Source organism: Thermostichus sp. MS-CIW-37, from assembly GCF_054060065.1.
Map to the genome: position 1 here is coordinate 1 of NZ_JBSSCV010000014.1, position 57,671 is coordinate 57,671.

The 57,671-nt window shown below is 56.2% G+C and carries 48 protein-coding genes, 2 pseudogenes and 1 CRISPR repeat array; of the genes and pseudogenes, 19 read left to right on the top strand and 31 right to left on the bottom strand.

Annotated elements, in window-relative coordinates; translation table 11 throughout:
- Positions 1–118: 118 nt before the first annotated feature.
- Positions 119–1,261, bottom strand: coding sequence for a CRISPR-associated endoribonuclease Cas6 (cas6, locus tag ACVWYZ_RS07880; RefSeq protein WP_041437102.1), 1,143 nt, complete (start codon positions 1,259–1,261; stop codon positions 119–121).
- A 559-nt stretch (positions 1,262–1,820) separates the two neighbouring features.
- Here cas6 and cas10 (ACVWYZ_RS07885) point away from each other — a divergent pair.
- The 11 genes from cas10 (ACVWYZ_RS07885) (at position 1,821) to ACVWYZ_RS07935 (ending at position 12,232) form a co-directional block, all read left to right on the top strand.
- On the top strand, positions 1,821–4,031 hold the full coding sequence (gene cas10, locus ACVWYZ_RS07885; protein ID WP_457466756.1) for a type III-B CRISPR-associated protein Cas10/Cmr2: 2,211 nt from the start codon (positions 1,821–1,823) through the stop codon (positions 4,029–4,031).
- The gene (locus tag ACVWYZ_RS07890; protein ID WP_011432243.1) at positions 4,031–4,753 is read left to right on the top strand and encodes an RAMP superfamily CRISPR-associated protein; all 723 of its coding nucleotides are present in this window, start codon (positions 4,031–4,033) and stop codon (positions 4,751–4,753) included. The genes cas10 (ACVWYZ_RS07885) and ACVWYZ_RS07890 overlap by 1 nt, the downstream gene beginning before the upstream one ends.
- A complete protein-coding gene (csx10, locus tag ACVWYZ_RS07895) occupies positions 4,753–5,985 on the top strand; it encodes a type III-D CRISPR-associated RAMP protein Csx10 (RefSeq protein WP_414344022.1) in 1,233 nt (410 codons plus the stop codon). Before ACVWYZ_RS07890 ends, csx10 begins: the two co-directional genes overlap by 1 nt.
- A complete protein-coding gene (locus tag ACVWYZ_RS07900; RefSeq protein ID WP_011432241.1) occupies positions 5,982–6,422 on the top strand; it encodes a hypothetical protein in 441 nt (146 codons plus the stop codon). The genes csx10 and ACVWYZ_RS07900 overlap by 4 nt, the downstream gene beginning before the upstream one ends.
- A 3-nt stretch (positions 6,423–6,425) precedes the next feature.
- Positions 6,426–7,073 carry a hypothetical protein gene (locus tag ACVWYZ_RS07905; RefSeq protein WP_457466712.1) on the top strand — a complete coding sequence of 216 codons (648 nt, stop codon included), beginning with the start codon at positions 6,426–6,428 and terminating at the stop codon, positions 7,071–7,073.
- 19 nt (positions 7,074–7,092) lie between these two features.
- Complete coding sequence (gene csx7 / locus ACVWYZ_RS07910) at positions 7,093–7,944, top strand: type III CRISPR-associated RAMP protein Csx7 (RefSeq protein ID WP_011432239.1); 852 nt, start codon at positions 7,093–7,095, stop codon at positions 7,942–7,944.
- 166 nt (positions 7,945–8,110) lie between these two features.
- On the top strand, positions 8,111–9,085 hold the full coding sequence (locus ACVWYZ_RS07915) for an RAMP superfamily CRISPR-associated protein (RefSeq protein ID WP_457466713.1): 975 nt from the start codon (positions 8,111–8,113) through the stop codon (positions 9,083–9,085).
- Positions 9,082–9,534: a hypothetical protein gene (locus tag ACVWYZ_RS07920; protein WP_457466714.1), complete on the top strand. Its 453-nt coding sequence runs from the start codon at positions 9,082–9,084 to the stop codon at positions 9,532–9,534. The genes ACVWYZ_RS07915 and ACVWYZ_RS07920 overlap by 4 nt, the downstream gene beginning before the upstream one ends.
- Positions 9,535–9,536: 2 nt before the next feature.
- Positions 9,537–10,616, top strand: a complete 1,080-nt coding sequence (locus ACVWYZ_RS07925) for an RAMP superfamily CRISPR-associated protein (RefSeq protein WP_457466715.1) — start codon at positions 9,537–9,539, stop codon at positions 10,614–10,616.
- 10 nt (positions 10,617–10,626) lie between these two features.
- Positions 10,627–11,286 carry a hypothetical protein gene (locus tag ACVWYZ_RS07930; protein ID WP_457466716.1) on the top strand — a complete coding sequence of 220 codons (660 nt, stop codon included), beginning with the start codon at positions 10,627–10,629 and terminating at the stop codon, positions 11,284–11,286.
- A 49-nt stretch (positions 11,287–11,335) separates the two neighbouring features.
- Positions 11,336–12,232 (top strand): putative CRISPR-associated protein, encoded by an 897-nt coding sequence (locus ACVWYZ_RS07935; RefSeq protein WP_457466717.1) that lies wholly within the window; start codon positions 11,336–11,338, stop codon positions 12,230–12,232.
- A gap of 10 nt (positions 12,233–12,242) precedes the next feature.
- A CRISPR array of direct repeats spans positions 12,243–13,082; the repeat unit is 36 nt; unit sequence GTTTCCATTAATTCCACTTCCCCGAAGGGAAGCGAC.
- A 189-nt stretch (positions 13,083–13,271) separates the two neighbouring features.
- Here ACVWYZ_RS07935 and ACVWYZ_RS07940 read toward each other — a convergent pair.
- The 12 genes and pseudogenes from ACVWYZ_RS07940 to cas1 all read right to left on the bottom strand — a co-directional run bounded on the left by ACVWYZ_RS07940 (position 13,272) and on the right by cas1 (position 31,386).
- Positions 13,272–16,652 carry a helicase-related protein gene (locus ACVWYZ_RS07940; RefSeq protein ID WP_457466718.1) on the bottom strand — a complete coding sequence of 1,127 codons (3,381 nt, stop codon included), beginning with the start codon at positions 16,650–16,652 and terminating at the stop codon, positions 13,272–13,274.
- 41 nt (positions 16,653–16,693) lie between these two features.
- A complete protein-coding gene (locus tag ACVWYZ_RS07945) occupies positions 16,694–18,037 on the bottom strand; it encodes a sigma-70 family RNA polymerase sigma factor (RefSeq protein ID WP_457466719.1) in 1,344 nt (447 codons plus the stop codon).
- A 152-nt stretch (positions 18,038–18,189) separates the two neighbouring features.
- On the bottom strand, positions 18,190–20,214 hold the full coding sequence (locus tag ACVWYZ_RS07950) for an AAA family ATPase (RefSeq protein WP_457466720.1): 2,025 nt from the start codon (positions 20,212–20,214) through the stop codon (positions 18,190–18,192).
- A gap of 11 nt (positions 20,215–20,225) precedes the next feature.
- The gene (locus ACVWYZ_RS07955; RefSeq protein WP_457466721.1) at positions 20,226–21,914 is read right to left on the bottom strand and encodes a hypothetical protein; all 1,689 of its coding nucleotides are present in this window, start codon (positions 21,912–21,914) and stop codon (positions 20,226–20,228) included.
- 85 nt (positions 21,915–21,999) lie between these two features.
- Positions 22,000–22,647, bottom strand: a pseudogene (locus tag ACVWYZ_RS07960) (Uma2 family endonuclease).
- Between the two features lie 41 nt (positions 22,648–22,688).
- Positions 22,689–24,407 carry an RAMP superfamily CRISPR-associated protein gene (locus tag ACVWYZ_RS07965; RefSeq protein WP_457466722.1) on the bottom strand — a complete coding sequence of 573 codons (1,719 nt, stop codon included), beginning with the start codon at positions 24,405–24,407 and terminating at the stop codon, positions 22,689–22,691.
- A complete protein-coding gene (locus tag ACVWYZ_RS07970; RefSeq protein ID WP_457466723.1) occupies positions 24,367–24,945 on the bottom strand; it encodes a hypothetical protein in 579 nt (192 codons plus the stop codon). Before ACVWYZ_RS07970 ends, ACVWYZ_RS07965 begins: the two co-directional genes overlap by 41 nt.
- A gap of 2 nt (positions 24,946–24,947) precedes the next feature.
- A complete protein-coding gene (locus tag ACVWYZ_RS07975) occupies positions 24,948–25,844 on the bottom strand; it encodes an RAMP superfamily CRISPR-associated protein (protein ID WP_414417457.1) in 897 nt (298 codons plus the stop codon).
- Positions 25,841–26,692 (bottom strand): annotated as a pseudogene (locus ACVWYZ_RS07980) (type III-B CRISPR module-associated Cmr3 family protein). Before ACVWYZ_RS07980 ends, ACVWYZ_RS07975 begins: the two are co-directional and overlap by 4 nt.
- Positions 26,598–26,969, bottom strand: coding sequence for a type III-B CRISPR module-associated Cmr3 family protein (locus ACVWYZ_RS07985; protein WP_457466724.1), 372 nt, complete (start codon positions 26,967–26,969; stop codon positions 26,598–26,600). Before ACVWYZ_RS07985 ends, ACVWYZ_RS07980 begins: the two are co-directional and overlap by 95 nt.
- Positions 26,970–26,974: 5 nt before the next feature.
- On the bottom strand, positions 26,975–30,493 hold the full coding sequence (cas10, locus tag ACVWYZ_RS07990) for a type III-B CRISPR-associated protein Cas10/Cmr2 (protein WP_457466725.1): 3,519 nt from the start codon (positions 30,491–30,493) through the stop codon (positions 26,975–26,977).
- Between the two features lie 11 nt (positions 30,494–30,504).
- A complete protein-coding gene (gene cas1 / locus ACVWYZ_RS07995; protein WP_457466726.1) occupies positions 30,505–31,386 on the bottom strand; it encodes a CRISPR-associated endonuclease Cas1 in 882 nt (293 codons plus the stop codon).
- Between the two features lie 311 nt (positions 31,387–31,697).
- On the opposite strand from cas1, the gene ACVWYZ_RS08000 reads away from it, so the two are divergent.
- Complete coding sequence (locus tag ACVWYZ_RS08000; RefSeq protein ID WP_414398453.1) at positions 31,698–32,915, top strand: helix-turn-helix transcriptional regulator; 1,218 nt, start codon at positions 31,698–31,700, stop codon at positions 32,913–32,915.
- A 22-nt stretch (positions 32,916–32,937) separates the two neighbouring features.
- Here the strand turns inward: ACVWYZ_RS08000 and ACVWYZ_RS08005 are convergent, their stop codons facing one another.
- The 3 genes from ACVWYZ_RS08005 to ACVWYZ_RS08015 form a co-directional block, all read right to left on the bottom strand.
- A complete protein-coding gene (locus ACVWYZ_RS08005; RefSeq protein ID WP_457466727.1) occupies positions 32,938–33,828 on the bottom strand; it encodes a SpoIID/LytB domain-containing protein in 891 nt (296 codons plus the stop codon).
- Positions 33,829–33,917: 89 nt separating this feature from the next.
- Complete coding sequence (locus ACVWYZ_RS08010) at positions 33,918–35,219, bottom strand: MFS transporter (RefSeq protein WP_457466728.1); 1,302 nt, start codon at positions 35,217–35,219, stop codon at positions 33,918–33,920.
- 600 nt (positions 35,220–35,819) lie between these two features.
- Positions 35,820–37,064, bottom strand: coding sequence for an HhoA/HhoB/HtrA family serine endopeptidase (locus ACVWYZ_RS08015; RefSeq protein ID WP_457466729.1), 1,245 nt, complete (start codon positions 37,062–37,064; stop codon positions 35,820–35,822).
- A 279-nt stretch (positions 37,065–37,343) separates the two neighbouring features.
- Here ACVWYZ_RS08015 and ACVWYZ_RS08020 point away from each other — a divergent pair, with 279 nt between their 5' ends.
- Complete coding sequence (locus tag ACVWYZ_RS08020; protein WP_457466730.1) at positions 37,344–38,051, top strand: hypothetical protein; 708 nt, start codon at positions 37,344–37,346, stop codon at positions 38,049–38,051.
- Positions 38,052–38,076: 25 nt separating this feature from the next.
- Here ACVWYZ_RS08020 and ACVWYZ_RS08025 read toward each other — a convergent pair whose 3' ends face one another.
- The 6 genes from ACVWYZ_RS08025 to ACVWYZ_RS08050 form a co-directional block, all read right to left on the bottom strand.
- Positions 38,077–38,766: a V4R domain-containing protein gene (locus ACVWYZ_RS08025; RefSeq protein WP_457466731.1), complete on the bottom strand. Its 690-nt coding sequence runs from the start codon at positions 38,764–38,766 to the stop codon at positions 38,077–38,079.
- A gap of 118 nt (positions 38,767–38,884) precedes the next feature.
- Positions 38,885–39,355 carry a phycobilisome protein gene (locus ACVWYZ_RS08030; RefSeq protein WP_457466732.1) on the bottom strand — a complete coding sequence of 157 codons (471 nt, stop codon included), beginning with the start codon at positions 39,353–39,355 and terminating at the stop codon, positions 38,885–38,887.
- 24 nt (positions 39,356–39,379) lie between these two features.
- Complete coding sequence (locus ACVWYZ_RS08035) at positions 39,380–39,928, bottom strand: hypothetical protein (protein WP_457466733.1); 549 nt, start codon at positions 39,926–39,928, stop codon at positions 39,380–39,382.
- A gap of 63 nt (positions 39,929–39,991) precedes the next feature.
- Positions 39,992–40,273 carry a hypothetical protein gene (locus tag ACVWYZ_RS08040; RefSeq protein ID WP_414331880.1) on the bottom strand — a complete coding sequence of 94 codons (282 nt, stop codon included), beginning with the start codon at positions 40,271–40,273 and terminating at the stop codon, positions 39,992–39,994.
- A 59-nt stretch (positions 40,274–40,332) separates the two neighbouring features.
- Positions 40,333–41,013, bottom strand: a complete 681-nt coding sequence (locus ACVWYZ_RS08045) for a V4R domain-containing protein (protein WP_457466734.1) — start codon at positions 41,011–41,013, stop codon at positions 40,333–40,335.
- A 232-nt stretch (positions 41,014–41,245) separates the two neighbouring features.
- On the bottom strand, positions 41,246–41,731 hold the full coding sequence (locus tag ACVWYZ_RS08050; protein ID WP_457393570.1) for a 2Fe-2S iron-sulfur cluster-binding protein: 486 nt from the start codon (positions 41,729–41,731) through the stop codon (positions 41,246–41,248).
- Positions 41,732–42,335: 604 nt separating this feature from the next.
- Between ACVWYZ_RS08050 and ACVWYZ_RS08055 the strand changes: the two genes are divergently transcribed.
- Complete coding sequence (locus ACVWYZ_RS08055; protein WP_011432219.1) at positions 42,336–42,869, top strand: phycobilisome rod-core linker polypeptide; 534 nt, start codon at positions 42,336–42,338, stop codon at positions 42,867–42,869.
- On the opposite strand, the gene ACVWYZ_RS08060 is transcribed toward ACVWYZ_RS08055, so the two are convergent.
- Entirely contained in the window at positions 42,866–43,876 is a 1,011-nt protein-coding gene (locus ACVWYZ_RS08060; protein ID WP_414344061.1) for an ABC transporter substrate-binding protein, read from the bottom strand. The two genes, ACVWYZ_RS08055 and ACVWYZ_RS08060, sit on opposite strands and share 4 nt — an antisense overlap.
- Before the next feature lie 173 nt (positions 43,877–44,049).
- Between ACVWYZ_RS08060 and cobA the strand changes: the two genes are divergently transcribed.
- The 3 genes from cobA (at position 44,050) to ACVWYZ_RS08075 (ending at position 47,201) form a co-directional block, all read left to right on the top strand.
- Positions 44,050–45,606, top strand: coding sequence for a uroporphyrinogen-III C-methyltransferase (gene cobA / locus ACVWYZ_RS08065; protein WP_457466735.1), 1,557 nt, complete (start codon positions 44,050–44,052; stop codon positions 45,604–45,606).
- A gap of 63 nt (positions 45,607–45,669) precedes the next feature.
- On the top strand, positions 45,670–46,494 hold the full coding sequence (gene menB / locus ACVWYZ_RS08070) for a 1,4-dihydroxy-2-naphthoyl-CoA synthase (RefSeq protein WP_414400718.1): 825 nt from the start codon (positions 45,670–45,672) through the stop codon (positions 46,492–46,494).
- A gap of 5 nt (positions 46,495–46,499) precedes the next feature.
- Complete coding sequence (locus ACVWYZ_RS08075; protein WP_457466736.1) at positions 46,500–47,201, top strand: DUF1614 domain-containing protein; 702 nt, start codon at positions 46,500–46,502, stop codon at positions 47,199–47,201.
- Between the two features lie 111 nt (positions 47,202–47,312).
- Here the strand turns inward: ACVWYZ_RS08075 and ACVWYZ_RS08080 are convergent, their stop codons facing one another.
- From ACVWYZ_RS08080 to ACVWYZ_RS08110, 7 genes are all read right to left on the bottom strand, one after another.
- Positions 47,313–47,537 (bottom strand): FeoC-like transcriptional regulator, encoded by a 225-nt coding sequence (locus ACVWYZ_RS08080; protein WP_457402926.1) that lies wholly within the window; start codon positions 47,535–47,537, stop codon positions 47,313–47,315.
- A gap of 3 nt (positions 47,538–47,540) precedes the next feature.
- On the bottom strand, positions 47,541–49,844 hold the full coding sequence (gene feoB / locus ACVWYZ_RS08085; protein ID WP_457466737.1) for a Fe(2+) transporter permease subunit FeoB: 2,304 nt from the start codon (positions 49,842–49,844) through the stop codon (positions 47,541–47,543).
- Positions 49,841–50,455, bottom strand: coding sequence for a ferrous iron transport protein A (locus ACVWYZ_RS08090; protein WP_457466738.1), 615 nt, complete (start codon positions 50,453–50,455; stop codon positions 49,841–49,843). The genes feoB and ACVWYZ_RS08090 overlap by 4 nt, the downstream gene beginning before the upstream one ends.
- Positions 50,456–50,646: 191 nt before the next feature.
- Entirely contained in the window at positions 50,647–51,276 is a 630-nt protein-coding gene (locus tag ACVWYZ_RS08095; protein WP_457466739.1) for a DUF3685 domain-containing protein, read from the bottom strand.
- Positions 51,204–51,422 (bottom strand): hypothetical protein, encoded by a 219-nt coding sequence (locus tag ACVWYZ_RS08100; protein WP_011432028.1) that lies wholly within the window; start codon positions 51,420–51,422, stop codon positions 51,204–51,206. The genes ACVWYZ_RS08095 and ACVWYZ_RS08100 overlap by 73 nt, the downstream gene beginning before the upstream one ends.
- A 198-nt stretch (positions 51,423–51,620) precedes the next feature.
- Positions 51,621–52,226, bottom strand: a complete 606-nt coding sequence (gene cbiT / locus ACVWYZ_RS08105; RefSeq protein ID WP_457466740.1) for a precorrin-6Y C5,15-methyltransferase subunit CbiT — start codon at positions 52,224–52,226, stop codon at positions 51,621–51,623.
- Between the two features lie 353 nt (positions 52,227–52,579).
- Entirely contained in the window at positions 52,580–53,707 is a 1,128-nt protein-coding gene (locus ACVWYZ_RS08110; RefSeq protein ID WP_457466741.1) for a hypothetical protein, read from the bottom strand.
- 210 nt (positions 53,708–53,917) lie between these two features.
- Between ACVWYZ_RS08110 and ACVWYZ_RS08115 the strand changes: the two genes are divergently transcribed.
- Together ACVWYZ_RS08115 and murI are read left to right on the top strand one after the other, a co-directional pair.
- Positions 53,918–55,711: an N-acetylmuramoyl-L-alanine amidase gene (locus ACVWYZ_RS08115; protein ID WP_457466742.1), complete on the top strand. Its 1,794-nt coding sequence runs from the start codon at positions 53,918–53,920 to the stop codon at positions 55,709–55,711.
- Between the two features lie 176 nt (positions 55,712–55,887).
- Positions 55,888–56,766: a glutamate racemase gene (gene murI / locus ACVWYZ_RS08120; RefSeq protein ID WP_457466743.1), complete on the top strand. Its 879-nt coding sequence runs from the start codon at positions 55,888–55,890 to the stop codon at positions 56,764–56,766.
- 36 nt (positions 56,767–56,802) lie between these two features.
- Here the strand turns inward: murI and ACVWYZ_RS08125 are convergent, their stop codons facing one another.
- On the bottom strand, positions 56,803–57,378 hold the full coding sequence (locus ACVWYZ_RS08125) for a hypothetical protein (RefSeq protein WP_457466757.1): 576 nt from the start codon (positions 57,376–57,378) through the stop codon (positions 56,803–56,805).
- Positions 57,379–57,671 lie beyond the last annotated feature (293 nt).

The window sequence follows — 57,671 nt, forward strand, 5'->3', positions numbered from 1 at the left end:
TGGACTCCGTCCCGCTGACGCGAACAGAGATAGGCAGGATGCGATCGCTTCTTTCCTGAACCATGTTCAGGAGAGTTCAGCGTGAATGTATCAGGCTCAACAAAGTACCTCAAGTCATCTAGGGAAGACTGCTCGACGAGTAGTCCTGGGATCCAGACTGGAGAGAGCGGCGGGCCAGCTTGGCATAGGTCTTCACCGTCTCGTAGGGCATCTCCAAATCAGCGGCGATCTGTTGTAAGCTCTCTCCACCTTCGCGGCGGGCCAGGATCGTCGCCCACAGTTGGGCAGTTTTTTCGGCGCGGGATCCCCCTTGTCGTTGCCGCTGGCTGAGAAAGAGGGCGCTCAGCTCCTCGATCCGCTGGGCCACCTGCTCTTCCCGAGAAGGGACAGGGGAGGCGGGTAGCTCTTCGGCCAACCAACCCAGGCGGGTTTGCCCTAGCCCAAAGGGGGTTTTGTGGCCGGTGCCGCAGTAGGGGGCAAGGTGGATCAGGGCTTGGAGCTGCTGCTGCAACAGCTCAGGCGCACGGGAGGAGACAGCCAACTGCACACAGCCGATGAATCCCGTCACGGATCCCTGGCGACCTGCGGTGGTTTTGACCGATTCCAGACGGTGCCGCTGGATGATCACTTCCCCATCCACCCAATCCAGAAAAGGCTCCGCCTCGATGGGCAGACCGGAAAAATCGTTCCAACGGCGCAGATAGCTGTGGAACAGGTTGCGAGGGATCGGCAGCGGCAGATGGTGGCCCCGGTGGCGAAAGCTGGTGGGCGAGACGAAGGAAAGGCTCCAGGAGCGGGGGGAAAGAGGCTGCTCCAACAGTTGACGATAGGTGCGCGGGGGGATCGAGATCTGCCATCCCAGGATCTGCAGCGGGGATCCCCGCAATTCCAGCCAGGTGGGCAGCCGTTGGCACCACCCTCGCAGCCACTCCACCACCGGCGGGTTGAGGCCGGTGATCCACCAGCGGAAGGGGAGATGAGGCGGGATCAGCGGTCGCCCCCCCTGCTCGCGGAACGGCCCCATCAGCCGGGAGAGGGTAAAAGGTTTCTCCGATTCTCCATCGTGCAAATAGGCCGATAGCTGCGGGTCTGTCTCTTGCACCTGGCTCAAGAACCAGGCGTGCAGCCCTTTGGCATAGTGGGGATCCAGCAGGTAAGACCGAGGAGCCTGAACTTCCAAGGTGATCCCCACCAACTCGGATCCCGTCGGCCACTTGCCGTTCGCTTCTCTATCAGCAGATGGCTCTGAGAAACTCAGCATAGGCACAGCCCATTCCCAGTCCACAGCAACAATCAACACAAAACCCAACTTTCCATTGAGAAAATTTTAGAAGGGATCCCTTCTTATTGGGTTTACTCTCGAATTACCCGTTGTACAGTCAGAAAAAATCTCACAATCTGAAGAAAGCCTTGAAATCGTCTGCAACCCATCGCACTCGATCTATACTGCTAGCAAGCTAGAGGACTGAAAACCATGAGGCGAGAGCGTTTATCGGATATGGCTGAAACAATCGGTAACCTCAATGGCATCTCTCGGCTTGATTCGATTGGTTACCCACCCAACCGGCAAACCCTTTTTTGAAGGGCTTTGGTCTTCCGCGAAGGATTAAAAATCGAGGCCAATTGCCCCCAGCCTTTAGGGATCTGTCCGTCGCAGCCGATGGAAGCCCTGTCCAAGACTTGTCTTCCTTTTTCGCATTTCGCAGGTGCTGCTCATGACCCCTACTTCTGCTCCCTCTCCCGTTCCTGTTGCCTTGGCCTGGTGCCTGGCGTGGGGAGAACAGCGGGATCCCCAGTTTGCCCTGGAGACCTTGCAGCAGATGCGGGCCGCCGTTCGCGCCGACAACGAGGCCGGGATCCCAGAAGAGCTACGGCCCATTTTGGCTCAGGTGCGCCAATTTCAGGAGAGCATGGCGGCGAAGACCTTTCCCAGAACCCCGGCGGAGCTGCAATCCCGCTACCCGGAGCTGTGGCAGCAGACAACCCGCATCGGCTTGGTTTACGGGGGGGCCACCAAGATCAAGAGCTATGTCTTCGAGTCGGCCAAGCTGTCGGAAATCCGCGGGGCCTCCGCTTTGTTGGATCGCATTAACCTGGTGGATCTGCCCGCCTTTTTCGGGGATCCCGAGCAAACCTACCTGGGATGGGAAGGTTTGGGGAAAGAGTCTCAAGCGGAGCTGAGGGCCTATGTGGCCGAGCAGATCCGGCCTTGGCTGCAGCAGCACTACCCGGCTTTGGCGCAAGCCCTGATCCCGGAGCTCATCATCTACTCCACCGGGGGCAATCTCCTGGCCTTTTGCCCGGCGGCCCATGTGGACGATCTCTGTGAGGCCATCGAGCGGCGCTACACCGAAGAAACCCTCACCGCTAACGCCTGCGCCGTGGGATCCGCCTTTCGGCTGCTGGAACTGCGCTACGGCCTGTTGCGGGATCCCATCGAACGCACCCCCTGGCTGGATTGGCTGGCGCACCACAAAACCCATCCCCTGGTGAGAGCCTATTTTGGGGATGGCAGCGAAGCCAGATTTCAAGACCGCAAAAGTTTCAACGAGTTGGTGGGTTACCTGGCCGCCCGCTTCAACCACCGCCGCAACGGCAATCCGGATCCCGGTCGCCCCAGCCGCGCCCATCCCGCCTTTTTTGAAACCCATCCCTACCTGCGCCGCGACAGCACCGGCCGTCGCCCTGCCATCGCCAAAGCCGACCTGGTCGATCAGCCCTGGCTCTCGGAAGCCACCGCTCGCAAAGCCCTGGTGGGTCGCCAGGCCAAGCGCATTGAAACAGGCAAGCAAGGGTGGTTCCGCAAGTTCCCCACCTGGGATCCCGGCTTTGTGGAAAGCTGGGTAACGCGATTTGCCCGCTTTCTCAACTCTCCCGCCGGCGAGCCCTACCGGGAGCGCTATTTGCAGCCCCATCAGGGATCTGTCCAGGGGATCGGCGAGGCCCAATCTCTACGGGAAGTGGCCAACGCCAGCCTGGGCAGCCAGGGCTTTGTGGCTTACCTTTACGCCGATGGCAACGACATGGGGGGCTATGTGCAGCAGATCCAAACCCCAGAAGCCTACCGACAATTTAGCCGGGATGTTTCCGAGGCAACGGAAAAAGCCGTTTACCACGCCCTCGCCCAGCACCTGCAGGCCCATCGGCTGCACGGCCTATCCCCAGATCCGGAAACCGGCAGAGACCGCAACGGCGAGTGGATCCACCCCTTCGAGATCCTGACCATCGGCGGAGACGATGTGTTGGTGGTGGTGCCTGCCCACAAAGCCCTGGAAATTGCCGCCACCTTCTGTGAGCAGTTTGAGCAGCTCCTGCTGGACACCTCGGCAACCTATGCAGCTCAATCTTCCGGCAAGGTGCCTCACCGCTACCCGGCGGCAGATCGGAAGCTCTGTCGGCTCTCCGCCTCGGTGGGGGTGCTGATCGCCTCGGAAGACACCCCCATTTACTACGCCGAAAAGCTCACCGAACAACTGTTGAAATCCGCCAAGAGCTACGCGAAAAAGCTGAAGCCCAAAGACAAGGACTGCTCTGTGGCCACCATCGACTTTCTCTCGTTGAAGTCGGTCGCCCTGGTTGTCTCCAGCATCCAGGATTTTCGTCGGGAAGCTCTGGAGATCCGCCAGAACAGCCACACCCTCAAGCTCTACGCCGGCCCCTATACCGTCCCGGAAATCCACGGGTTGCTGAGAACGGTACAAGCCCTGCAGGAGGCCAATTTTCCTCGCTCCCAGCTTTATCAGATTCGCAGCTTCTTGGAAAAAGGCAAACGCACCGCCACCCTCAACTATCTCTATTTCCGCAGCCGCCTGGGCAAAAAGGGGCAGCCGCTGATGGAGGCTTTTGAGCGCACCTGGTGCAAGGCCAAAACCAACGACGGCCACCTTCCCCCCTGGATGTATGTTGAGCCACAGGTATCCTCGTCAACGCCAACCTATGAAACCATCTGGCGGGATCTGGTGGATTTGTACGCCTTTGTGCAAAAACAGCCCCAGGCCGAGGGTCGGCCCGTTCTGGCGGAGGTGGAGTGATGGTGAGACTGGCAGAGCTGCCCCAAGCGGGGCGAACGATCACCTCTATCCCTTTGAGGGCCACCCTCGCCTCTGCCCTGGCGGTGGGAGCCGGCGGCTCCAGCGGCTCCCTGGCGGATAAGCCCCTGCTCAAAGATGCCTTTGGCAGGCTGATCATTCCCGGCTCCCAACTGAAGGGGCGGCTGCGCCACGAGTGCGAGAAACTGGCCCGTGGCCTGGGCTGGGCCATTTGCCGCTCTCCCGACCCAGAGCGCATGTGTCCGCAGCGGGAGGGCAGCGCAGGAAATTTCCACCGCCCCGAATACCAGGTGGAGGGCTACGCCGGATCCCATTGTCTGGTCTGCCAGATATTCGGCAATCCGGCCCTGCCTGCCCGCCTGTGGGTGGAGGATCTCGTCTGCGAGGTGCCGCCAGCAGCTCTGGAACCAACCCTTCGCCCTGGGGTCACCCTCAACCGCCGCCGCCGCACCGCCGAGGATCAGCGGCTCTACCTCATTGAGACCTCTCCCGCGGCTGAGCTGACTTTTTCCGGATCCCTGCAGCTTTTGCCCGATTGCCCTTCCTGGGGCAAAACTCTCCTGTTGGCGGCCCTGCACCACCTGATCGCGCTGGGGGGCAGCAAATCCGCAGGTTTGGGCTGGCTGCACTGGGATCCTGGATCCCTGCAGGCTCTCCAGCCCACCGCAGCCGATTGGGCTTTCTTGGCCCAGGGAGGGAGCTGATGGAAGCCATTCAACTCACCCTAACGGCTCAGTCTCCCTTGGCCATCGGTCGGCAAAAGCCGGGCGGCTCCATCAGCGAGGCCCAGGATTACATTCCCGGCAGCGTGATTCGCGGTGCTCTGGCCGACCTCATGCTCAGCCAAACCCAACATCGCCCTGCCGAGGCGCTGGAAGGAGATTTGGCCGCCCTGTTTACGGCAGCTCGGCCTGCTGTGTTTACCCACGCCTATCCGGGATCCGGCAGCAAGGTCTTGCCGGCCACGGCCTTCAGCTCGAAAAACAATCCCGGCTTCCGCTCAGAGGCGGGCAAAACGGGGGTGTTCGACACGCTCCTGGATCGCTTCTGCTCACAGCGGCTGGGGATCCCGTTCGATCCCACAGAGCCGGACGGTTCCGGGGGAAGAGTGGAGCCCTTCGGGGGGTTCTACAGCCAGCAGGAGTCTGACCTGGGGCCCCGCTACGAACGAGCTGCTGTGTCCAAACGCCTGCTCACGCGGGTGGGGATCAACCGTCGCCGCGCCACTGCTGCCGACCAAATCCTCTACAGCCTAGAGGTGATGAACGAGGGCAAAGCCCGCCCCAATGGGCATCTGGAGCGCTCCCTTTTCAGCGGCTACATCTACCTGCGGGATCCCGAGCTGGCCGAGACCCTCACCCGCTACCTCAACGCCCACGCCCACCTGCTGCGCTTGGGAGGAGGGGTGTCGCGGGGATTGGGCCGGGTCAACGTCACGGCTCGGCGTCTGGCTGCTCCCCGGCCTTCCCTGGCCCAGCGGGTGGAAGCCTTCAACCAAAAGCTGCGGCAGCGCTGGCAACAATGGCAGGTGTTCGGGGATCCCTGGCAGCCCCTTCCGCCGGAGCGGCAGTATTTCTCCATTGGGCTGCAGTCGGGGGCCATTCTCAAAGAGCGCTGGCAACGCACCACCGTGCTCACCCCCCAGATGCTCCAGGAAGAGGCCAACTGCGAAGATGGATCCCTGGCTTTGGAGCTGGCCTTCAGCAGCTACGCCTATGTCTCCGGCTGGAACGCTGCCTGGGGTCTGTTCAAAGATGTAGAATTGGTAACCACGCAGGGCAGTGTCTTTCTGCTGAGCACCACGCAACTGGAGCGTTGGATCCCGATTTTGGCGGAGATGGAATACTGGGGGATTGGCGAACGCACTGCTGAAGGATTCGGCCAAATCGAAGTTTGCAGTCCGTTCCATCATCATTTCTGGGAGAACCCGCTATGACCTTCGCCACCAGCGAGATCACATCGGAACAAGAGCTCAAGATCCAACGGCAAATCCGGCTGGCCGAAGATGATCTGGTCGCCAGAATTCAAGCCGCCTTGGATAACTTCAGAGGTCTCAACAGATTGGAAGAGGCCCAATATCGCAACCTATTGCACGTGGCAGCTTCCACCGAAAGCTCAGAGGTGATCAAGAACTTTTTGCGCTACCAGGTGGGGCGCGGTGACAAGTGGGGGCGGGGCAAAGACTCTTTGGCAGAAGCCATCATCAAAGACATCGACAACTGGATTCATCAAAGGGCTATAGCCATCGCCAGGGAAGCCGGAATTGAAAGAGCATCCCCCAAAGTCAACGAGATCAAAATTGACTTGATTCGGCGCTACCTGGGCTATGGGGCCCGCTACCTCAAGTACAAGCGAGAGGGAGGAGGATCCTAGACCGTGACCTACAGCAGTTTTACCCTTGAGAGAGCCATTTCGACCTTTCAGCTCAGGTCAAGAATCATCCATGGCCTGTTTGCAGAGGTTCCACCGACTGAGTGCTCCGATTACTTGAAAATAACCCTAGATCGCTATCTCGGCTTGGCCACCTCGGTCAACAGCGAAAAAGCCCGCTCCGAGTTTATCATCGCCCCTGTGCTGGGAGAGGTGAAGTACCTATGTCGGGATCAAATCTCGCTGTTTTCCGGCAAGGAATTCAACGTGGATCCCGAGAGGGGGTTGGTGGGCCTATGCGACTACATCATTTGCCTATCCCCTCTCCAACTCTACATTCAAGATCCGGTGGTGATTATCGTTGAGGCCAAAAAAGAAGACTTGATCGGGGGTCTGGGCCAGTGCGTTGCCGGTATGGTGGGGGCACAGGTCTTTAACAAGAACTCCAATTCTCAAGTAGACAGTGTCTATGGAGCAGTAACCTCAGGAACCAACTGGCGATTTGCAAAATTCGAGGGTGACCAACTCTTTATCGATGACGGGGAGTACTTTATCTCAGAAATTGCTCAGATCCTAGGGATCCTCTTGAGTTTTATTAAGGGCTCCGTCTCGCTTCGGGAATGGCAAACCTCTGCAGTACAAGCCTTAACTTGAGCAGCCATTTGAGGGAACAATGTTCGACGTTTTCAAAAACCGCTTGGAAATCACCGGCACCCTCACCACCGTGACCGCTCTGCACATCGGGGTGGGCCGCTCCACCGAACCCATCGGCTCGGATTTGCCGGTTCTCAAGGATGCGCTGGGCCGTCCGCTCATTCCCGGCTCCAGTTTGAAGGGGGCGATGCGCTCTCGCCTGGAAAGTTTCTTGCGGGGCATCAACCCAGAGCTGGCCAGGGATCCCGGCGAATTGACCAGCAGCGAGCAATTTCAGATCATCAACCAAATTAAAAATGACTACAAAGGGGACGATGCGGCTCTGACTCAAAAGCTCATTGAGGCCACCGACTGGGTCTCGCAGGTGTTTGGATCCCCTTGGTTGGCCGGCAAGGTGCAGATCCGAGATTTGCCCGTGGTGCCGGAAGCCTGGTTTGGCCAGTACCAAGAGCGGGATGGCGTGGCCATCGATCGGGATACGGAAACGGCGGCAGATGGCAAGCTGTACGACTTGCAAGTGGTGCCTGCCAGCACCCCCTTCCGGTTTCATGCCGTCGTCGAAAATGCCGAGGAATGGGAACTGGGCCTCTTGGCCATTGGCTTGCACCAATTGGAAACGGAACAGATCCCCCTGGGAGGGGGGCGCTCCCGTGGCTTGGGGGTTGTCCGCCTGCAGATCTCGGCAATCTATTGGTTCGACTCGGAAGGGGATCCAAGACGGCTGCTGGCCTACCTTCAAGAGCTGGTGGCCGGATCCCGACAGCCGCTCAGCCCGGAGCAGGCTGCCGCTTTGCGCCAAGACTGGGTGGAAGCCCTGGTTGCCAAATTAACAACGGCCTCTCAACGGCAATCGGTCGGCCCCCGCCGCTAGCCCTATTTCATGTCAGGAGGGATCCCGATGGTCTTCATGGACTCTACAACGGTTGGCGATACGGTCAGCGTTTTCCACCCCTATCGGTTGACAAACTGGACAGACTGCTTGCCGCCCCAAGCCCCTCAACCAAAAGCTCCTGTTCTGGTGTGAAGGATCCCAGGCTATGCACAAACGCTACGTTAACCATTGCACCCTCTGCCTCACCCTCAAGCCCGATGGCCCTGTTCTCATCAAGGCGGGCAAAGAAGGGGCTGACCCGACGAAGCCGGATATGGAGTTCGTCGAAACCTATCACGGCGGCGGGCGAACGGTCTATTTTCCCGGCAGCTCCCTCAAAGGGGCAATTCGCGCCCATGCGGAGCGCATCGTCCGAACGGTGGGCAGCGACAGACGTCCTGAGGGGGGAGGCTTCAAACTCTGGGCCAGCGATCCCCTCGACCAAAAGGCCAATCAATGGCTGGAAAAAATTGAAGAGCCCCACCAGGTTTACGCCCTTTCTTCCTTTACGGATCAGATGTTCGGCAACACAGCCATCGCCAGCCGGGTCCGCATCGAAGATGCCTATCCCAAGCCGGGAACCCCTCTGCGCCTGGAGGAACGTAATGGGGTGGCCATCGACCGCGTCTTCGGCTCAGTGGCGGTGGGGCCGTTCAGGTATCAAGTGTGCGTAGAGGGATCCTTTCAAACCAAGATCCACCTGAAAAACTTTACCCTGGCCCAACTGGGTCTGCTGGGACTGGCGTTGCGGGATCTGGATGAAGGCTGGTTTGGCATCGGCTTTGCCAAGTCCCGCGGCATGGGCACCGTTCGGGTTGAGTACGAGTGGGCGACGGTGGACTACCCGGGCTGCCTGGTGGAGGAGGGGAGCCAGGAGCTACGGCTGCTGGGATCCCCCCTGACCTGGCCACAGGGATCCCTGTTGGGGGCGGGCGAATTTTTAACCCCCGAAGAGGCAGGCAAATACGGCTTCCCCAAACCCGATTGCCAAGCGGTGCCGGTGGGAGCGGAGCCAATGCCTTTGGGATTTGGGGCGCGGCTGACCTGGGATCAGACGTCTGAGGCCAAGGTGGAACATCTGCTCGCCACCGCCGTCAACAGTTGGGCCAAACTCCTGCAAGCGGAGGCCAAAGCCGTATGAAACCAGCCTACGTCGCCTCCCTCAAGATTCAAGATGGGGCAGAGTCCTCGCTTTCCCAAGTGCTCTCGGCTTGTTTTTCCACTTCTGAAAAAACCTACTCCTTTCTGCGCTGGCCCCATCGAGTCAGCGGCATTCAGGTGGGGATCCCGGCGGATCCCGTCTGTCCAGAGGGGCAAGTTTTCTCCCAACAAGGGGAACTGCGCTGGAAAAGCACCCCCCACGGCTGGGATCTGCTGTATCTGGGGATCCAAGCTCCCCCGGACTCCTTTATCCCTCTGCCGGGAGAGTGGCGGTGGGAGGATCACGCAGCCGACCTGTACAGATCCCAAAATCGAGAAACCCGCTTTCCCAAGCCCCTCAGCCATCCCCAAGATCTCAAGGTGGGCCAGCGCTACTTCCGAGATGAGCGAACTGCCCGCGTTCACTTTATTGCCCTGATTCCGAGGTGACCATGACCCCCCAAGGCCCTCGCCCATTGCCCAACCAGGCCGCATCTGCAAGATCGTCTGCCGGCAACAGCAGTCGAGGTGGAGGCAAACCAACCGTGTTTCCCAAACCCTACGAGCTGATCCCGTTTCCCACCCAGCGCCCCACGCTGGAGCGGCCCGCCGGCCACGCCCAGTTCCATCCCGATAGGTTGCACGGCACCCTCTTTCTCACCCTAACGGTGCAGACTGCCGTCCACATCTCCACCGGCCACTTGGCCTTGGGCAGCGATGTCGGGGTGAAAGGGATCCCGGTGCTCAAAACCATGACCACCACTCCCAACGGAAGGCTTAAAATCCAGGGCAGCTCCCTCAAGGGGGCCATCCGGGCCATGTATGAGGCGATCACCAACAGCACCCTTGCGGTGATGACGAGCGAGTACAAAAATCAGATCCCCCCGGAGCGGCACCCCTGCCGCAACAAGGAGCAGCTTTGTCCGGCCAGCCGCGTTTTCGGTGCCCTGAACTGGCAGGGATTGGTGGAGTTCAGGGATGCCATTGCCACCGGCACCGGATCGGGTGGCGGATCCCTGCCCCCGCTGTACTGTCCTCGCCCGGATCAGTGCAAAGCTTACTTTAAAAAGGAAAACGGCAAAGTCATTGGACGCAAGTTCTACTACACCCACAAAAAAGCTTTGCAGGGCAGTTCAAGGGGAACACCCACCCAGCAAGCGATGCAAAACACGGTTTTCAAAACCCAAATCCATTTCAAAAACCTCACCCCTGCTGAGCTGGGCACCTTGCTCACGGTCTTGGGGCAGGATCCCAAGCATTCCATGCTGCTGAAGGTGGGGGGCGGCAAGCCCGTGGGCCTGGGATCCCTGCAGGTCACCCTCGACAAGATCGAGCGGCCCGGCAACCTAAAAGATCGCTACAGCCGCTACGATCCCCCAGAAGCCGATACCCTGGAAGGAAAACGCCTCCAAGCCTTTGTGCAAGAGCAAATTGGAGCTGCCCAGGGCTACATCTTGCCCGAACAACTCAAGCGATTGGCCGCCATCCTGAGTCCCACTGCTCTGCGCGAGCCACCCACCGGAGTGTACTGAGGGTTCCCCCATGCTGTCAGACACTGTCGATCTCAGCCCCCAATCTTGGGATCTCGCCCACGGCATCGCCATGACCTTGGCCAAAGAAAGGGTGGATGTCGACGAGTTGAGCAAGTGCATCGCCTATCTGCGCTCGGTCGCCCATCACCCTGACGCGGGATCCCGCTTTTTCCGATTCACCGGCGAGCTGGTGCGGGAAACTGGCCTATGCCGTACCCAACAAACCAGAAGATACTATCAGCTTATTGACGAAACCTGCAAAAGGTACTTGCAACCTCTGCAGGACAGGCCGGCAGAGATGCTGCAGATCCTGGGCTGGGCAGCCCGGCTGGCCCGCTACTACAAGGATGGAGGGAGCCCCATTGGCGAGATTCCCCAAGGGGCGGGAAACAAATCCCAGGACGACAGACAACAACAAAACCATCAACACCAACAAGACCAGGCCCAGCATCAGGCCCGCAAAGCCTGCTTCCAGACCGGGCAAAAGCTGAAGGCCACCATCACCAACATCAAGGGCAACGAAGTCACCTTCCAGATTCTGGACACAGACACCAAGCTCACCCAGAAGAAGCCCAAACAGGCGGGATCCCTCTCGGTGGGGCAAGAGGTGCAGGTGGAAGTTCTGGATCTAAAGGAAGATGGCAGAATCCGCAAGGCCAAGCTGCTCTGAGCACAAAGCGGAACAGAGCCCTCGAAAAGTTTGAGTTAACCGGCCATCCATGCAGACCATCATCATGACGGTGGGCACCTCCTTGCTCACCAACCTTGACAAAGACCTGCAGCCGCAGCGTCCCTGGGTAGGACAAAAAAACATCGGGGATCCCCAGCGTGCTCTGGCTTGGATGAAAAAAGTAGACCTGGAATTGATCAGTGCCGAAACCAACACCTACTTGCGACTGGATCCCACCTCGAATGATGCCTTGATTTTGCTGCACTCAGAAACCCCCGACGGATTGGAGTGTGCCCAGATTTTGAAGCTCTTTTTTGAGCAAGAGCTGGGTCAGCAGCAGGTCTCTTTGGTTCCCCTTCCCGGCATCAACTACGAGCTAGAGGGATCCTCTCTGGAGCGGATGGCCGAGCTGTTGAAACAGTTGGCAGAGAGCGCCAAGGGGATCGTCACCTTTGCCGCTACCGGCGGGTTCAAAGCCCAAGCCATGATCATGGCTGTGGTGGGCAGCCAATTGGGGGTCCCGGTTTGCTACATCCATGAGCAATACAAATCCCTGGTCTACTTGCCCTACCTACAGCCGCAAGTTCAGCCCCGGCTCCCACGGGCAGATCTCCCCGATTCAGGCCGAGATCGCTCCCAGATCATCCAAATCCGAAGCGATGCCAGCCATCACCGACCCCGCAGTTGGGCCAAAGTGGAAAGACTCCTGCGAGACATTCCCTGGGTGGATCTGGTTCGATACGATCCACACGCCTACGCTGCCCCCAAAAACAGCGTCAAAGCCTCAAACCGCAAAACCGAAGATGGCCGCCACATTCTGTGGATCCACCTCCACGAGAGCCAGGACACCCACCTCGCTGTCAGAGTAGAAACCACCGGCTACACCCCCGAGCACCTAGAGCTGGCTGCCACCGAATTGCGGCAACGCTTGGGCCGTCTGCTTTGAGTGTTTCCATGTTTCCATTAATTCCACTTCCCCGAAGGGAAGCGACACAGTATCTTGGGACAAAGATTGGTTGTCCCAACGGTTTCCATTAATTCCACTTCCCCGAAGGGAAGCGACATGAACGAGTTATTAGACGTTCTTACTCAAATTCGCGTTTCCATTAATTCCACTTCCCCGAAGGGAAGCGACGCGGGGCCGCTGTCGATCCCTGCAAAGGGATCATTGTTTCCATTAATTCCACTTCCCCGAAGGGAAGCGACCCGCAAGGGATCCTTTTTTTCGTCCCCTATAGACAAGTTTCCATTAATTCCACTTCCCCGAAGGGAAGCGACATTCTATTGCCCAATCTTCTGTAATTCTCTTCCCAAGTGTTTCCATTAATTCCACTTCCCCGAAGGGAAGCGACAGCTAGGGAGGAAATAATCGAGGAATTCGCCAAGAAAGTTTCCATTAATTCCACTTCCCCGAAGGGAAGCGACTGCGTGACACGCTCAAGCACATGAATGAGTCTTGGCAGGTTTCCATTAATTCCACTTCCCCGAAGGGAAGCGACCTCAGTGGGATAAGCTCCCTTAGGCACGTAGAAAAGTTTCCATTAATTCCACTTCCCCGAAGGGAAGCGACTTTACAGAGAATGCTGATGTACTTGATTGGTAACTAAAGTTTCCATTAATTCCACTTCCCCGAAGGGAAGCGACTCGCACGTTGGCGCTTCAGAAGCGCCTGTTGCTTATAGTTTCCATTAATTCCACTTCCCCGAAGGGAAGCGACGGAGGGATTGGATTTGTACATTTAATCCAGCCGTAGTCCAAAGGTTTCCATTAATTCCACTTCCCCGAAGGGAAGCGACTCTCCCCCATTATAACCCTTACCCAGAGCGGGATCCAGGGGCCTAGATCGACAGGGTCTCGTTTTCGGCTGCAATTTCCCCTTGTTTTTCCCCGCCGAGGGGCCTGAAACCCTTGCCCAGAGCGGGATCGACCGGGTCAACGGAAGAATCAGGGTTTGAGGCTTGTCGCCGACCCTGTCGCTGAGACTGTTAATGTAGGGCCTCATAGGGATCCTTTCGCCTCCGCCTGAACAGGTAGGGATCCGCCGGGGGCTCTGGGTCTGACCTAAACCACTGGTAGCAGATGAGCTGCACATCCTCTTGGGTGAAAAATGTCGGGCTCCGGTGGCGGGAAGAGGACCCCTTATACAATCCCTCATCGATGAACAACTCATCCAACGAGTGAATTAGATTGGCAACATCCCGATTCTTCTGATAGTTTTTCCAGAATTCCTTACAGTCTCTCTCGTAAGTGCGAATGCTTTTAGTATGTATAACCAAATCAAGAACCCGTTGTCGGGCCTCTTCAGTCACCGCATCAAGTTCAATAGCATCCTCTACCTCAGTGAGGACGAGATAGATTCGTCTCAACCATTGAGGCAAACTAGGTTGCAATAAAGAGCTACCCTGGCTTCGATTCAGCAGATTCAACAGATTTTGGATCGCAGGTTGTAACACCTCGAAGATCTCACCATCAAAAGGCGCAGGCGGTAGATCATCGGGCTTTGGAAAATCCTCTGGCCGGCAATAGAGAAGCTGAAAGATCGATCCCCAATCGCTTTGGAGATGATTGACATCTACAGAAATTCGGCCTCCTATTCGAGGGTAGAAATGCCAGAAGTGCCGATCTTTGACTTGAAAAGCTAAAAATAGTCCATCCTGCGGAGCTTGGTAGCGTGTGCTGTGGATCCCAAGTGGGATCTCCTCGACCGCTTGCAACCCCGATTGCTGGATAAACTCCAACAACGGAAACCGCATTTCATCCATAGAGACTAAGTCAACTTTCTTCTCCAGAGCCTGCAGTATCTCACTCTGAGCACTGGGAGTTTGAGCTTCCTTCAGGAGTCGGATCTCCTCTAATGAACGCTCCGAGATTACCTCTCCCAGCACACTGGCATCCAGACCCACCTGCTGATCGATCAGGGCAATCCGCTGTTGCAACTTGCGCACCAATCCCAACAGCAGTTCCAGTCCTTGCTCGGGAAAGCCATTAACGATCGTCAACTCCTCGAATGGGGATCCCAGTCGATCGATGCGGCCTGCCCGTTGGATCATTCGCACCGGATTCCAATGCAGATCGTAATTCACAAGGACTGCTGCTTCTTGAAGATTTTGTCCTTCAGACAACACATCGGTGCAGATAAGCAGATCGATTTGCTCTTCAGGCGAACACCCGACTTCCTGATAATCCTCTCCACAACCCGAAGGATTACTAAATGGCCGATTGACCCGTGGCGCGAATCTTCTCACCAGCATTTCCCGTTCCCGGCTTGGGGTTTTTCCGGTTAATAACCCCACCCGCAAACCTGAGGAGAAATTGCGATATCTGCTCCGCTTCTCAGCCATTGCCTCAAGCCATTGTTTATCTTCCAGCAACTGCTGGTATAAGTATTCGGCTGTGTCTTTAAAGTAGGTGAAGACAAGCACCTTGTCCTGTTCCAAGCTGAGCATCATTCGTTTAAAAGCCATCAGCTTAAGATCAGAGTCTTCTCCTGACTGCACCCTTGCCTGGATACGGGTGAGATCTTGAATAATCTGAGCCAGTGTTTTTTGATCGGCCTGGATTGCCTGGGTCAGCTTGTCCAAATCATAGTCTTCAGGGTTGACCTCAGGCAGAGATACCAGCACCTGCTCCACTGAATCCTCTTGCTCCTCAGCTTCCAGAGCCATCAGGCGTCGATAGCTGGATCCATCTAACAAGTGACCCTGCTGCAGCAAGTCCAAAAATCGTCCCTGGAAGTCAGATTGCCAGCAGATGCTGACCTCAAAAGCCTTGATTGAACTCTCTAGCCGCTTGAGATAGAGGGTTTTCATCAAGCTGCCGATCACTTCATTGCGTAACTGACGGTCGGTTAGCTTATCATTCTTCTGGCGCACATAGTTTTCCAGGTTATAGGGAGCCAGGTTCAGATTCTCAATGTAGGCAACCCAACGGCTATAGAGACCTTGGAAGCTACTCTCGAAGTTATAGGTAAATTGCTTCAAAATCCTGCGCGGAAAGCGGATCTCTTGGCCACCGATGATAATCTTCTCTCCTGCCTGTTGACGTTTCAGCACATCCAGGCGGGATCGACGCACCATGGTCTGAAACAACAACTCGGTGATCTGCCCCTCACCTTTGTCCAGCTTCTTAAACAGCGCGGATAGATTAGGGATCCCCCAGCTACTGTAGTAGTGATCATCGTTGCGGGTGAGCAGCAGCACCTGATGATAGAGGTCAAAAATTGTGTTGTTGATGGGAGTAGCCGTGAGCAGCACCACCCATTTGTTGCGGCGTCCCCCACAGATCAGGCGTTGCAAGTTGGCATATCGAGCGGTTAAGTTATTCCGGAAATTGTGGGATTCGTCCACAAGGACAATGTCGCAGTGGCTGTAGCGTCGGCTGTTGAAGTCAGATCGCCCTAGCTCCTCTTGAGACAACAAATCGGCCACCAAACCGAACTCTCTCAGCTTCGGCTCCCAGACGAGATTGCGAACTTGAGCCGGGCTGATCACCAAGGCCCGAGGCAGGTACCCCGGTTTTCGTCGCTCCGCTAGAAGATGGTCGATCAGCCGCAGTCCGATATAGGTTTTGCCCAAGCCTACCGCATCTGCAACGATGACCCCCCCATGGCGCTCCAGCAATTCTAGGGCTCGTTCAAACCCTTCCTGCTGGAAATCAGCCAATTCTAGGGTTGTGGCCTGCCCCTTGACCACTGGATCCTGCTTCGGCTGGAACAGGGTGTAGAGGCAGCGCATCAAGATTTGATGAGGAGTGTAGGCACGGCTGCCAAATTTGGATCGATCCAGCTCAGCAATAAGTTTCGATTTATAGTCTTTGTCCACACTGGGATGCTCCCAAAACTCTGTAAACCAGGTGTTGCGCATCTCCTGGGCTGCCTGGGCATTATCAAGCAATACATTTAACTTGGTGTTGCCTTCCAAACCGGGAACAGTAAAATTGCTGGATCCCACAATGCTGTAGCTGGGAAATAGATAAGCTTTGGCATGTAGAAAGGGTGTACGTTCCCCGATGGCCCCATACAACCGAACATCCACATGATCTTGCTTGAGAAAGGCAATCAGACGATCGATACACTGCTTGTACTCCAACTCAAAGGTGGAAGTTTCCAACTGCCTCTGAAGCTCGCGGCGAAGATAATCTTGGAGATCAATTCGATGGGGCTCTGCCGGTTTGATGGTGGGATCCCGGCCAATCAGCAAGCGCAGACGGGCGAGCTTATTAAAAGCTCGCTCCAGTTTGATCCAAGCCTCGATACGGAAGAAGCCGGTAGCAATATCTAGCTCAGTCTGCTTTTCCAGAAAGATCAGCCTCTGGATAACATTCGTTAATTTATGTCTCTGATTATCAATATATGTCGGTAGCGACATATGGATTACCATCCTTCCTTTTAATGCTTATTTGTTAATGCTTATTTAGGCCAACTTCTGCAACGAGCACGCAGAGACCGAAGCGCTTTTTCCTCAATCTGGCGCACCCGCTCGCGACTGAGGTTCCAAAGCCGACCAATCTCGGCCAGGGAATGAGGTTTATGGCCGTTTAACCCAAAGCGAAGGGTAAGCACCTGTTGCTCTCTTGGCTTAAGCAAGGCGAAGACTCTCTCAAGCATTTCCTGATGCTCCATCTCCTCCCAACTAGGTTCTGGGATCCGAGACCGATCCGCGAGGCTATCCACCAGCAAAACATCCCCAAATAGAGGTGCATCCAGAAAGCCGATCCCCTGATTCCAATCCAGTAATTGTCGGATTTCTTCAGGAGAAAAGTCGCAGACCGAAGCCAGATCCGCCACAGTGGGAGTCCGCCCCAAATCTTGCGACAACTGGCAAGCCACTTTCTTCAGGCGCCGGATCTTTTCCCAGACATGACTGGGCAGCCGGATCAGACGAGCTTGAGTGTCTATTGCTCGAGTGATGGACTGTCGGATCCACCAGGTGGCATAGGTAGACAGGCGGTTTCCACGGGCATACTCAAACTTCTCGATGGCTCGGATCAGACCCAAGTTACCCTCCTGGATCAGATCCAATAGATCAAGCCCCTGCTCTTGATAGCGCTTGGCAATGAACACCACAAGGCGCAAGTTGTGCGCAATCAACTTCTCCCGTGCCCGCGTCGCCTGCTCGGTGCCGGGGAATGTGGCCATTTGGCGAAACAGATTTACCTCCTCCGCCTGACTCAGGAGCGAGTAGCGGCCAATCTCGCGCAGGTAGGCTTTTACACTATCTTGCAGATCCCGCTGTTTAGCCCGTGCCGCCTCTTTTTGTTGAGTTGCGGCATACTGCAACACTTGCTGCTGGTGCTGTTGGGCGGCCCGTAGCGACCGACCCTGCAAGACCAAGTTGCGGATCCAGTTGCGCTCTTGGTAAGAAGGATCCTGGCAGTTGACCTGGAAGCTGTAGACCTTCCCAGCTTGGCTGCTGCTGGTGATGTGCAGACAGTGGTAACCATCGGCTGTGGCCAGCAACAGGTAGGATTCTGGGCGTTGGGCCAGACGTCGGGCCAGCTTGTGCATCAGCACACCCAACTCTGGAGAGCCGGGCCTCACTTCAAACAGCAGCACCACCTGCCGGAAATATCCCTGCCGATATTCTGCCAGGACATATCCAGCCCGAAGTCTGTCAAAATAAGCCGGCAGCTCCAGCACCGTTATATCCAACGGTTGCCCCACCAGAGCGTACCCCAAGGATGCAAAGAGATCGGCCACCTCGGCGACCGATCGGATCCCTCGAATGTCTTCCACATCCAGTTGAGCAACCACTGCCCTACTCCGGTGACCTGTTGTTACTTTAGTTGGGCTCCCGTGCTCAGCCCTAACCACACAAAGTATTGGAGAGTTCTGCTTAAAACCTGGAAAACCTTTGCCGGACAAATGTTTTGGGCGTTAGAGAAGAAAGTGGCCAATACTTTCTTTTACGAGCTTTCTTGCTCCTGATCGGCTAAGGGATCCCTGTACAAAACCGAGATCGCCTGCCCCGCGTCCTGAATCATTTGCCGAAGGGGCTCTGGGCTGACCACCAACACCTCTCCCCCAAAGCCCAAGATCCAGCGCTTGAGGTCGACATCCTCTAGGGACCAAAGGGGCAAGACCACCTTGAGCCGGTGGGGAAACCGACTGTCTCCCGTGGGGGGCAAGTTGAAGATAGATCTAGGCCGCGAAGATCCGGAAATACGGGGGGACATACGCTGGTGCTTAAAGCGTCGGGTGCCCTCGCTCACGAAGGGGAAGATCCGGTCGCTAAACCAAAGTTCCAGAGTTACTTCTGCTTGGCGGCGCTCATTGGGATCCCGACTGAGGATCTGCTTCTGCAGATGCGGGTCATTGCCCAAAAAGATCCCAGCACTGACATCGTAGAGCTTGTGCAGGCGTTCTAGGGCAGCCAACTGCTCTTGGCGGGAGCGCGTTGCACAATGCCGCCGGTTAAGAAAGAGCCGATCCATCCGCTCAAACCGCATCAGTCCCTGCCTCTTCGGGCTGTGATACTCGCAGCCCAGGTACCAGGCAATTTGATGAAAGACCAGTTGCAGGGGCCAAATGCGAAAGCTCTCCACATCCTCTCCGGGGAAGGTGGCTCCCGGCAAACGCTTCACCTCCAGTAACTCCCCCCTCTCCATCGCTTCCTCGACCACCTGCAGGCCACGACGATCCGCCAAGGTACCGGAAGGAGCCAAGGTGGGATCCACAATGGGTTGATTGCCCAGCCGACGAGTGGGGTAGATCTCAGAAGTATCAATGCGGCTGAGGCGCATACGCTGCTCCACCATTTCATAGACCGCCTGCTCCCAGGGGTTTTCCAGAGCACGAGTGCTTACCTGCAAAAGCCGGTAGATCTGCTTGAGTTCATGGCGAGTGAAGATCCCAGAGTGAGTGAAGTAGCCCCGCTTCATCGGGAAGGATGGCAGAATCTGGTAGGGCTTCAAGACCTTTTCGATGTCCTTGCGGATGGCATCTCTGTTTTGCCCTCTCACCCAGCCCCGTTGCTGTAGCTCGCGGTTCAAGCTTTCCAAGCTGCCCAGCTCGGGATCGAAATGGAAGGGTTGGGTCAAGATCAGGCGAATGGTATAAATCAAGCGGCTGAAGCTATCCCAGTCAGAATAAGCGTGGGTGGCAAAGGTCAGAGGCTGCCGGTTTTCGGGTTGAACCAAGAGCTGGTGCTGCTCCCCTGCACTGTTCTCGCCGGCGTGACAAAGCAAACCACTCTGCTTCAGCCAGATGAGATCTTTAGACAGCAGTTCAGGATCGGCGTACACGGATCGTTTTTCAGAGGCAATCCGGTGGGTGATTTCCTCCAGGGTGCTGCCGGGATGATGGATCAAAATGGCGAGAAGATGGAGCAAGCGCTCAAAGTCAAGCAGCCGAGAGTAGCCATGTAGCGTCGCCTTTCGAGTGGCGTTCTGACGGTTGATCAAGGTGCGAGGAATACCACTGACTTTCTCGAGAATTTGTTCTTGGGTAGGCAGGGATCCAGATAAATCTAAGGTCAGTACATCTAGGAATCCCTCTGCGGGTATGGGTGGAAAAGTCTTTAATGCCTGAGCCATTGCTTCCATCGAAGAGACTGGCACTTGACGATCCCGCTGCTGATTTCTCTGCTTACAGACCTCTAGGGGAGTGGTCAGATGCCACCCAATCCAATTTGCGCCGGGCAACTTTTGCAGCAGATCCAGCCGCCAGGAACGGTAGGCATTGGTAGCATCGTAGATAATGACTTGGCCCTGCTGATAAGCCTTGTGAATCCGAGCAAGAGCCAAATCCTCAATTTCCGACCAGTTGCCCTGGATTAAGGGATCCCCGTACAACTCTTGACGAATATCATCAGTGCTAACAACTTGAGAACCTTGCCAAGTTGCGGCCAAGACTTTTGCCAGGGTTGACTTGCCGCTGGCGGGGATCCCGATAAGAACGTGGTTGTAGTGGGAAGAGCTTATGCTTATCAATTTGCCCTCCTTTAGGAAGCACGCAGATCCAGAAGAAGTTTTTCCATTACCCATTTCTTTAGACTAGTGTAGAGATAGAGATCATCGCCTTTAGTAAAATTCTGCTTATCAATATTGGGCAGTTGTAAAAGAGGAGATGAGAGAATATTCGCCAGAACTTTTAAGATTTCTTCATAAAGACAGGCTCCTATTCGTTTTGCCTCCTTGTTTAACTCAGAGATACGGTTACTGGAAAATCCTTGACTGTCATGAATCATCTCGTTACGCTTGTAGATCCAAAACTCTAAACTGTTAATTTCTCTTTTTAAGAGAGATAAAGATTCACTCTCGCTGTCTTTTTTGCGAATAGCAAGAAGGATATCTAAAAAGCTAAGCTTGCTCGTACGATAGAGAATCTTTGCGTATTGGCCATTCCTGACATAATCCAAGGAGTCCAGCAAGCTGAGCTGATCTTGAGGCAGCAGTTTCCTAATTTCACGAATCTCAACCCGGAAGCCCACAGCAGCGGGTTCCAGATATCTGTTGCCGCCAAGTTTTTTGATGGCCTCGTCGAGAATCTCTTCACAAAGTGAGGACATTCTTGAAAGAAAATGGGAAACTTGCAAATTTTGTTTATATATTCTGCATTGAGAATATAAGTTAAGCAAAACTCTGTAGTTCTCGATGGCCTGATTGATTTGAGCATCTAGATCCAAACTTATATCCAGATTCATCTCTTTTTTGGAAGCTCTAGCAGCCTCAATGTCTAAGTTTATAAGTGAGTCTGCTACTTCTAGCCCTTTGATTGCTTCATCAACCAGTCTCCTGCTGGAACGTAGCTGTGACTTGCTGACTACGCCCTGCTCAATTTGAAAAGACAGAATGGATTGCCAGCTCTTGAGAACTTGACAAGCTCCCGCAAAGTCAAAACGTTCTAGCAGTTGCATGACAACGCGATATTTCTGTGTCCGCTGGTATTGCCAATATGAAGTCCGAGTGCAAGGCGAGGGCTCCCCTCGAAGCACCTTCTGCTTTGAAAGAACCGGATCCAGAAACAGCAGCTTGGGGATGTCAGCAGTGATTGATTGCAGACGAAGGGCTGTCTGCATTTGAGGGGTTCCACCTTTAGTACTGACAAGAACCACCTCGTTTGAATCAATCTCGTCAACAAAGAAGCGATAATACTCGTTGAGGACAAGATCCTGTTGGTTAGGTTTGACGTTCTGAGGGATCACTCGCTTTAGAAAGAGAATATCCTCCCGCTGTAAATGTCTCTCAATCCACCTTTTAATGATCTCGAACAAGAAGCAAGTATCCTGATGCTGAGGGGGATTTTGATTGGTAACAAAAATGTTGATTTTTTTAACTGAAAACTCCTCAATGGCGGTATGGATTACCCCCCAGATTCTTCCAGGTCGAATGCGCTCCTGCCAAGAATCTGGCTCCTGTTGATAGGCGGCAAGAAGTTTCTCTGTTAGTTCGCGGAAGCTGTAGGCATTCCTGCCTTGACCTCTAACCTCTACACCCAGCTCTTTGCAGAGCCCATTGGCAACAAAGTCTTCTCGACTACTTCTTTCCCATATCACTTTTTCGTCTTCTGTTAGATCTTCGGCAACTTCGTTTGGTTCATCTCGATCAAAGCCTACAGGAATGTAGTACTCAAAGCCTTGAATTTTTACTGTCAGATCAGAGGTGCCAATGTTAGCAATCAGAGTAGCCATAGTTCCTCACTTAGGATCAAAGTTCACCTTCTCATAGATGTCTTTCAGGGCAAGTTGACAGAAGCTTCGGAGCGAGAATGGGCAATCATAGCTTTTGCTCCTGGATCCAGTTGCGTAGATTCTGTTCAGCCTGAATCTCATTCTCTCGAGCCTCTGATAAGAATTGGTAGAGTCTGTCTTTGGGAACCCCTGGAAAACTAGGACTGATTTCTAACTCTTGGTAGCCTTGCGCAGTAAGTTGATAGATTCACAGTTCCTCACCATTGAACCGCCACAACTCAGGGATCCCTATGGCAGCATAGAGGGCTAACTTGTTGATAGTACTGTGGATTATGTCAACTTCCACCACCAGATCTGGAGGCGGATCTTGGCTAAAATCTACAGTGCGTCCCTTGACTTTAGGTTGATTCTGTAAGTAGTAGGCATTGTCAGGTTCCGCCCCTCGATCTATGTGGGGATAATTAAGAGTTGTAGAGCCCATAGTTTTAATTTGTCCTAAGTATGCAGTAGCCAGGATGCGTACGAAGAGATCAATCATCCTGACCAAAAACTCGTGATCTTCGAGTGGCATGGTGATTTCCAGAGTACCCCGGTCGTAGATCAAGCGAGAAGAACGGTGCTCTCCTAGTGCCTGAAGGATCTGCTGGTAGCGATCCCAGGTAAGGTGATGGAAAATGACCCGTTGTTCGGGAAGATGTGAGCGAGTGGGAATGATGAGCATATCAGACTTCATCTCCTCGAGATCAGTCTAGAAGGAGCAAAAAGATCATCTTTTCAAGGCTGTTCAGGCTTCAGACCAAAGAGATGGAGACTGCCTTGTATTCGAGATAAGTCATCGAGAAACTGGGAACGGACATGCTGGCAGCCAGCTTGGACACCTCCCATGAATAAGCAGACCACTTCCTGGCATTGAGTACCAGCTTGTTTGTGCTTAATCTTGTGTCTCCTAATCGTCACCCAAGAGCAATGGGCACTGCCTCGCGCAGCATCTCCGCCAAGATCGGGGTTTCGCTTGTAGTTTCTGCGTTGATCTTGTTGATAAACCAGCCCCATACCATCTCCTCGCGTACTTTCTGCATCATTGGGATCAACCCAACTTAAATCTGAAGCATTAACCGGATCCTGTTCAGGGCCAGGGACGGCGAATACGGCACAACTGCTGGGTGAAAATGCCTCACAGTTGGGATTCTGGGATCCACTGAGCAAACGTTCCGGCCAGATTTGTCCAACTTTTTGATACCACTCTTCGTATACTTGCCTCCATTTTTCTGGTTCAAGAGGTATTCCAAACACCCTGTACTCACCCTTAATTTTGATATCAAGCGTCAGGTGACTGCCTCGGGCTGCAGGAACCGGAGAGTTGTCTCTTCTTTCCATCATGAAAATGTGAAGTGGTCTTCTCCAACCTCGCCCTACTCCTCCGGTCATCACTGCAACTCGCACAATGGGGAGAAGGATTCCCATGAGGATCTCTTTGGGAGCTTCAATTCTAAGTTCTCCCTGCCATGAGTAGAAGGTTGGGAAGTTTTTTGACTTGCGTGCCCAGGGATCCCCTTGGATCATTTCCAGCCTTATGCACCCTTTTTGAGACTTAGGTTCTAGGGTTCCAAAAAGCTCGCTTGCTGTCTTCTCTGCATTCTCTTGGCTCATAACTCCCAAGAAAAATCGCAGTGCCCAGGAGCGGAGCCAGCCTCGCCAGTGAGAAGGTCGCAGCTCCAGGGTTTTCATGTCAGGGCCTGCATTACCCTGGCTGGAGAGACGGAATCTAAAGAGCACACTTGATATGCTTTCATTTGACTGTCTGGATCCCTTGTGGTCAGGAACCAGAATCCGACCATATCCAGAAGCAGTGCGCCCGCCTATCCCCAGGACTTTTAGGGCTTGCTGAACCCACGACCAAACTTCATCAACTTCTTCTTCAGTTGTGCCGGGAACGCCTTGGATGGCCACGAGAAAATCAACAGGTCTCTGACCATCACCCAGTGTGTAGAGCGATAAAGGAGTGCCCTGACCTTGGTGAAACACCTGGAAGTTCTGTTGAGGATTGACGATATCCAGGCTTAAACGGGTAGGCTCTAGGGGCCAAGCGTCGAGAAATTGAATTTTTCCTGCCGAGATGACAGTCCCTTTTTGAAATCCAAGGAGGGCTTCCATCTTGGGGATCCGCTCCGGTTGTTGTTTTGCCCAGGCCCGGACGATCCCTCGGATTGAAGAACCCGGGATGTACCCATTGAGAGGCAAGTCGGGCATAAGTTCCCAGTTTTCGCCAACATTGCGCTTATCCTCTGGCCGACCTTTTTGGGGCCGCCATGGCCCACAGGGTTCCCCTGCTGAAACAAGAGTTTCCACATCGGGATGAGGATAGGATCCCACTTTTGCTCGCCAACGCAAGGTAAAGGTTCCCTGGCGAAAAAGGTTTGTGGCTCGCTTTTGATGTTGCTGAGCTATTAGCTTAATTAGACGCGGCCCCGTGTACATCAGTGTTTTCTCCATTCGTGTCTCCTGAAAGATAAGCTCTGGCCCAAAAGTTCCAGTGATTTGCCAAGATTAAAGATCGTCTCCAAAGGGCGAGGTATTCTACAGGTTGGTCGCTTGCCAGAGCTTGGATCCTCTGCATTAATGCTTTGGGCTCTAGAGAATTATCTTCGGTAACCAGTTGCCCCAATAAAGAAGTCCAGACAGGAACTGTTCTCTGTCTCACCTTACCTTCTTGAGCATTGGACTGGTTAACGTATCCTATGGCCGAGAGCAGGCCGAAAACTCTCAGGTGTTGAGAAAGTCGGAGTACCGCATTAAGATCCTCCTGAGAAAGAAACTCTTTCCCTTGGGATCTCATGTACTGTTGAATGTGTTTATAGGCCAGTAAGCTGGTATGCTCTGGGCGTACGCTTGCTGATCGCTGCTCAGATGGTGCAGAGTCGGAAGAGCTGTTGATCTCCCCCCGCTGGTGAGAAGGCACAGCTTTGTTTTCCAATTTGGAGTTTGGAGTAACAGGCTTAGAAAAGCTCTTCATGTCCTTGTTCTTCGACATTCTTAACTCCTAACAGTGTTCTCAGATTTAGCTTGTGGGGTGGGATCAGAGGCATTGGAGACCCATCCTTGAACCCAGCCTCGCCCAACATTGGCTTGCCCCCCCACCTGGAACAAACCTTGGAGAACATTGATCAAAATCTCATGCTCTTGGGTGAGGTTTTCCTGGTTGGGCAGGGGGCTATATCCCCAGGCGAAGTAGAGAATGGTGTCACGAGGAATGCACACATCTGTCCAGAACACCTCTGCTGAGCCTACCTGGTTGGCTCCTTCCGAATCTTCCTGGATCTTGTTGCGGATCTGTGTCCAAAGGGAGTGCTCCATCAAGATCTGGAAATCGCTGTCGGGAAGAATGATCCGATTATTTTTCCAGGTTGCTTGGGTATCCCCCTGTAAAACAGCGGGCCATTCCCCGGCCAGTGAGAAGGTCTGCCCTTCAGGGAGTTTCTCAACACGCACTTCTGCGTCTGCCACAACATAAACGCCAGGTTTTGTTCCTACAGGGGCTTTGGGCAGAACTGGAAGAGGCTGACGGCACAGCAAGGCGTGATCTCGCAGTAGAGAATGACAACTTACCCAACAGAAAACGGAATCGGATCCTTTTAGAGACATGGTGCGCATCGGCACCCACAATAAACGGGCATCTCCAAACCAGACTTGGTGAACCCCCATTTGGCCATCTTTTTGGAGTTCTCGTCCAAAGAGAGTATCGGCAATTGTCGGATCTTGAAGTGTTACCTCGTTCCGCAGGCTTCCTCGCAAAGAAGAACCTGGGATGTAAGGAAAGTTGGTGTGAGATTCACGGGCAATTTCCAGGATGTTGCCTAGGTCGCCTTCTCCACCGCAATGGATGGGGGCAAGGCTGTAAAGATAGCCAACGCGAAAGTCAGGTTGAATCATTTCACAATCCCCCACAAAAGTGTGCCGTAATTCAACGATGCAAAAGTCTGCAACTGGGCGCATGGGTTACCCACAAGCTGCCTTGGCGGTGGCGGATCCCCCTTAAAGTGATACACCGTACCGGCGGGAATGAAGGCCCGTTGGGGTAGCAGCGCAAAGTCCAATCGCTCACTGCCCTGCCGCCGAACCGCAGAAATTCCACCCCAAAGCAAGGCCCGATCCGTAGCGCATCCTGCCAGATAAGGCTGCCACTGGGAAGGGTAAGCCTGATAGATACGGGGATCCGCTTCAGGCTGCGCTAGGCCCGGAGTGAGGAGATAAGCCACCCGACCCGTCCCCTGCCGAAATCGCTCCCAATCGATGCCGGGATCCCAATCTTCCAGAGGCGTGACCAAGGCGCGATGCCCCTCTCCCCCCAGGCGAACGGTGGTGGTCGGGATCCGAGCACTGATGGCTGCCGCCAATCGCCATCCCTACCGCAGTCGGGTTGCCACCTCGGTGAAGTAGCCAGCTTCATCTTTCACCTGGCGGGTATCGGGTTTGATGTCGATGTGAGGTAACACCTGGGTATCCCAGGGATCCTCATGAAAGTCGCCGGCCTGGGGTAGGGATCCTTGGAGATAAGCACTCAGTGCCGAGGCCCGCATCCAGGGGTGGGGACGGCCTTTGATGTACTCCCCTTTTTTGAGAGAGGGGGGCACCAGGGGCGGGAGTTTTTGATCATCCCAGCCGATAGGTTTCCAAGGATCCCCCTCAGCCGGCTGTAGGCGAGAGTATTGGTCTCCCCGGACTTTCTCCCCGGACTTTCTCTTCGAAGTTGTCTTCTGGGGTCGTGTCTGGATCGGCATGGGGATCCGATTGACCCGTAGCCAACAGATCTTTGGGAGTCGGTAGCCAGAGCGTATCTCGCTCATCCAGGAGAAACGGCCCCAGAAACTTGAGATTTCGAGCCTTGTCTGAAGCGTAGGGTAGGGCAGAGCGCAGGGCCTGAAAGATTGTGATGGGCATAGGGGGAAATAACCCTTTCGCCCAGGATCCCTCGCCAGGAGAAAAAGGTTTGCTCTCGCGAAAGAGCAGCACATCGACAGGCTCTAGGGCATACCAGTGCAGTTGGGTTTCAGACATGAGAATTACCTGCCTTGTGGAAATAAATCTTCAACAATTTCCTGAGGCTTTTTGATCCAATCGTCCCGTTGTTTTTTCTTGTCTATCCAAAAGGCTGAGAATCTCAAGAGATTAGCCAAATCTACCGGAGTGGCACCCAGAGCCTCTGACTCGCTTTGCAACTCGAATGCCCAGCTTTCCCAGGCATTGATCCAGTTCACCAAGGGATCCTGAACGGACTTCAGCTCCTCAGCTCGGTCTCGTCGCGCCAAAATGGTGGTGGTGGCCAGCTCAAACAGCTTGTTATTTGCAGAGATCACACAGCGCAGCGGCAATTCTTCGGCCAAACGATACAGTACAGGCCCCAGATCCAGTTCCGGCCCCTGCTGCAACCAGGCCCACCATTTCTCCAGCAGTTCCCCTTTCATCAGGGCCTCCAAGGTATTCCCGGATTGGTAAATGACTCGGAAGCAAAGACCATCCTTGCCAGGGATCTTTTTGGCCCGATGCTTCTCAGCCTCCCAGAGGTTTTCCAAAACGGTGGGAAGAGGGATCCCTTTGCTGGCGATCACCACGCCGATGCTCATGGTGGCTCCTTCGCCCATGGTGAAAAGGGGACGATTGGGTAGGCCGGAGAGATCTCGACCCGGCTGGGGATGCCAAAATCCTCCTTGCGATCTGAACTCGCCTTTGGGATCCGCTTTCCCACACCAAGCTGCACGCAGGGAGAGGAGATATTCGGGCAAATCTTCTAGGGGCAGCAAAGCCATGACATCATCCCCGCCACTGTAGACCACCCGACCGCAGAAGCGTTTTTCCGTTAAGTAAGGAACCAGCCGATTGGAGAAATCCAACAAGGCTCGGTTGAGGCCCACGTGGGTGGCCGGCCCCATGCGCTTTTTGACATTCTTCAAAAGCTGCTGCCACTCCAAGCCATTTTTCTTCAATTGATCGGCAACTCCTTCGGCCAGGTAGGTTTCGTAGGGGTGCAGCCTGGAGCCGCTGACATACTTGCTCATGCTATCTCCATCGGCCAACACAATTGCCCACCAGTCAGAGGGACTGCCCCCGGATAGCCCCACCTGTCGATGGGCTTGATCCACGGCTTCTCGCAATAGGGCAATATCTTCAGGATCCTGAAGGCCCAGATCGTCCACCAGCCACCTGCTGGAAAACATCACTCCGTTGTAGGGTGCTTCTCCCCTCGTCTTCTGGGAAAGGGGTTGGGGATTAGGGATCATTCGCTCATCCGTCTTCGGCACCTGAAAGGGGCGGCGCGTCAGGGATCCAAACCGATCTCGATATTCAGGGAGATCCCACCTGATCTGCTGCTCCAGCACCTGCCAGTACAGTTTCACCTTTTCAGGAGCATCATGGGCAAAGCGGGCTGCTGCGATGGAGCTGAGGTTGGGAAACCGGATCAAGTTCTCCAGATCGTCCTCTTCTTTGGCCACCCCCAGAGACTCGGCAATGCCCCCGTACTTCCAGGCCATGCGTTTGGTCAGTTCCACCGCGTTCAACATCTCCGAGCCATTGAAAAGCCCCGGATAAACTTCGGCCATCAGTTTCCAGAACATGCGCAGGGATCCCGCCGGTAGCCCTGCCCCTTCACAGAATCGATCCCGATAGAGCAGATTGGGGTGAACTGCACTGTACATGCCTGAGAGGGTAGACCGCTCCCCAGGGGCCACTGGGACCTGCCAGGTACGGGTATTTTTGATGGCCTGAATCGACTGGCCCAGACGCGCCTGCAAGCTGCCCCACCAGGTGCCCACATTCAAATTTCCGTAGGCTTTTTCTTCAGGGTTGGTCGGCAATTCAAATCGGCTTTGAGCTAGGGTTTGCTGAGATTCTTTCCATAACGTGTAGCCGGGATCTTTGGTATTTGCCTGCAACGGCTTGTCGGGATCCCCTAGGGGGACCGAAGTCCAGTAGCTTTCCCAAGTGTGATCCAGTTGAGCATTCCAGAGCTTGTTCCATTCCCAATTGGATGGGTGCTTCCACTTCTCGAATTCTCTCTGGTAGTTGATGTGGGAGCCTTCAGTCGTACCCATCGTTGGGGCAATCTTTTTCCAGATCTCCGAGCCTCTATCATTGAGGGTTTGGATACATCTCTCGCGGATATGATCCCGGACTTTAGTTCCGATCTCTTTCCAGATCTTGCGCATCTCCTGGGCCAGTTCCTCTGCAAAGGCTTTGGATTCTTTTCTGGGCAGCAGAGCTGTGGTCACATTGGGAAACCCGGCAGTGCTCAGGCTGGTGGACACGTGATCGTTGAATCGACTTATAGGAGTGGATCCCTGGGCATCTCCATGGCAGTTATCAAGCCGGTCAATCTCTCGGAAATAGCACTCAAACTCCGGGAACTTCTTCAGGATCCAGGCATCGATGATCTCTTGACCCCACAGAGAAGGGGTAATCACGGCATCCGGCCCGTAGCGCTCAGCAATGAACCAGCAGAGGCGGGCACTCAGGTAGTGCAGCAGATAGGATCCCGACCAAAAATCCAACAGCTTCCTAGAGGATTTGATAAACTCCTGCACCGGCGAGAAGGTGAACAACAAGAGATCGGCATGAGAAACCGAATTTGAGGGTTTCCACCCGCGCGGGAATAGGGCTCCGGCCAGCGCCGAGACAATACTGTTGTGATCGTGGATGGGACAGTCTGGGATGCGAGTGTCGGCAGGCAACAAAAGAGCAGCAGGAGTGCTGATCCCAGTTTCTTGAACCACCAACTGGGGATAAAACCGCCAGAACCACCAGAAGGCTTTTTCCAGATCTGCATGGCGCACCTGCTCATAGGGGATGATCCGATTTTGAATCTCTTCCAGTTGTGCTTCGGTTAGCTGATTCCAAATCTGGATATCCTGCTTTTCTCCAGACAGAGGGTGACGCACTTCCACTTGGGTAAGCCCGCCCAGTTGCTCCGCATCTTTATAGACGTTTCTGATGGTCAATCGATCTGAGGCAGCAGCAATATGATCCGAAATCACCCCCTGATGAGACTGCCACCACTCCTCCAACTCCGCCCCGTGATGATACAACTCCGCCACCTGCTGCCAAGGGCCTTTGCCGTTTTTGTACTGATACAAAGACTTGAGCTGGGGATCATGTAGCAGAGCAAACAGTTTTCGACGAAAATAGGCTGTTGTTTCCACCGATTTTTCCATTAGTTCCACTTCCTCCTGAACACTTGAACAACAGCATAAATGGGTACCTATATCCTGCTGCCACCGGTAACGCGAACGGCAAAATAGTTCATATTGATAAACAACAAGGGATCCCGGCGGGGAGAGCACCTCTGGCCCACCCCAACTTTCCGCCTTGGCCAGGGTGTGGTCGGTGAGGGGATAGAAACGAATATGGTCTTCCGGCAAATAGAGACGAGGTTGAAGTCGGCGTTTCAAGTCTTGGTACTGATGCTGCTCCAGCCGGCATTCAAAGACGCTGTACTGAACCCGCCGGCCATAGCCTTCAAGCAAGTCAGAGACTTTCTTGCGTCGTTTGTTGTCGGGGATGTCGTAGGTGATGACGTAGAGCTGCATGTGAGATCTCTTCAGCGGATGAGGAACGGCAAGTAAACAGGGATCTGATCATTTACAAACTGCTTGTAGGTCTGCACCTGCCGGTTGATGACGGCCCAGCGAGGGATCTCTTCTTCCCGCGCACCCTTGACGGGATCTTCCGGCTGCACCGTGTCCTCCATCCGCTGGATAAAGGCCCGCAGAACTTTGGTTCGGCCCTCTTGGGTGAGCATGCACCCCTCGATTTCATCTGTGAAGTCTTCAATTGGATCCATGACGCCGCTGTTGATCAGCCACAGCACGAGAGAATCAATCACTGGGGCACGAAACTCTTCCACCAAATCCGAGGCCAGGCAGGGGTGATTGTGGTGACCGGTGTGCAGACATCCCTGGTAGGGATCCAAGCCCTGCAGCTCAATCAGGAGCAGAATGTGGTTCCACAAGAGCTGGTAGCCAAAGCTGAGCATGGCATTGACAGGATCCCGGGGGGGACGACGAGTGCGCGTCACCAGTTCAAAGCCAGGAGAGGTGAGGCACTCCCCCAGCGCTGGGTAGTAGACGGCAGCGGCAGCTCCTTCAAGGCCCATGAGCTGCTCTGGAGTTGTAGCTTCATCCATAGCCTGAATGAGTTGCTGGAGCTGAGCAATTTTCTCGCTGCTGACCTGAGATTTGCGGCGGCGTTGCCGCAGAAGAAGTACGCGGCAGTTGTGCAGCTTGGCTTTGAGGATCTGTCTGGCGGCCTCCAATTTTTGAAAAGGGGTCAGCAGAATCTGTTTTTCCTGAAGAAAACGACTCCCCCGCTGAACGGGCTGCAGGCGACCATAACAGTACCCCATCTGGGAAAGATAGGCGATGGGGATGTTGCGCTCTAGGCAACTCTGGATCAGTTGGGTTGTGACTTGGGCGTGGCCCAAGATTCAAGATCTGATCCAGGTGGGGCAATTGAGCCTGTTGAAGAACAACTCCAGCTCGTTTGACAACCAGTCGTTCCTGGTCGAGGCTGAGGTAGCAATCTTGTTGGGACACATAAAGTGTTCTGCCCATAAGGCCACTCCCAGAAGCCTAAAATTGAAGCTGAAGTGGAAGCAGGATGGAGCCTTCTTCAAGTTAAAAGTCAGGCCCAAGAATGCTGTAAGGAAAGATGCGAATGGCGAAAAAGCAGAGCAAGGCTTCTGGTACGGGATCCGTTCGTGACGGTGTGCTCCTGACGAAAGGATCCCTCCCCATGACTTTCCACCCCTCGCAAGCCTACGCCCATCCCCAAAGCTTTGATCGTCTGCTCTGCCTGATCGCCACCCTGGCTCAATATCCCGGCGTCGGCCATCTCAACGCGTCAAATCTTCCAGGTCGCGATGAGCAGGCTCCCCCCCGCCTGCAAGAACTTCTCTCGTACCTGCACGCTGTCGCTGCCCAGCAACAGATCGCTCTTCCTCCTTGTTCTCCCCACACTCTGCACAAAGATCTGCAAACCCTGAGATACTACGGCATTCTCGGAGATCAGACGTATCGTTGGGGCTACTATCTCGGCTCCAGCGCCATGACCGAACTGGAGTTCAACACCGCCCTTAGCGCCCTCCACTCCCAGGCCACCTACCAACGGGATCCCAAAGCCCAAGAGGCCTTTCAGGCTATTGTCCGCCGCCGCTGGGGCAAAAGCCACAGTTCAGAGAGTTTTTACCCGGTCAGAGCCCAGCTCAACCGCTCCATCATCCCCACAGATCCCACCCGAGTCAGCCGCAAGGGATCGGCTGTCCGCACCCTCTACAGCGCCCTCGACACCCTAGAAGCTGCCATTCTCCAGGGGCAGGCGATTCAGATTTGCCGTTCCTCAGATCCTTACCAGCAGGGTCAACAGGGATCCAAATCCATCTGGCCTCTGCAATTGATTCACTACGACATTGCCTGGTATCTAGCCTACGAGCAATCTGATACCCAGCATTTGGTGATCGGCCGCTTGGATCGCTTCGATGATCAGTGCCAGGTTCTCTCTCACCCGCCCCGCAGCCGCTCTCAACAACTGAAACGACTTAAACAAGTCCATGAGCTCCTGAATCAGGGCTGGGGTCTTTTCCTGGGCGAACCAGAAGAACAACGCCAGGAGCTATCTGGTCAACTTCCCTTCACGGAGATTACCGTCCGCTTCTACGGCGACACCATTCCGTTCATCCGCGAGGGAGGCTACCGTCACCCCAGCCAGAAGATCTTGACCCCCTCTAGACAGGGTCAGTACTTGGACTACCAAGTCCGGCTTCCCCCCCGTTCTCATGGGGAATTCATGCGCTGGGTCAACCGGTTCATGGGCAACGTTCAGATCCTGACTCCCCCAGAATTGGCTGAGCAGCACGCCAAACTGGCCGAGGAACAGTTGCAGCGATACAGAAGCAACCAGCAAGAGGCGGCCCAGAGGGAACTCGACGCAGACAAGACAGAGCGAATGGGATGAGACACCCAGGACACTGAAGGTCTCACTCTGGCAAACGAGCAAAGCTGACCCCTCGGTAGTAGTAGGCCAAAATTTGGCGGTAAGTCCAGCCTCGGCGGGCCAATTCTTGGGCGCCCCACTGGCTCATGCCAATGCCATGCCCAAACTTGGGATAGGGGCTGACATCCGGTAAGCTCATCAAATAAGGGATCCCACTCACCCCGACGGTTTGGCCGCCGCTGCTGGCGCTGTACATGGCATTGACAAACTGACCCCCATACACCATGACCACACCACGGGTGGCTTGTGTTGCTTCCAGGGCGGCTGCCGACCGCTGGGAAAGCCCTCGGTACACCTGGGAGCGAGTATCGCTAAACACATCAAACCAACCGCGGGAATTGCGATGGTAAAGAACGTAGCTGCGGGCCGCCACCGCTTGCGCCTTCAGGGCTTCTGGGAAGAACCGGGATCCCATTTCTGCATCCACCACACTGGCCACATAGTCTTCCAGATCCACGTAGTTGATGGCCATCACCAGGTTGTACCCGGTCAAGAGCACCTTGCCGGAGTACCAGCGGCCATTCACTGCCACCAGGCCACCCTCCTGAGGTTCGATGAACAGCACCGGGTCAACCACCCCATGCAGACGCACCCCTTGAGGGCCGGGCTGAGCCAAAAACCCTTGCATAGGGGGCAGATCTGCCAGCACCTCTCCCCGACCGTTGATCAGTTGGGCAGGGAGAGAAACGCCTACCACCAGAGGGGCAGTGGTATCGGCCAATTGCACTCGCACTGTCACCCCCCAGACAGACTCCACCCATCCCCAGAAGGCACTGACCACCAGGGATCCCATCAGGGCCAGCCAATGCCGCGCTTCCATAGCCCGTGCCCAGAGTTGCTTTTTGTACACCAACTCCAGCTTAGGATAAGGCAAGTTTCCAGAAATGGGCCGGTTGGTTGGCAGCAACTGCAGAGGGCTTGAGCCTCAGTTCTTGACGGGGTGTGGGGGATCTGAGTATGGAACTATCTATGAACGGGATCCCGTTTCCAGCGGAGCGGGCCGACCCGGTGGCTCCAGGAGGTCGGGTTGCGGCTGTCCTCCAGACAACCCGAAAGGCTGTCCGGCCCCAGGCCCAAGGCAAAGCGCAGCGAGTCCCCCGGTCGTCCATTGGAGAAGAAGAGAAAAGAACCCAAGGAAGCCAGGGAAAGAAGAGCCGCATAGCCAAACATGGCTCGATAGCCGGATCCCGCTGCTAAGGTGCCCAAAAGGGGCCCCGCCAGGCCAATGCCCAAATCAAACCCGCACATCACCAGGCTAAACAGGCGACCCCGCTCCGCCGGCTCCGAGCGATCGGCCACGAGGGCAGAGATGAGAGGGATCAAAGTCCCAAAACCGCAACCCACCACGATCCCAGCAGCCAGAAAAGCGCCGGTGCTGTTGGCAACAATCAGGATCCCCATTGCCAAGGCATAGGTGGCCAAGCTGAGGGAGATAAATGGCCCCCGCCCATAGCGATCGGAAGCGCGACCGGTGAGCAGGCGCACTCCAAAGCTGGCAAAGGCCACTGCCGTATAAAAAAGACCTGGATTCAGGGGAGCTCCGGCTTCTTGGATTAACAAGGCCACAAAGGTGGTCTGGGTGCCGAAGGCCAACCCCACCAAAAACATCACCCAAGCGAGGGAGCGCACCTTTGGGCTGCCCAGAAAGCTCCAGAAGGCCCCATCCATCGGCAGGGATCCCCAATGCCCACGCCGCTGTTCTCGAACCAGTTGGGTACAAAGAAAGCCCACCAACCCCAGCAGAGCAGAGAAGAGAAACGAAGGGCCATAGCCGGCAAACTCCTGCAAAAAGCCGCCCAAAGCAGGGCCAATGGCTGCGCCGATCGGATTGACCAAACTCATGTAGCCCAGGATCTCACCCCGTTTTTCTTCTGGGGCAAAATCCACCACCAAAGTCACATAGGCCGTGGCAAAAGCGGCGATGCTAACCCCATGAAAGGCTCGCACCAGCGCTACCCATGGGATCCAATCGGAGAGCCAGTATCCTATGGGGGCGATTCCCACCACCCCCATGCCGATGAGCAGCACGATCTGCCGGCTATGGCCATCCACCAGGCGCCCCAACCAAGGGCGAAAGGCCAGCAACCCGATCGAGAAGGCCCCCATCACCAAGCCCACCTGCTGGCTGGTGCCACCGGCATCTCTGACGTAGAGAGGCAACGTGGGCAGCAGCGAGGATAAACTGGCCCAAAAGAGCAGCCCAGCCACAAACAAAATGCCCAAGTTGCGCCGCTGTGCCGGCTGCAGCCGCCCGAATACCCTCACGCCAACTCCTTATGCAAAATGGAACTCAAAGCGTTCTCCCAGAACCGCGCCCTAGGATAAGCCCACCTTCACCGGATCCCTCAGTCCAAAATATTTAGGTGCTAACCTTTCTGATTGTAACCGTATGGCCTGAGGCTGTGAACCGGCCCTGCTCAGCTTTGAAGGTGCTTCCGGTTTGGGACAACAGCGAACCCAATTGACATTCTCCCCACAGCTATAGCTTGCTTCTGCGAAGCAGTAGCCGGGGGATTCTTTCTCAGCCAGCAGAACAACCCCCACTGACTGAGCTACATCGGGCGTGAGGTTGGTACCGCAACCCAATGGGAGATGCCAAAGCGCTCCGCACCGCCGCAGGCGTTCGCGAAAGCGTCGCGTAGCGATAAAGCAAAAGCCGCCCTTGAGGGCGGGGCTTGCAACCCAGTTTTCTTGGTCACTGCAAATTGGTTTGAAACAGCCCAAGCGTTCAGCACCGCCCCAGCCCCTCTCCCAGGGGAAAAGGGGAGTTCGCAACCTAGGTTGAGAGGTTTACCCCCATTGACAACAACCCTGCTGTGTCGCTGGGGTCTGGTTGATACTTGAGGGGCGGTCAACCATGCCCAATCAGCCTCCGCTCGGAACCGGGAAAGAGCCCGTTACCGCCCGGATCTTCTGTCGTCGCCCGGCCCGCTCGATCTCCAGCTCCAGGGTGCTGCCCACCTCAGTGCGCTCCACCTCCTGTTGCACCTGATCGGCTGTGGTTACGGCGCGACCATTGATGGAGAGAATGACATCCCCGGATCGCAGCCCCGCTCGTTCCGCCGGGGATCCCTGGATGACTTCGCCGATCAGCACGCCCTGATCCACCGTTATCAAAATGCGACTATTGGGATCCTGGTTGAGACGCTCCTTCAACTCTGGAGTCAGCGTCAGCATGCGGATGCCCAGATAGGGGTGATCCACCCTGCCGCGGGCGATCAGTTGGTTGGCCACCCGCTGGGCCGTCTCGATGGGGATGGCGAAGCCCAACCCTTGCGCCCCCTGGATGATGGCGGTGTTCACCCCGATCACCTCCCCTTGGGCGTTGAGCAGCGGCCCGCCGGAATTGCCGGGGTTGATGGCCGCATCCGTTTGGATAAAAGATACCCGCTTGTCGGGCACCCGAATCTCCCCGCTGGAGCGGCCCAAAGCGCTGATGATGCCAGCCGTAACGGTGTTATCCAAACCCAGGGGGTTGCCGATGGCAATGGCCCACTGGCCCGGCTCCAGGGTTTCCGAGCGCCCCAGCTTCACCGTCGGCAGGTTTTGCGCTTGAATCTTCACCACCGCAATATCCGTAACTGGATCCGAGCCGATGACCTGCCCATCAAAGCTGCGGGTATCCTTGAGCGTCACCGTCACCTTGTCGGATCCCTCGACCACATGGGCATTGGTGATGATCTGGCCATCCGGGCTGATGATAAACCCAGAGCCGGTTCCCTGCTGCCGCCGCTGCCGAGGGATAGAAGGGATCGCTTGGCCAAAGAAATCCCGGAAAAAGGGATCGCTGAAAAACTCCTCAGGAAAAGGCGCAGGGGCGCGCACCGTCCGCTCCGAATCAATGCGAACCACCGCCGGCCCCACCTTTTGGGCCACATCGGCGATGAAATTCAGGTTCAGTTGGGCCGGGGTTGTCGTCGTTTGGGCAGATACCCCCTTGCCCCCCATCAGAGCTGCTCCCAGCCCAATGCCCAGCAGCACCAGCAGCACCGACGAGAGAAGAGACTTCCAAGTGGAAACGGCAGAAGGCTTGAACAAGGATTGGGCAGGTTGGGCAGAAGCTTCTGACCTGGGAGAGGGCTGGCCCGGCATGGATGTGCTGCGCTTCATAGCTACAAGAGGAGGGTTGGGATGCTGCAAGACTTCGGCCCCACGCAGGGGGAGAAACCTAGAGCCTAATCTAACATGGACAGCAGGGATCCCAGAGTGGGCAACCCTAGCGCTTTGCCGTACTTCCATCTGGAGCGAAGAGCAGCGGAATCTGCTCACCTGAGGTAGCCCATCTCCCATTCAGTTGGCTTTGATCACGATAGTGAGGCCAGGAAAGCTTTTGTTCCCGACTTTGGCCGATTTGCAGCTAACGTAGGAATAATGAATGGGGGTAAGACCATGACCAACCCAGCCAGCCGCCTGTTGGCTCCTCTGCTTGGCGGATTGCTCTCAGCGCAGATGGCCGCCCCAGTTTTGGCGCAAATGGGGCCCTTGCCACCACCGCCTCCTGGAGAAGGATGGCGTCCTGTGAATCCTCGCCCCCTTCCCCCTGGCCCTCAACCCCTGCAGCCGAGCCAACCCTTTCAATTGCAAACCACTCTGCTGCTGCGCTCCGGGGATCTAATCCAAGCGGTGCATCGCTCTCCAGAAACCCTCTTGATTGCCCCTGGGGAAACCCGTGCCGTCAGCCTCAGCCTGGATACTCCTCTGCGGGACATCTACGGCAACACGGTCGTCCCGGCGGGGGCCGTTTTGGAAGGCCAATTTCAGCCGGTGAGCGGCGGCACCCAGTTTGTCTCGCGGGCCCTGATTTTCAACGGCCAATCCTACCCCCTCTATGCCCAGAGCCAGGTTATCCCGCTGCGTAAGGATCCCCGCCACACTTCCGGGGAAGCGATTGTGCAGGATGCCTTGATCGGGGCAGCCGCAGGAGCGATTTTGGGGGGCCTCTTCGGCGACCGGGTGATCTCGACGGAGAAAGTGCTGGGCGGAGCGGCGGCAGGGGCTGTCATCGGCAATGTGACGGCACCGGAAGTGGCGGTGATCGACGCCAATGCCAACTTGACGCTGACGGTCACCCAAGATTTTCAGCCCTACCTGCCCTAGCGAGCTTCTGAAAACAGCTCTGGCCCTAGGGACTGGCCGTGAGCCGATCCAAAATCTCGTCGTGGGAGAGGCCCTTGCGCACCCATTCCTCGCAGTGGTGCAGCCGCTGAGCCGTGCCGATGAGGAAGCGGTTGAGATCGGCCCCCAGGGATTCGCAGGTGGTCTGTACGCAGATGAGATCCCGCCCCGAAAGCAAGGAGAAGAGGCTAGCCAGCATTCCCGCCTCTAGGTATCCGGCAGGCTCTTGCCGTGTAGAAGCTTCCTCCAGGTTGAAGCTGGCGCGAGCGGCAAGGGCAAACCCGGAATTGCGGATCCCGGCCTGAACCAAGCCGTGGTCGGCGGCGGAAAAATCCAGCTCCAGGCGTCCCCAGCCGTGGGTAGCCCAGAGATCGCTGAGGGCATCCAGGAAGATCCCCATCGGCAATTCCTGCAGCGGCTGCTGGTAGTAGCCGGAAAGCTCGTCTTCAACACGGCGGAAAAATGCCTCTCCCCAATCGCGGCCACAGTTGTAGAGAATGACGCGGGTGGCTTGGCCAGTTTCATAGCGCAGGCCGGAGTAGAGAGCTTCCAGCAGGGGCATGGGAAAGGCCGCCAAGCGGTATCCTCCGCGGCTGTACAGCAGTCCGGTGTGGATGTCAGGGCGGATGTAGTAGGCAGGGCTAAAGCAGTGCCCAGGCAAGATCTGGTCTTGCAGAATCTCTTGCAGGGTAGTCATGGCTATCTCACAGGGGGATGGACGGATTTGAGGGCGGCTGGAACTTGGCCTTTTGGAGTGAAGGGATGAATGTCCGGTGGATTGGCAAAACTAGGGAATCCATTGAGGGCGAATGGACCTAGTTAACCAGCATGGATTTGGCCAAAAGCAGATAAGGACGGATCATCTCGCTCTCTTCTGCTCCAAAGATGTGGGTCAGGGAGTCGAGCATTAACTTGTAGGCAGGCTGGCATTGGTCGCGCATCTTGAACGATTTCAGGATCGTCTCCAGCCAGTAGAGCAATTTATCCCTCAGGTAGTCTTCGTCGTTGAGCAGCATGGCCATGCAGCAGTAGCGCCACACCATGCTCAGATCCCGGCGGCAGCGCTCCCAGGCCAGGTGACCATGCTGGCGGATTAAATTCGGCATCATCGGCTGAAACTTCTCCATCACCCGATCCAGCAACTCTTGTTCTTTGGCCTGGAGAACCTGGTAAAGGCGTACCCGCCTCGGGATCCCTTCCACGTAGGCGTGTAGAGTTTTCAACTCGTCCGGGCGCAGATAGCGGCCTTCGCTTTGTTGCATCAGCTCGGCAACCCTTGAATTCATAGATAGAGCCTCCTTCAGTGGGCTTCACACAAACATTTCCGCCAAGGTGAGAGCCCGCTCCGGCGGAACTGTGGGCAGGTCAACCTCCATCTCAGAAGAAGAAGGGGAAGGAGATTGGGCCTGAGAAGTTGCGCAGACAGTCTGCAGCTCTTGCCAGTAGGGGGCAAGCAACCCCTGCTGATCCGCCGGCAGGGATCCCTGAACCACTGCCCGTAGCTGAGCGAGCGCTTGCGGCAACCCTAGGTACTGTTCCATCGCACCAAGAGTTACCTGCTGCACAGGGGTGGGATCCCCCAGCAACAGACTCAGGCCCAGGGAGCGCAAACAAAAGGCCAATTGACGAGCCAAGAGGCGCTGAGATGGTGTCAGAGGGGACTCTGTTCCACCGCTGTGCCCCTGCTGTTGCAAGACCCTTTGGATCCAGGTCAGCTCTTGCTGTTGTAAGACTTGGTAGAGCTCCAGCCGTTCTTCAAAAGAGAGCGAGTAACGAATCAGGTCTTGCAGATCGTCGGGTGTTAAGTAATCCCCTTCTCGCTCGGCAATGCGTTCTGGCCAAGAGTGAAGGTCATCCATGGGTGAAGTCTCCTTAGAGCACGGATCGAGAGAGCACAACTGAGAGCCCTGAACAAACCAGAGCTAGAGCAAAGCTCCGCCAAACAAGGCGGCAAAATCCTCAAGGGTAAAGGGATCCTCTGCCGGCAATTCCGGCAGCGGCTCTGAGCGTGGGCAGATGCCCGACCAATTGAAGCCGGCAAAAAACTGTCCCACCGATTGGGCAAAGAGCATGGGGGACTGCGGCGGCGGCTCTTGAGCAAAGGGAGCCTTGGCCGGGGGTCGGTTATCCCAGTTCAACCCCTGCAAAAAGACCGCCAGCGGCTGGGTTAAGTCCAGATCGGTGTCTAAGTTGAAGGTGACCATGGGCGTTTCTCCAAAGTGTCGAGGGATCCCAGAGAGCCTTCAAAAGCCACAAGCAAGCCTCACAACTGGTGCAAACGCTGCTCGATCTCGCGGGCGCTGGCCCCTTCGGTGATCCAAAAATTGGCGGCATCAATGCGTTCTTGCCCGCCCAACAGGAACTTGCAGTAGGTTTCCCCCATGGCGTAGCACTGGATCTCAATGCAGCCCAGTTCTCGCGAGGTCATGGCGGTGAAAAATCCGGCAAACAAACCGGCATAGAGATGGCAAACCGGCTTGCCCACATCCCCTAGGGTGCGAGCCACCATCGAATCAAACAAGTTGATAAACAGGAAGCCTTTTTGTTTGGATTCGGTTTCCACCTCCCACTTGCCCCAGCCCTGAGCCGTAAAAGGCCACCACCAAGTCTCCAGCAAAAACAAAAGGTTGGACTGTTTTACGCCAATCCCATACTCCCGCTCGTACCACTCGGAGAAGTGCTTGGCATCGCGGATGCCCCAATCTCTGCCAATGGTGTACATCACCGCCGCCGAAGCATCTCCCACTTCCCGTTCCAGGCCTGTTTGCAAGCCCACAATAAAGTCTTCGCTGAGCAGGAGATTTTGCGTGTTGTTCCAGTCGATGATTGTGCCCTGATCTCGGTTGAAGCGGAAGAAATCGCGGTAACTGTAGTGGGCATGCTTGTCACGGCCCACAGGCATGGTGACTGCAGGACGGGGATCCGGTCGAGATGTGGTGGCCATGGCGCTCTCCTGATAAAAAATGGATAATTCTAGATTGCAAAGCAACAGGATTTGGTGGGATTTGTAGGGATCAACTGGGCCAGACAATGCCAATGAGTCAACAAAATGAATGGCTAAGCATTCGATAAACTTGGTCAGCTATCTGAGGGATCCAACATTGTTCAATCCTTGGTTGATTGTCTATAAGACAATGCCCGCTGAGCCCAAGGGATCCCTGAATATCGACAATCCATCAAACTTCCCGAGTTTGGGCCAGCGTATTGCCAATGATGCGGAAGTCCTCATTTTCTAGCTGCTTAACAGTAGAGCGAGTGATGATCTTGCCCTGCTCCACCAAAACCTTCCCCGTCCGTGGGTGCAGCAGGTCTTGTTCGGCCCGCCGACCGATGAGCACTTCGATATCCCTCAGCGAGTTCACGTACATCCCCGGCGGCAGCTCCACCACCACGCCATCGGAAACCACCCGCGCCTGACAGGCCAGCCGGGAATTGCTGCGGGCGCTGGTAATGGTCTCCAGAGTCTTGGCCTCGCGGGGGGTGATGGGAGTGAGGCTTTCCATTCCCTCTTTGACGTAAACATGACAGGTGGCACAGATGCCGCGACCACTACATTCCCGCGAGACATGCAGCTCCTCCGACAAAATAGCCGACAGAAGATTGCTGTAGGTATCGACCTCTGAGACGCGAGATAAAGGCTCTAGCCGGATTTGTTTAACCATAGATGGGATCCAAACGCTAAGGGCAGGCAAGAAACCCCGGCGGGCAAGATCTACTGCATAAGCAACGCAAACCAATCACAAAAATTGATTGATCCCTTCCCCTGCAGCCCCCTTGCAGGTCTACAGCAACACCTGAGTCCCCAGTCAATCAAACCAGAGCACTTCACCAGAGCACTTCAAATGATGAGCCCTGCACCTGTGACCCTGGGAGAGGCTGCATTCTTTACTTAACTTGTATTCTGGATCTGGAGCAGGTTATTCTGGATGGAAGTGTCATAATACTTAACTACGAATAAACACGGAATTTTTTTATCGGCTAGAAAGTTACAAAGTGAAATCACGTAAATTGGAGAAAATGACAATCCTTTCGTAAATATTTATCGCAGATCTCCCCCGGTCGTTCTGTCGGCAAGGTAAATCTTAAGTAGAACCTTCACGGTCTTTTATTGGCAATTTTGTTACAGAAGGATGTGCTGAAGTCCGCCGTAAAAGCGTATCGAGCCATTTGCTATTCCCTTCATAATTTCTTTAAAGTAGTCCCCCATTTTGTCTGTAAATCGATCTTTTCTGTTTTTGTTGGCTTCGTCGATTGGGAGCTAGGGTTATGGAATCGCGCCAGCGCCGGCAGGATCCGCAAACGTTGCAAAACCTGTTGCGGGCCGCCTATCAGCAGCTTTTGGAACGCCAGCCCTACCAGCACGAGAAAACAGGAGAGCTGGAGAAAATCGAGCAGGACTTCTTGCGGGGGCGGATCGGGATTAAGCGCTTGGTTCGCCAGATTGGGGGATCCCGGCTCTACCGGCAACTCTTTTTCAGTGCCGGCTGCAACACCCGCTGTGTAGAGCAGGGCTTCAAGCACTTTTTGGGACGGGCCCCGGCCAGCAAGGAGGAGGTGGCCGCCTACCACGACATTTTGGTGCACCAGGGCTTGCAGGCCATGGTCAATGCCTTTATCGACTCGGAGGAGTACCGCCACCAGTTCGGCAACGACCATCTGCCCCACCCCCGCCAACGGCTGAGCGGCCACCCACCTTTGGCCTACTTGCTGACAAACCAAATGCACCGGCGCCATGAGCTGGGGATGCAGGGATCCCCGCTTTTGCACAGTTTGGCGGCGATGGAAGTGGGGATCCCTTAGGCAGTGGGGCCGGGGAGGAAGTCGAGGGTATAGGCTTGGCGAACCTCCAGACCCGCTGCGCCGATCCCCAGGGCCACCATCTCCTGAAAGTAGGTTTGCCAGCGCTGGTGGGTCATGGCGCCGATCCCCAGCGTGGCGGCATCTCCACTGGTGAGAAGGCCGTAGTCTTTTAGGGCTTGGTGGGCGTAGGCCAGGAGGGCCTCGCTCATGTTGGGGTTGTCTTGGCGGATGAGGCGATTGCCGGGGCGGGGATCCTCTAGGTAGCTCTGCCAGCCCTGGATGGAGGCAGCTACAAATTTTCGCACCTGCTCCGGGTGCTGTTCGGCAAAGGGGCGGGTGGTCTCCAGGGTGGTGGCGTAGGGGGAATAGCCGTAGTCGGCCAGCAGAAAAACGACGGGATCAAAGCCCCCCTCCTGGCGCACGCGGAAGGGCTCGGAGGTCACATAGCCCTGCTGGGCAGAAGACTTGTCCAGCAAGAAGGGCGTGAGGCTGAGGTTGTAGGGGCGCTTCTGCTCGTCGGTAAAGCCAAATTTGGCCCGCAAAAAAGGCCAGTAGGTGAGGTTGGCCCCCGGTGACACCCAGATGGGCTTGCCCCGCAGGTCTTCCAGGCGCTCGATGCCCACCCCTGGATGGGCCAAGAGACACTGGGGATCCTTCTGGAAAAAGGCGGCCACGGTGAGAACAGGGATCCCAGCTTGCAGAGCCGCCAGAGCGTCGGGGCTGCCGCCGAGCACAAAATCTGCCGCTCCCCCGGCTAGCAGTTGCAGCACGTTAACCGCCGTTCCCCCCATGCGGATTTCCACCTGCAGACCGTAGTCGGCGTAGATGCCGGTGGCCAGGGCTTGGTAAAAGCCGCCGTGTTCGGCCTGGGCGTACCAGTTGGTGACCAGTCGCAAGGGCCGGGATCTGGCCGAAGAGGGGCGGGAGCCCGCTCCTACTGCTAGCAGAGCAGCTCCACTGGCCAAAAAACGCCGCCGCGGCCAAGGCTCTGGAGTTACACCGGACATAGGCAGGGATCCTCAGGCCCACGCTTTCAGTATCTCGCAAGTAGACCAGTTTTTCCTCAGGCTGGCCACCCCTTGGAAGAGGAGCTGTTGGGAGGCGTCTTCGATTTATATTTGCAAAGCAAGCGGGATCCCCTTCTTACAAGGGGCAAGATCGACATTCCAAGAGGTAGGGCATGGGCAAGGTGTATCTAGTGGGGGCAGGGCTGGGCGGGCGGGCGGGCCTGACGCAGGGAGTACTGGAGATCCTACGGCAGGCTGAGGCTATCTGGATCGACGAGCTGGTGGATGAGCGCTTGTTGGCAGAGTTGCCGCCGCAGGCGCAGGTGTGGCGACGCTCTGGGCCAGGAAGCCTCCAGGAGGGCATCCACTGGCTCATCCAGCGCTGCCGAGAAGGCAAACAGGTGGTTCACCTCAAGTCAGGGGATCCCTTGATCTTTGGCCGCGCTCGCGAGGAGATCCAAGCCCTTAGGGAGGCGGGCTGTCCCTTTGAGATTTGGCCGGGGTTGTCGTCGGCCCTGGCTGGCCCCCTCTGGGCAGGGATCCCCCTGACCGATAAGCACTTAAGCCGCGTTTTTGCCGTGCTGACTGCCCACGATCTAGAGGCCTTGCCCTGGAGCGCCCTGGCCCAGTTGGATACTTTGGTGATTTTGATGGGATCCCGGCAGCGACAGCACATTGGCGCACGGCTGGTGGAGTCTGGGATCCCGGCAGACCGACCGGTGGCCTTGATCTGGGGGGCGGGGCAAGCAGAGCAGCAGGTGTGGGTGGGCACCTTGGCCGAGCTGCAGCAGGGGGAGAGTCAGGCAAAGTTGCCGGGCCTACTGGTGGTTGGGGAGGTGGTGCGGCTGCGGCAGGACTTTTTGCCGGGGATCCCTCCTTTGCCTCCGCCGGCTCCCCTGGCAGGCAAGACGGTTCTCGTCACCCGTTCCGAGGGGCAATCACCAGCTTTTCGGGAGCTGCTACAGGCCCAGGGAGCGCGGGTGCTGGAGATGCCGACCCTGGTGATCCAGCCGCCCACGAGCTGGGATCCCTTGGATGCCGCCATTGCCCGCCTGGGCCAATTCAACTGGCTGTTGCTGACTTCGGCCAACGGGGTGCAGGCTTTCTTTGAGCGGTTGCACCGGCAAGGTCGGGACAGTCGGGCTCTCCACCCCGTACAAGTGGCGGTGGTGGGATCCAAGACCGCTTCCGTGCTCGCCCAGTACGGCATCCATCCCGATCTCATGCCCCAAGAGTTTGTGGCCGAGGCCCTGCTTCAAGTTTGGCCGGAGCCGATCTCAGGGCAGCGGATTCTCTTTCCCAGAGTGGAGTCGGGAGGCCGGGAGGAGGTGGTACAGGGTTTGCGGCAGCGAGGGGCAGAGGTGGTGGAGGTGGCCGCCTATCAGTCTGCCTGTCCGGCGACAGCGGATCCCCAGGTGGTGGAGGCTCTGAAGGCCCGTCAGGTGGACATCCTCACCTTTGCCAGCTCCAAGACGGTGCAGCATTTTGCCCACTTGATCCGGCAGGCAGGGCTGGGCCCAGAGGTGTGGGATCCACCGGTGCAGATTGCCGCCATCGGCCCCAAAACCGCCGAAACCTGCAAAGCCGCATTCGGTCGGGTGGATATCGAAGCGCAGGAGTATACTCTGGAAGGATTGGTGGAAGCCCTCATCCAAGCGACCAACCGTTTCACCCAGCCTTTTCAGGCCGTTCGCGGTAGCAGTTCACAGCACCCAAGGGCTCCTCTATAATGAACCCGCCCATGCCGCCCGCGTCAGCCAGCCGGGCATCCCAAGCAGATACACCCAGACACCATGTGGCAGACGGCCAAGCTCTACGAAGACATCCTTTACGAAAAAACGGATGGCATTGCCAAGATCACCATCAACCGTCCCCACAAGCGCAACGCCTTTCGCCCCAAAACTGTTGCCGAGCTGATCGATGCGTTTGCCGATGTGCGAGAGGATCCCCGTATCGGGGTGGTGTTGTTGACCGGGGCAGGGCCCCACAGCGACGGCAAGTATGCCTTTTGTGCCGGTGGGGATCAAAGCGTGCGGGGCGAGGCTGGCTATCTGGATGAGGCCGGGATCCCTCGCTTAAACGTGTTGGATTTGCAGCGCATCATTCGCTCCTTGCCCAAGGTGGTGATTGCCCTGGTGGCAGGCTACGCCATCGGGGGTGGCCATGTTTTGCACCTCATCTGCGACCTGACCATTGCCGCCGACAACGCCATCTTTGGGCAAACCGGCCCCAGAGTAGGCAGCTTCGACGGAGGCTTTGGGGCCGCCTACCTGGCGCGGGTGGTGGGGCAAAAAAAAGCCCGCGAGATTTGGTTCCTCTGCCGCCAATACACCGCAGCCCAAGCCCTGGAGATGGGTCTGGTGAATGCGGTGGTGCCGGTGGAAGAGCTGGAAGCTGAAGGGATCCGCTGGGCGCAAGAAATTCTCCAGCACAGCCCCTTAGCCATCCGCTGCCTCAAAGCCGCCTTCAACGCCGACTGCGATGGGCAGGTGGGGCTGCAGGAGCTGGCCGGAGATGCGACGTTGCTGTTCTACATGACCGAAGAAGCTGCTGAGGGCAAACGCGCCTTTTTGGAAAAGCGCCCACCTAACTTTCGCCAGTTTCCCTGGCTGCCATAGTTTGTTTGTTTTCATTAATTCCACTTCCCCGAAGGGAAGCGACTGCCTATCTACTCTTTTTACTCCTGCTCTTAGCCTTCCCGTTTCTCTGGTTGGTGGTTACCCTAGATGCGGTTCAAGTTGCTGTTGCAAAGCTCGGATTTTCTCCTAACCTATCTCTTGTGCTGCTGACCCTAGTAATTATTGGGAGTACGATTAATATCCCCCTTTATGAGAGAGTTTCCAAAGTAGCTATGGTACCTGATTCGGATCGATTGTGGACGATGCGCTTCTTTTGGGGTATTCCCTTAAGGCGAATTGAACAGAAAACGATTGTGGCGTTGAATGTCGGGGGTGGTCTGATTCCAACCCTATTGGCCATTTATCAGTTTACCCGTGTTTCGCCAATTTTGATTGTGCTTGTCACGGCTGTGGTGACAATAGTTAGTTATTATTCTGCCCAGGTGGTGCCGAGGATTGGGATTCAAATGAATGCCTTGATTGCTCCCCTAACGGCGGCGATGACTTCTGTGCTATTAACGGCGGGGTCTGATGTTGTGGCAGCACCGATTGCCTTTGCTGGCGGTGTATTGGGAACACTAATTGGGGCTGACCTGTTACACCTGCCCCAAATTGAGCGGATGACTCCAGGCATTCTTAGTATTAGTGGGGCTGGGGTTTTTGATGGTATTGCGCTGTGCGGTTTATCCGCCGTTTTGCTGACTTAGAAATTACTCAGAAATTCCAACAATTCACTTAATTGGTACATTCGGTTGGCTCGTAATTTATTCTGAAAAACGTTCTGAACAACACGACTTATCCCTAAAATTGATCCCCCATTAAGGTGGTTTTTCTACCCACTCGTACAGTTCTAAATCCGTTGAGGCGCAGGAGTGACAGCCCCCACACTTCCGCTGGTGTACGGGGCGCACCCGCCCTTTGCGAATTAATACATCCAGGATCGGACGGAGGGCATCGGCATCCATTTGCCAGTGTTGACATAATTTGGTCAACGAAACTTGCCGGTGCGTTTGCAGATAACGTTGTAGGTCTTGCAAGAGCATCCCTTACCTCCCGGAGGGTACCCGCCGCAAACGGGGGCTACTGACGGCACGCAATCCCCACAAAACCCCCAACTGTACCAGCATGAGTCCCAATACCCACAACAGGGAACGTGCGGGGTGTTCATTAAAAGTCATGAACTGGTAATAAAAGGTGGCAACCCAATAGGCTAGCCCGGTTGTCCAGCCAGCAACAAACACCGTCCAGCCCAGATTGGTTTCCCGATAAACCGCCGCCGTTGCCGACACACAGGGGAAATACAGCAGGACAAACAGCAAAAACGCAATCGCCGCCGTGGTACTGCCAAAGCGGGAAGCCATCTGCCCAAAGATGGTTGTATGCACGCCTAATTCTGCGGCCACTGCCTCCTGATCCCCACTGTCAGCAACCACCCCCAACCCGATTGGGTCCAGCAACTGTTGCCCCAAGGCCGCCATATTGCGGGGAATGCTGGTCACTGCTTCCTGGAGACCCCCCCACAGGTCAAACTCTGCCGGTGGTTCCCCAACCTCTGCCGCTTCCGCCTGCGCCAACTGCCCATAGAGGGAATTCATCGTCCCCACCATCACCTCCTTGGCAAACGTCCCGGTAAATATCCCCACCGTTGCGGGCCAATTCTCCGGTCGCACCCCCATCGGTGCAAATACTGGCGTAATCTGCCGACCAACCGCACTGAGCAGGGAATCGGTACTGTCCTGTTTCCCAAAGGAACCATCCGTTCCCACCGAATTTAACAAGCCCAAAATCATCACCATCACGATAATCATCCGCCCCGCTTTGGTAATAAACGCTTGCAACCGTCCCCAGGCGTGGATGGCTACCCCCTTGAGCGTGGGCAAATGGTAGGGCGGCAATTCCATAATGAAGGGAGCCGCTATCCCCTGTAGCAGGGTGCTTTTCATCACCAAACCCGTAAACACCGCCGCCCCAATCCCAATCAGGTAGAGCAGAAACACCACATTTTGGGCATTTTTCGGAAAAAACGCCGCCCCAAACAGGGCATACACGGACAGCCGCGCCCCGCAGGACATAAACGGGTTCATCAGAATCGTCATCAACCGATCCCGCCGATTTTCCAGGGTACGGGTCGCCATAATGGCGGGGATATTGCACCCAAACCCCACCAGCATCGGCACAAAGGACTTCCCCGGCAAGCCAATCCACCGCATCAGCCGGTCCATCACAAACGCCGCCCGCGCTAAATACCCCGAATCCTCCAACACCGATAACAAAACAAACAACAAGCCAATTTGGGGAATAAACGTCGCCGTTGTCTGAATGCCACCCCCCACCCCATCTGCCAACAGCCCAATCAGCCAGCCGGGAGCGTGGAGTTGTTGCAACACATGCGCCGTGCCGTCCACCGCAATCGTGCCCACCCCTATATCAAAAAAATCAATAAACACACCCCCCACGTTAATAGCGATGAAAAACATGACATACATAATCACTAGGAAGATGGGAATTCCTAACCAACGGTGCAACACCCAGCGGTCAATCCGCTCCGAAATGGTTTGGCTGACCTGCCCAGGCAGAGTAACTGTCGCCGTCACCACCTCCCGAATCCAGGTGTAACGGACATCAGCAATCAATAGGTCAATCTCTTCCCCCAGGGTTTGGAGCATCTCCTGCCGGTACTGCTGGAAACGGCTTGGTAATGCCGGTGAGTCGTTCGCCCTATCCGCCGATTGCAACCAGTACAGCACTGCCCAAGGGGAACCCAGCCCTTCCTCGTGGGACAGTTCGGTAAACGCCTGCTCTATCAGCGGGGGATAAACGGGGCGCACCCCCGACCCCTGCGGCTGGGTCAATGCCTGCCGGATGACTGCCTTAAGTTCTGCCACCCCCCGCCCCCGATGGGCGCACAAAGGCACCACCGGACAGCCCAACCGCCGTTGCAACCCGGCGAGGTCAATCCGCATCCCCCGCCCCGCCGCCTGGTCCATCATGTTCAGGGCAAGCACCAGCGGCACCCCCATCTCCAAAAGCTGGGTGGTCAGGTAAAGATTCCGCTCCAGATTGCTGGCATCCAGGATATTCACCACCAGGTTGGCTTCACCGCTGAGCAGGTAATCCCGTGCCACCTGTTCATCCAGCCCCGTGCCCCCCGCTGCCACATCCAGGGAATAAATCCCCGGCAAATCCACCACCGTCACCGTTTGCCCCTGATCCCGGTAGGTGCCCTCCTTGCGTTCCACCGTCACCCCTGCCCAGTTGCCCACCCGTTGGCGTGCCCCCGTCAAGGCATTGAATAGGGTCGTTTTCCCACAGTTGGGATTTCCCAGTAAGGCAATCGTCCGCTTGCTCATTGCCCATCGCTCCCTAAATTTGCTTCTCCCTCCACCGGCACCACCTGCAACACCGCCGCTTCCCCTTTCCGCAGACTCAGGGCAAACCCCCGCACCTCAATTTCCGTCGGGTCTCCCAAGGGCGCATGGCGTTTCACCTGCAGGATCGTCCCCGGCGTTAAGCCCATCCCCAGCAATTTCCGCTTGTAATCCCCCGCTCCCGGCGCATAGCCCACCACCCGCACCCGACTGCCAATAGTCGCCTCCCCCAAGGTCATCCTGGGCATTGCCGCCTCCCATCGCTCGACACCAATCCGTTCCGCCATACCCGCCCCCAACCCCCACCGCTGACCTTGACATTCCACCAGCACCGACCCGGAATCCAGATGGCTCAGCACCGTCAGCACCGCCCCCTGGGTGATGCCCATGCCCACCAACCGGGGATTCGCCTCGCCGCAATCCACCCGCACCACCCGCACCCGTTCCCCTGCCCGCATTTGAGATAGGGGCATTATTTGCAAATTACCTTCACTAGCAATTCCCGGCTTAGCCCGGCTCACTGCCGCCTCGTTGACATAGGTAAAACCCAGTTTTTGACCGTTATTTCCCGGCTGACTCCCTGAATGTGGCACCAGAACCTCCTTGATTATTAGTGGCGTTTGTAATAACTTTAGACCTGAACATAATAAATATTATTCTCAATTAAAACTAATGAATATTATTCTCAATTAAAACACAAAGGCAACCCGACGGCGCCCCTGCCTTAAGCAAGTTTTAATGCTCAGGACGCCAAATTGTTATCAAATATTACGGATGGGATGGATTATAACTGGGAGGATTCTTGGGAGCGATTGTTTTGCAATGTACTGCCAATACCCTGCAAAATCCCCCGCCCAATCAAGCCCAAGCCCCGCCCAATGATCCGGGTGAGCAGATAGGCGCTGGTACGACCAATGTAGTTTGCCACCGCCCGCAGTACGGGTGCCACCGCATCCTGAAACTCCAACCAGAGGGTGACCAGCCAGGGAATGCCCCCGAGTTGCGCCAGTTCCGCCGTGCGCCCCGCATACACCGGGTACTGGACAATCGTTTGGTCTTGGATACGCAACAGTTGATAACAACTCTCAAAAATCGCCCGGGGTTCGTCCCAGTAGCGTTGCCAGCGGTAGCGTTGGGAAAGTTGGTTGCGGAGCCGTTCGGTTTCCCGGGTAGAGAGCAGGTTGCGGCGATAAAACCGTTGCTTCACCGATTCATGGTGGGGAAAGCAGTTGAGCAGGGGTTGCACCACCCCGTTGGCGACCTGGATCACCAGATTTTCCAGGAGGATGGCGGCAAAGTTACTGCAGGAGCTGGGATCCCAATTTGGGAAGCTTGCGAACCCTAAATGCCTGGGGACTTGCTGGGTGGGCTTTCTTCGGCTACTGCTTGCCTGCGTCGATCCCCGATGCCGCAATCACCACAGCATTCCGGTCGCTTGAAGTCGTCCCAATGGATGCAAGCCCGGCAGCCTTTCAGCATTTCCGGCCAGCGCTCCCGAATCAACAGTTGCCGCAGTTTGACTTCCCGTGACTCCTGAAAGGGGTGTTGGAATTGATCCATAGCTATTGGGTTTCCCAGCTCTCTTATCTGGTATAAAAGCAGATTTGAGTTTGGGATCGAGAAATATCAGTATAGCTTAAGGTTTGGGTGACCCAATCTTTTCTGCTGGTTCTAAGACAGCCGAGATAAATCAATCCACTTTTATCCATCACCTTAGGAAAAGATTTACCAAAAAAATGTAAACAGTTTACACAAAACTTAGCCCATTTTTTCTCCGCTCAAAACAAAGGTGGGATCCAGTGCCAGCAGCATTTGAGTCCGACCGCGGTGTTCCAGGCGGTTCACCGCCGATTGAATCACCTCCACATGATGAGCCCGCACAGCGGCCAGGCCGGCAGAAAGGCCGTAGAGCCCATCCAAAGAGTTGGTCGTCGCCACGACCCGCCCGTTGGGGCTGAGATGGCTCCAGCAGGCTTCCAAGATCTCGCGTAGGGGGTGGCCTCCCTCAATGCAGATGCGATCCGGTGCCGGAGAAAGGTGTTGCAGACAATCGGGGGCAGTACCTTGAATCACCTGCACGTTGGCGAGGCCAAATTTCCGGCAATTGCTCTCGATCAGGCTGACCACCTCTGCATCTCGCTCGATGGCGATCACGCGAGCTTTGGGGCACAGAATGGCTGCTTCAATGGCAATGGTGCCGGTTCCGGCGCCGATATCCCATAGGCAGTGGTTCTCTCCCAGGCGCAACTGGCTTAGCACCAACACGCGCACCTCACGAGGGCTCATCGGGATCCCTGGGATGCGTTCAAAGGCAGAGTCTGGGATCCCTGGGGTGCGGTAGGGCCAAGAGAAGGCGGCTGACATGGGTAAAGTACCGTTGCAGAGGAAGTTTGTCTATACATATCCCTCAGGATAGAGCGAATGCTCAACAGGCCATCTCCAACCTGATAGGGGTGCCGCTTCTCCCGCCCAATCATTGCCCAGATGGGCACCACAAACGCCCTCTGAGCTCAACGGAGTGGTTGGAGCAATTCCCAACCGGCAAAGCTGCAGTCCAAAACCAAAATGATCCTGCCCCCTTGAGGAATCGAGTTGGACACTAGGGAAGTTCTGGAGATAAGCGGGATCCCTTTTACCCAAGAGCTCATTTTGCGCCGGATGTAGCTGGTGCTGCCGGAAAAAGTTGTAGTTGGGGCAATGTTCAGTACAAGAGGATCTTAAGAACGTTTCCTTGAACTGGAGCCTATCAAACCATCCATCCAAAGAATAAGCTTTGCTCGCAGATACAGCCAAATCTCATCATTTGCCCGCAACAGGAATAGAACATATAGGCTCAATACGACGAAAACACACAGGTTCCCTAAAAAAGTGTAGGTTTGGATAATTCGATCGGTGCTCCAGCCAAAGTCGTAGTTTAGGCGGTTCATATCCCCCCTGGCATCTCCTTGGCCGCCCAACAAAGTTCCCCAGGGAACCTCGGCCAATCCCAGTCTGATGCTGTGCCATTCCCAAAAGCTTCTCCACAGGCTGCTGCTCGCGATCCCCAGCACGACAAATCGCAAAGAGTCCCATCGCCAACGATCTGGCAAGGGAAAATAAAAGCTGGCCATCAGAAAGGTGCTGAGATAAAATTCTCCTCCAACGCCGCTAAAGACAAACAACATCTCCCAGGTGCGATTGGGCATCAGCCAGGTCATGTAAAACTGCAATAGAGCAAGAAAGATGGCCAGCACCTGCAGCCACCCAATCCGCTCCTTGCGGGCTGACCAGAAGAGTAGAATCAGTAAAAAGAGGATTCCAAAATACACAAAGGGATCCCTCTGCGAGCTAACGCTTGTCCAGCCGATGGGCAGAGGCAAAGCCCGATACCCGCTCCACCAGGCGACGGTGGCATGGCCAAGTTCGTGGATCCAAATGTGAAGAGGCAAATGCAACAACTGCAACAAGCCTATGTTGTTCACCATCAGGGCCACCGCAAACGCAGCCGGGTAAGCCCAAGCGTTCACCGACCAGTTGCCAAAAGAAAACCGATCCCAACGCCGCCGGGATCCCAGCTTTAGGCTCTGCCGCCAGAGCAAACGTGAGCCGCGGAAAGCGCAAATTTCCACTTGCTCCAGCCGTGGGATCCGCAGTTGCTTCAAGATCAGAAACAGTTGGGCAGCGGCAACTTGGGGGGAGAGCGCAGGCTGGTACAGGGATCCCAGCAGGTGGACGTGCAGGGTCTCGTCGGCAAAGTCTACTCGAGCACACCAGCGACGCCGCAGCAGCTCCATCCGCACAACCTGCACAATCGACTGGGCGTGTCCAGCTCGGGCCAGGGTTAGGAGATCCGGTGGTTTGGGCATCCCAAGATACCTCGCCGGAGAACAAGCAGGAAGAAGAAGGGGCGAGCCTCTACCCATCATCCCCCAGCCCTGCAGGCAAGAGCGGAATTGCGCTCCTTCCCAGGCTGCTCCGAGGGCAGGTTGGTATAGTTGAGGGCAGCAGGTGTGGGGAGTGGATGGAAGGTCATGCCTGAATTCGGCAAGCCGAGGTCAAGGCGGATATGGGGGGCGATGCTGCTGTTGAGCTTGGCGGGAGCAGGACTGTTTCCCCCTCCCTCTGTCCAGGCCCAGACGACCACAATCCCAGGGTTATCTCGCATCGACCGCTGGCACTACGACCCTCAGCAGGGGCGGCTGGAAGTCAATACACAGGGAGAGGTGCGGCCTTTCCTGTTTGTTCTGCAAAACCCCCCCAGAGTGGTGCTGGATTTTCCCAACACCCGCTTCGGACGGGAGCCCCAGACCCAGACCTTTGCAGGCCGTGTCGCCTCTGTGCAGATTAGCCAGCTTACGGATACCATCACCCGTTTTGTGCTCTATCTGCAGCCGGATCAGCCCCTCAGCCTTAACCACCTGCAACTGCTCACCGCCGGCCCCTCCCGCTGGGCCGTTCAATTCACCCAGGCCGCTCCCCCTTCGCCGCTGTTTCCCCCCTCATCTGCCGGCTCATCAGCTCCCATCCCACTGCCCCAGAGCCAAGCTGTCGGATCCCCCCCACCCCTGCCTGTCTCCCGCTCCGGCCATCAAATTTTAGAGGTATCCCCGCAAGCAGAAGGCTTTTTTATCCGTACCCAAGGCAGCCCCTCCACTACGGTGCGGCGCATCCTCGATCCGGATCGGGTAGTGGTGGATTTTCTCAACACCACCCTCAGCCCTGCCCTCACCCAGCGAGCTTATGTCATCAACCGTCTGGGGGTTTCGCGGCTGCGTATCGGGCAGTTTGAGCCCACCGTTGCTCGGGTAGTGCTGGATGTGGATTCCTCCGGTGGCGACTGGGAAGCCCGCTACGACCCACAGCGAGGTGGGATCTGGATCCAGCCTGCCGGCGGTGCTGCCCAGGCCAGCCTTTTGCCCGAGGTCAGCTCTGTCAACAGCAGTGGGCCGCTGGCCACGTTGCAATCGGTTCAGCTCCAGGGCAACCGGTTGATCATCAGCGCCGATGGATTCATGTTCTACCGGGCCGGCTGGGATCCCGAGAGTGGTGGCTACCGCATCAACGTGGCGCCCGCTCGCCTGCCCCAGTCTATGCCGGATCCCGGCTTGCCGGTTGGAGGGCCGGTGGAGCGGATCCGCTTTGTCCAGGAAGATGCCCGCACGGTCAGCATTCTGGTGCAGCCCGCCGAGGAGTTCAATGTCTTCGAGCCCAACCCCGGCCAGGGATCCCGCCGCATTACCTTGGAGCTGCGACCTCTGAATGCTCCTCCACCAATACCTCAGCCGCAGACGCCCGGCCCTGCCTCCCCTTCCACCCCCCAATCTCTGAACCGGACGGTCATTGCCATCGACCCCGGCCACGGGGGACGGGATCCCGGTGCCATCGGGGTGGATGGGATCCAGGAGAAGGACATCGTGCTCTCTATTTCCCACCAGGTACGACGACTGTTGCAGGAGCGGGGGTACGGGGTGGTGATGACCCGCACCGATGACCGGGAAGTGCTGCTGCAACCGCGGGTGGATATGGCCGTTCAGGCCAACGCTGCCCTCCTGGTGAGCATTCATGCCAACGCCCTGGATCGCTCCGGCATTCACGGCATCGAGACCTATTACCTGCGACCCGATAGCGCCGAGCTGGCCGCCATCTTACACCGCAGCTTGGTCAGGGCTACCGGCGCTGCTGACCGGGGGGTGAGACGGGCCCGCTTTTTTATGGTGCGGGAAACACCTGTGGGTATGCCCTCCGTGCTGCTGGAGTTGGGATATGTAACCAACCCAACCGAAGGGCGAAAATTGGCTACTGCCGAATATCAGGCTATTTTGGCGCGGGCTATTGCCGATGGTATTGAGACCTTCTTGCGCAGCCGCTAGCCGTTGGCTGAGCTTGTTCATGTCTATCGGATCTCTCAATTGATCCTTAACTGATCGAATTGACGATCCAGTTGGCCCAGTTGATCTCAGAGGGAAGGCAGGAAATCTGTCGCCGAGATTCTCGAAAGCAGGGTAGGATACAGCAGCTTAGGCCAAGGTGTTGAGGAGAATGGAGCATGCAGTGGGAGTGGAAATCAGAGCCAGATCCCAGTTGGCCAATTGGGGTGTTTGACAGCGGCTTGGGCGGGCTGACGGTTTGGCGAGCCTTACGCCGCCGACTCCCCCAGGAACGGCTCATCTACTTCGGCGACACAGCGCGGTTGCCCTATGGGGAACGCTCGCCAGAGGAGATCCTGGCCTTTGTGCGGCAAATTCTGACATGGATGCAGGCGCAGCCGGTGAAGCTGGTGGTGATGGCCTGCAATACCAGCTCGGCCTTGGCTCTGGACCACGTGCGGCAGGAGTTTGCCCTGCCCGTTCTGGGGTTGATCCTGCCCGGCGCCCAGGCAGCACTGGCCCAAGGATCCCGCATTGGGGTGCTCGCCACGGTGGCCACGGTCAAGAGTCGCGCTTACTCAAGAGCCATTCAAGAGTACAGCGCTCTGGATCCCAAACGTTTTCCGTACCCCGTTTACTGTTGGGAGCAGGCCTGCCCTGAGTTCGTCCCTCTCATTGAAGCCGGATGGCTGGATAGCCCTGCTCTGCGACAGGCGGCTGAACGCTACCTGCAACCGCTGTTGCAACAGGGGATCGATACTCTTGTCTATGGCTGTACTCACTACCCCCTGCTGGATCCAATCCTGAAGCCTTTGCTGCCGTCCTCGGTCAAACGGGTAGATCCAGGGATGGCGCTGGTGGGATCCCTGGCCCGCGAATTGAGCTTGTGGGGCTTGCGCCGCCCCTCGACCGCTGCCCAGGAGGAACCCCACCGTTTCTGTGTGAGCGGGGATCCAGAGCGGTTTGCCCAGTTGGCCGCCCCTTGGTTGGGCTTTCGGCCCCAGGTGGAGCGGGTGGAATTGCCGGCTTTGGATGTCAGCAACTCCCTCCGCCCCTGAGCGCCCTTCTCCTCGGGGATAAAGATTGGGGGCCCCTCAACGGGTCATCACCTGCAAGGGGAAACGTTCCGCCAACTCCCCTTCCACCTTGGGTAGCCATTCCTCTTGGAACACCCACACCTGCCCCTGCTGTACACGGCCATCGGGGTTTTGCGTCAGCTCCAGCCAGTACACAAATTGGTTTCCCCGCAGCACCACCCCTTGGATGGCAAGGGCCAAGGTATAGCCCGGACTGCCTGCCAGAGCTTCTGGGGATGGGTAGCGAATCACCTCCACTGCCTGATCCAGATCGGCGGCGATCTCCGGCCCATAGACATCGCGAATGGCTTGAAAGAGATCCTCTGCTGTCAGTCCTTGGGGGCGAAAGAACGTCATCCGTTCCGAGCGAATCGTCTCCCGATCCAGCGGGTTGATGATCCGTCCCGGCGGAGCCACCGAAGCCAAGAACGTAAAGCGGGATCCATCTGGCTCCACTCGGTTGATGTTCAGGGTTTCGCCCGGACGGGGCCGCAGCACAGGATTGTCCCTCACCCAGGCTGCCGCTTGATCCGGAGATTGCCCAGGGATCCCCCAAGCTGCCGACCGAAGGCCCGCCACTGCCCAGCAGGCCATTGCCAAACCGGTTCCTCGCACCCAGCGCAGCCTTTTGCCCCAGCAGGACAGAGCCCTTGTTGGCTTTGCACCCAAGACCGGCCAGCGATCGCAACGCACGTTCCCATTCCTCCGGGCGAACAACACAAAACTGAAAGAGATCAATTGAGGTAAGAGATCAATTAGGCGGGCATGGGCAGAACCATCCTCGATGCAAGCGCCCAACAGTCTTGCCCCTCCCCACTGTATCTGAAGATGTCGGTGCGCCTGTTGCGCCTGAGCGCGAGCATCACGGCCAATAGCTGCAAGGATCC

Bases quoted from the DNA above. Each gene is read 5' to 3' on its own strand.
- ACVWYZ_RS07940 (WP_457466718.1), bottom strand. From the start codon at position 16,652: ATGTCGCTACCGACATATATTGATAATCAGAGACATAAATTAACGAAT.
- cas6 (WP_041437102.1), bottom strand. From the start codon at position 1,261: ATGCTGAGTTTCTCAGAGCCATCTGCTGATAGAGAAGCGAACGGCAAG.
- ACVWYZ_RS08115 (WP_457466742.1), top strand. From the start codon at position 53,918: ATGCTGCTGTTGAGCTTGGCGGGAGCAGGACTGTTTCCCCCTCCCTCT.
- feoB (WP_457466737.1), bottom strand. From the start codon at position 49,844: ATGAGCAAGCGGACGATTGCCTTACTGGGAAATCCCAACTGTGGGAAA.
- csx7 (WP_011432239.1), top strand. From the start codon at position 7,093: ATGTTCGACGTTTTCAAAAACCGCTTGGAAATCACCGGCACCCTCACC.
- ACVWYZ_RS07900 (WP_011432241.1), top strand. From the start codon at position 5,982: ATGACCTTCGCCACCAGCGAGATCACATCGGAACAAGAGCTCAAGATC.
- ACVWYZ_RS07975 (WP_414417457.1), bottom strand. From the start codon at position 25,844: ATGATTCAACCTGACTTTCGCGTTGGCTATCTTTACAGCCTTGCCCCC.
- ACVWYZ_RS07915 (WP_457466713.1), top strand. From the start codon at position 8,111: ATGCACAAACGCTACGTTAACCATTGCACCCTCTGCCTCACCCTCAAG.
- ACVWYZ_RS08040 (WP_414331880.1), bottom strand. From the start codon at position 40,273: ATGGTCACCTTCAACTTAGACACCGATCTGGACTTAACCCAGCCGCTG.
- ACVWYZ_RS07890 (WP_011432243.1), top strand. From the start codon at position 4,031: ATGGTGAGACTGGCAGAGCTGCCCCAAGCGGGGCGAACGATCACCTCT.
- ACVWYZ_RS08125 (WP_457466757.1), bottom strand. From the start codon at position 57,378: ATGGCCTGCTGGGCAGTGGCGGGCCTTCGGTCGGCAGCTTGGGGGATC.
- murI (WP_457466743.1), top strand. From the start codon at position 55,888: ATGCAGTGGGAGTGGAAATCAGAGCCAGATCCCAGTTGGCCAATTGGG.
- ACVWYZ_RS08030 (WP_457466732.1), bottom strand. From the start codon at position 39,355: ATGAATTCAAGGGTTGCCGAGCTGATGCAACAAAGCGAAGGCCGCTAT.
- ACVWYZ_RS08060 (WP_414344061.1), bottom strand. From the start codon at position 43,876: ATGTCCGGTGTAACTCCAGAGCCTTGGCCGCGGCGGCGTTTTTTGGCC.
- cas10 (WP_457466725.1), bottom strand. From the start codon at position 30,493: ATGCAGCTCTACGTCATCACCTACGACATCCCCGACAACAAACGACGC.
- ACVWYZ_RS08100 (WP_011432028.1), bottom strand. From the start codon at position 51,422: ATGGATCAATTCCAACACCCCTTTCAGGAGTCACGGGAAGTCAAACTG.
- cobA (WP_457466735.1), top strand. From the start codon at position 44,050: ATGGGCAAGGTGTATCTAGTGGGGGCAGGGCTGGGCGGGCGGGCGGGC.
- ACVWYZ_RS08025 (WP_457466731.1), bottom strand. From the start codon at position 38,766: ATGACTACCCTGCAAGAGATTCTGCAAGACCAGATCTTGCCTGGGCAC.
- ACVWYZ_RS07925 (WP_457466715.1), top strand. From the start codon at position 9,537: ATGACCCCCCAAGGCCCTCGCCCATTGCCCAACCAGGCCGCATCTGCA.
- ACVWYZ_RS08080 (WP_457402926.1), bottom strand. From the start codon at position 47,537: ATGCTCTTGCAAGACCTACAACGTTATCTGCAAACGCACCGGCAAGTT.
- ACVWYZ_RS07935 (WP_457466717.1), top strand. From the start codon at position 11,336: ATGCAGACCATCATCATGACGGTGGGCACCTCCTTGCTCACCAACCTT.
- ACVWYZ_RS08020 (WP_457466730.1), top strand. From the start codon at position 37,344: ATGACCAACCCAGCCAGCCGCCTGTTGGCTCCTCTGCTTGGCGGATTG.
- ACVWYZ_RS07955 (WP_457466721.1), bottom strand. From the start codon at position 21,914: ATGGCTACTCTGATTGCTAACATTGGCACCTCTGATCTGACAGTAAAA.
- ACVWYZ_RS08050 (WP_457393570.1), bottom strand. From the start codon at position 41,731: ATGGTTAAACAAATCCGGCTAGAGCCTTTATCTCGCGTCTCAGAGGTC.
- ACVWYZ_RS07985 (WP_457466724.1), bottom strand. From the start codon at position 26,969: ATGTCTGAAACCCAACTGCACTGGTATGCCCTAGAGCCTGTCGATGTG.
- cbiT (WP_457466740.1), bottom strand. From the start codon at position 52,226: ATGTCAGCCGCCTTCTCTTGGCCCTACCGCACCCCAGGGATCCCAGAC.
- menB (WP_414400718.1), top strand. From the start codon at position 45,670: ATGTGGCAGACGGCCAAGCTCTACGAAGACATCCTTTACGAAAAAACG.
- ACVWYZ_RS08045 (WP_457466734.1), bottom strand. From the start codon at position 41,013: ATGGCCACCACATCTCGACCGGATCCCCGTCCTGCAGTCACCATGCCT.
- ACVWYZ_RS07930 (WP_457466716.1), top strand. From the start codon at position 10,627: ATGCTGTCAGACACTGTCGATCTCAGCCCCCAATCTTGGGATCTCGCC.
- ACVWYZ_RS07920 (WP_457466714.1), top strand. From the start codon at position 9,082: ATGAAACCAGCCTACGTCGCCTCCCTCAAGATTCAAGATGGGGCAGAG.
- ACVWYZ_RS08035 (WP_457466733.1), bottom strand. From the start codon at position 39,928: ATGGATGACCTTCACTCTTGGCCAGAACGCATTGCCGAGCGAGAAGGG.
- ACVWYZ_RS08015 (WP_457466729.1), bottom strand. From the start codon at position 37,064: ATGAAGCGCAGCACATCCATGCCGGGCCAGCCCTCTCCCAGGTCAGAA.
- csx10 (WP_414344022.1), top strand. From the start codon at position 4,753: ATGGAAGCCATTCAACTCACCCTAACGGCTCAGTCTCCCTTGGCCATC.
- ACVWYZ_RS08110 (WP_457466741.1), bottom strand. From the start codon at position 53,707: ATGCCCAAACCACCGGATCTCCTAACCCTGGCCCGAGCTGGACACGCC.
- ACVWYZ_RS07965 (WP_457466722.1), bottom strand. From the start codon at position 24,407: ATGGAGAAAACACTGATGTACACGGGGCCGCGTCTAATTAAGCTAATA.
- ACVWYZ_RS07970 (WP_457466723.1), bottom strand. From the start codon at position 24,945: ATGTCGAAGAACAAGGACATGAAGAGCTTTTCTAAGCCTGTTACTCCA.
- ACVWYZ_RS08055 (WP_011432219.1), top strand. From the start codon at position 42,336: ATGGAATCGCGCCAGCGCCGGCAGGATCCGCAAACGTTGCAAAACCTG.
- ACVWYZ_RS08000 (WP_414398453.1), top strand. From the start codon at position 31,698: ATGACTTTCCACCCCTCGCAAGCCTACGCCCATCCCCAAAGCTTTGAT.
- cas10 (WP_457466756.1), top strand. From the start codon at position 1,821: ATGCGGGCCGCCGTTCGCGCCGACAACGAGGCCGGGATCCCAGAAGAG.